General features: G+C 59.1%; 47 protein-coding genes, 1 tRNA gene and 3 pseudogenes. 21 read left to right on the top strand and 30 right to left on the bottom strand.

Annotated elements, in window-relative coordinates:
• The first annotated feature begins 174 nt into the window (after positions 1–174).
• The 5 genes from AAAB35_RS14910 to AAAB35_RS14890 all read left to right on the top strand — a co-directional run bounded on the left by AAAB35_RS14910 (position 175) and on the right by AAAB35_RS14890 (position 1,264).
• Entirely contained in the window at positions 175–339 is a 165-nt protein-coding gene (locus tag AAAB35_RS14910) for a hypothetical protein (RefSeq protein ID WP_340669067.1), read from the top strand.
• Positions 336–656 carry a hypothetical protein gene (locus AAAB35_RS14905; RefSeq protein WP_340669066.1) on the top strand — a complete coding sequence of 107 codons (321 nt, stop codon included), beginning with the start codon at positions 336–338 and terminating at the stop codon, positions 654–656. The genes AAAB35_RS14910 and AAAB35_RS14905 overlap by 4 nt, the downstream gene beginning before the upstream one ends.
• Positions 657–723: 67 nt before the next feature.
• A complete protein-coding gene (locus AAAB35_RS14900; RefSeq protein WP_340669065.1) occupies positions 724–915 on the top strand; it encodes a hypothetical protein in 192 nt (63 codons plus the stop codon).
• A complete protein-coding gene (locus tag AAAB35_RS14895; RefSeq protein WP_340669064.1) occupies positions 912–1,064 on the top strand; it encodes a hypothetical protein in 153 nt (50 codons plus the stop codon). Before AAAB35_RS14900 ends, AAAB35_RS14895 begins: the two co-directional genes overlap by 4 nt.
• The gene (locus tag AAAB35_RS14890) at positions 1,064–1,264 is read left to right on the top strand and encodes a helix-turn-helix domain-containing protein (RefSeq protein WP_340669063.1); all 201 of its coding nucleotides are present in this window, start codon (positions 1,064–1,066) and stop codon (positions 1,262–1,264) included. Before AAAB35_RS14895 ends, AAAB35_RS14890 begins: the two co-directional genes overlap by 1 nt.
• A 350-nt stretch (positions 1,265–1,614) precedes the next feature.
• Here AAAB35_RS14890 and AAAB35_RS14885 read toward each other — a convergent pair.
• The 5 genes from AAAB35_RS14885 to AAAB35_RS14865 all read right to left on the bottom strand — a co-directional run bounded on the left by AAAB35_RS14885 (position 1,615) and on the right by AAAB35_RS14865 (position 4,635).
• Positions 1,615–1,691, bottom strand: a tRNA-Arg gene (locus tag AAAB35_RS14885).
• Between the two features lie 215 nt (positions 1,692–1,906).
• On the bottom strand, positions 1,907–2,860 hold the full coding sequence (locus AAAB35_RS14880) for an acetyl-CoA carboxylase carboxyltransferase subunit alpha (protein ID WP_340669062.1): 954 nt from the start codon (positions 2,858–2,860) through the stop codon (positions 1,907–1,909).
• A gap of 133 nt (positions 2,861–2,993) precedes the next feature.
• A complete protein-coding gene (locus AAAB35_RS14875; RefSeq protein ID WP_340669060.1) occupies positions 2,994–3,506 on the bottom strand; it encodes a hypothetical protein in 513 nt (170 codons plus the stop codon).
• Between the two features lie 36 nt (positions 3,507–3,542).
• Complete coding sequence (gene xerD, locus AAAB35_RS14870; protein ID WP_340669059.1) at positions 3,543–4,469, bottom strand: site-specific tyrosine recombinase XerD; 927 nt, start codon at positions 4,467–4,469, stop codon at positions 3,543–3,545.
• Between the two features lie 4 nt (positions 4,470–4,473).
• A complete protein-coding gene (locus AAAB35_RS14865; RefSeq protein ID WP_340669058.1) occupies positions 4,474–4,635 on the bottom strand; it encodes a histidine kinase in 162 nt (53 codons plus the stop codon).
• A gap of 135 nt (positions 4,636–4,770) precedes the next feature.
• Here AAAB35_RS14865 and AAAB35_RS14860 point away from each other — a divergent pair, with 135 nt between their 5' ends.
• Genes AAAB35_RS14860 through AAAB35_RS14850 form a run of 3 tightly spaced genes read left to right on the top strand, consistent with a single transcriptional unit; the run spans position 4,771 to position 7,804 of the window.
• Positions 4,771–5,391, top strand: a complete 621-nt coding sequence (locus tag AAAB35_RS14860; RefSeq protein WP_340669069.1) for a shikimate kinase — start codon at positions 4,771–4,773, stop codon at positions 5,389–5,391.
• Positions 5,388–6,518: a 3-dehydroquinate synthase gene (gene aroB / locus AAAB35_RS14855; RefSeq protein ID WP_340669057.1), complete on the top strand. Its 1,131-nt coding sequence runs from the start codon at positions 5,388–5,390 to the stop codon at positions 6,516–6,518. Before AAAB35_RS14860 ends, aroB begins: the two co-directional genes overlap by 4 nt.
• Positions 6,515–7,804, top strand: a complete 1,290-nt coding sequence (locus tag AAAB35_RS14850; RefSeq protein ID WP_340669056.1) for an HlyC/CorC family transporter — start codon at positions 6,515–6,517, stop codon at positions 7,802–7,804. The genes aroB and AAAB35_RS14850 overlap by 4 nt, the downstream gene beginning before the upstream one ends.
• Here AAAB35_RS14850 and AAAB35_RS14845 read toward each other — a convergent pair.
• Positions 7,801–8,100 (bottom strand): BolA family protein, encoded by a 300-nt coding sequence (locus AAAB35_RS14845; RefSeq protein WP_340669055.1) that lies wholly within the window; start codon positions 8,098–8,100, stop codon positions 7,801–7,803. The two genes, AAAB35_RS14850 and AAAB35_RS14845, sit on opposite strands and share 4 nt — an antisense overlap.
• A gap of 125 nt (positions 8,101–8,225) precedes the next feature.
• Here AAAB35_RS14845 and AAAB35_RS14840 point away from each other — a divergent pair, with 125 nt between their 5' ends.
• From AAAB35_RS14840 to AAAB35_RS14825, 4 genes are all read left to right on the top strand, one after another.
• Positions 8,226–8,873, top strand: a complete 648-nt coding sequence (locus AAAB35_RS14840; RefSeq protein ID WP_027231323.1) for a J domain-containing protein — start codon at positions 8,226–8,228, stop codon at positions 8,871–8,873.
• A gap of 93 nt (positions 8,874–8,966) precedes the next feature.
• Positions 8,967–9,953, top strand: coding sequence for a cobaltochelatase subunit CobS (cobS, locus tag AAAB35_RS14835; protein WP_340669054.1), 987 nt, complete (start codon positions 8,967–8,969; stop codon positions 9,951–9,953).
• Positions 9,954–9,966: 13 nt separating this feature from the next.
• Positions 9,967–11,856 (top strand): cobaltochelatase subunit CobT, encoded by a 1,890-nt coding sequence (cobT, locus tag AAAB35_RS14830; protein ID WP_340669053.1) that lies wholly within the window; start codon positions 9,967–9,969, stop codon positions 11,854–11,856.
• A gap of 1 nt (position 11,857) precedes the next feature.
• On the top strand, positions 11,858–12,868 hold the full coding sequence (locus AAAB35_RS14825; RefSeq protein WP_340669052.1) for an esterase-like activity of phytase family protein: 1,011 nt from the start codon (positions 11,858–11,860) through the stop codon (positions 12,866–12,868).
• Here the strand turns inward: AAAB35_RS14825 and AAAB35_RS14820 are convergent.
• Together AAAB35_RS14820 and rpmB are read right to left on the bottom strand one after the other, a co-directional pair.
• The gene (locus tag AAAB35_RS14820) at positions 12,841–13,491 is read right to left on the bottom strand and encodes a queuosine precursor transporter (RefSeq protein ID WP_340669050.1); all 651 of its coding nucleotides are present in this window, start codon (positions 13,489–13,491) and stop codon (positions 12,841–12,843) included. The genes AAAB35_RS14825 and AAAB35_RS14820 overlap by 28 nt on opposite strands.
• A gap of 99 nt (positions 13,492–13,590) precedes the next feature.
• Positions 13,591–13,890, bottom strand: a pseudogene (gene rpmB / locus AAAB35_RS14815) (50S ribosomal protein L28).
• A gap of 280 nt (positions 13,891–14,170) precedes the next feature.
• Between rpmB and AAAB35_RS14810 the strand changes: the two are divergent.
• Entirely contained in the window at positions 14,171–14,980 is an 810-nt protein-coding gene (locus AAAB35_RS14810) for a DUF3108 domain-containing protein (RefSeq protein WP_340669049.1), read from the top strand.
• Between the two features lie 37 nt (positions 14,981–15,017).
• Complete coding sequence (locus AAAB35_RS14805) at positions 15,018–15,884, top strand: EamA family transporter (protein ID WP_340669048.1); 867 nt, start codon at positions 15,018–15,020, stop codon at positions 15,882–15,884.
• 4 nt (positions 15,885–15,888) lie between these two features.
• On the opposite strand, the pseudogene AAAB35_RS14800 reads toward AAAB35_RS14805, so the two are convergent.
• Together AAAB35_RS14800 and gloB are read right to left on the bottom strand one after the other, a co-directional pair.
• A pseudogene (locus AAAB35_RS14800) lies at positions 15,889–16,315 on the bottom strand (cupin domain-containing protein).
• Positions 16,316–16,320: 5 nt separating this feature from the next.
• Positions 16,321–17,091, bottom strand: coding sequence for a hydroxyacylglutathione hydrolase (gene gloB / locus AAAB35_RS14795; RefSeq protein ID WP_340669047.1), 771 nt, complete (start codon positions 17,089–17,091; stop codon positions 16,321–16,323).
• Positions 17,092–17,216: 125 nt separating this feature from the next.
• On the opposite strand from gloB, the gene AAAB35_RS14790 reads away from it, so the two are divergent.
• Positions 17,217–17,981, top strand: coding sequence for a class I SAM-dependent methyltransferase (locus AAAB35_RS14790; RefSeq protein WP_340669046.1), 765 nt, complete (start codon positions 17,217–17,219; stop codon positions 17,979–17,981).
• Here AAAB35_RS14790 and metW read toward each other — a convergent pair.
• Complete coding sequence (gene metW, locus AAAB35_RS14785; RefSeq protein WP_340669045.1) at positions 17,971–18,585, bottom strand: methionine biosynthesis protein MetW; 615 nt, start codon at positions 18,583–18,585, stop codon at positions 17,971–17,973. The two genes, AAAB35_RS14790 and metW, sit on opposite strands and share 11 nt — an antisense overlap.
• The gene (locus AAAB35_RS14780; RefSeq protein WP_340669044.1) at positions 18,582–19,769 is read right to left on the bottom strand and encodes a homoserine O-acetyltransferase; all 1,188 of its coding nucleotides are present in this window, start codon (positions 19,767–19,769) and stop codon (positions 18,582–18,584) included. The genes metW and AAAB35_RS14780 overlap by 4 nt, the downstream gene beginning before the upstream one ends.
• 393 nt (positions 19,770–20,162) lie before the next feature.
• On the opposite strand from AAAB35_RS14780, the gene hisC reads away from it, so the two are divergent.
• Positions 20,163–21,269, top strand: coding sequence for a histidinol-phosphate transaminase (gene hisC / locus AAAB35_RS14775; RefSeq protein WP_340669068.1), 1,107 nt, complete (start codon positions 20,163–20,165; stop codon positions 21,267–21,269).
• A 3-nt stretch (positions 21,270–21,272) separates the two neighbouring features.
• Positions 21,273–22,205 carry a prephenate/arogenate dehydrogenase family protein gene (locus tag AAAB35_RS14770; RefSeq protein WP_340669042.1) on the top strand — a complete coding sequence of 311 codons (933 nt, stop codon included), beginning with the start codon at positions 21,273–21,275 and terminating at the stop codon, positions 22,203–22,205.
• A 6-nt stretch (positions 22,206–22,211) separates the two neighbouring features.
• Here AAAB35_RS14770 and AAAB35_RS14765 read toward each other — a convergent pair whose 3' ends face one another.
• The gene (locus AAAB35_RS14765) at positions 22,212–23,249 is read right to left on the bottom strand and encodes a DUF2125 domain-containing protein (RefSeq protein WP_340669041.1); all 1,038 of its coding nucleotides are present in this window, start codon (positions 23,247–23,249) and stop codon (positions 22,212–22,214) included.
• Positions 23,250–23,290: 41 nt separating this feature from the next.
• On the opposite strand from AAAB35_RS14765, the gene AAAB35_RS14760 reads away from it, so the two are divergent.
• On the top strand, positions 23,291–23,815 hold the full coding sequence (locus AAAB35_RS14760; RefSeq protein WP_340669040.1) for a gamma-glutamylcyclotransferase: 525 nt from the start codon (positions 23,291–23,293) through the stop codon (positions 23,813–23,815).
• Between the two features lie 75 nt (positions 23,816–23,890).
• On the opposite strand, the gene AAAB35_RS14755 is transcribed toward AAAB35_RS14760, so the two are convergent.
• The 4 genes from AAAB35_RS14755 to ftsE all read right to left on the bottom strand — a co-directional run bounded on the left by AAAB35_RS14755 (position 23,891) and on the right by ftsE (position 27,220).
• The gene (locus AAAB35_RS14755; RefSeq protein ID WP_340669039.1) at positions 23,891–24,676 is read right to left on the bottom strand and encodes a 1-acyl-sn-glycerol-3-phosphate acyltransferase; all 786 of its coding nucleotides are present in this window, start codon (positions 24,674–24,676) and stop codon (positions 23,891–23,893) included.
• An 84-nt stretch (positions 24,677–24,760) separates the two neighbouring features.
• A complete protein-coding gene (locus tag AAAB35_RS14750) occupies positions 24,761–25,462 on the bottom strand; it encodes a YdcF family protein (RefSeq protein ID WP_340669038.1) in 702 nt (233 codons plus the stop codon).
• A gap of 119 nt (positions 25,463–25,581) precedes the next feature.
• Positions 25,582–26,568 carry an ABC transporter permease gene (locus tag AAAB35_RS14745; protein WP_340669037.1) on the bottom strand — a complete coding sequence of 329 codons (987 nt, stop codon included), beginning with the start codon at positions 26,566–26,568 and terminating at the stop codon, positions 25,582–25,584.
• Positions 26,561–27,220, bottom strand: coding sequence for a cell division ATP-binding protein FtsE (ftsE, locus tag AAAB35_RS14740; RefSeq protein WP_224495469.1), 660 nt, complete (start codon positions 27,218–27,220; stop codon positions 26,561–26,563). The genes AAAB35_RS14745 and ftsE overlap by 8 nt, the downstream gene beginning before the upstream one ends.
• A 169-nt stretch (positions 27,221–27,389) precedes the next feature.
• On the opposite strand from ftsE, the gene AAAB35_RS14735 reads away from it, so the two are divergent.
• Positions 27,390–27,692, top strand: a complete 303-nt coding sequence (locus tag AAAB35_RS14735) for a hypothetical protein (protein WP_340669036.1) — start codon at positions 27,390–27,392, stop codon at positions 27,690–27,692.
• A gap of 83 nt (positions 27,693–27,775) precedes the next feature.
• Entirely contained in the window at positions 27,776–28,312 is a 537-nt protein-coding gene (hpt, locus tag AAAB35_RS14730; protein ID WP_340669035.1) for a hypoxanthine phosphoribosyltransferase, read from the top strand.
• Between the two features lie 3 nt (positions 28,313–28,315).
• On the opposite strand, the gene AAAB35_RS14725 is transcribed toward hpt, so the two are convergent.
• The 4 genes from AAAB35_RS14725 to argH all read right to left on the bottom strand — a co-directional run bounded on the left by AAAB35_RS14725 (position 28,316) and on the right by argH (position 33,994).
• Entirely contained in the window at positions 28,316–30,880 is a 2,565-nt protein-coding gene (locus tag AAAB35_RS14725; RefSeq protein WP_340669034.1) for a TIGR02302 family protein, read from the bottom strand.
• Between the two features lie 162 nt (positions 30,881–31,042).
• Positions 31,043–32,308, bottom strand: a complete 1,266-nt coding sequence (lysA, locus tag AAAB35_RS14720; RefSeq protein ID WP_340669033.1) for a diaminopimelate decarboxylase — start codon at positions 32,306–32,308, stop codon at positions 31,043–31,045.
• Between the two features lie 9 nt (positions 32,309–32,317).
• Positions 32,318–32,503, bottom strand: a complete 186-nt coding sequence (locus AAAB35_RS14715) for a lipoprotein (protein ID WP_340669032.1) — start codon at positions 32,501–32,503, stop codon at positions 32,318–32,320.
• A gap of 90 nt (positions 32,504–32,593) precedes the next feature.
• Entirely contained in the window at positions 32,594–33,994 is a 1,401-nt protein-coding gene (gene argH / locus AAAB35_RS14710; protein ID WP_340669031.1) for an argininosuccinate lyase, read from the bottom strand.
• Positions 33,995–34,027: 33 nt separating this feature from the next.
• On the opposite strand from argH, the gene AAAB35_RS14705 reads away from it, so the two are divergent.
• The gene (locus AAAB35_RS14705) at positions 34,028–34,705 is read left to right on the top strand and encodes a TlpA disulfide reductase family protein (RefSeq protein WP_340669030.1); all 678 of its coding nucleotides are present in this window, start codon (positions 34,028–34,030) and stop codon (positions 34,703–34,705) included.
• A 200-nt stretch (positions 34,706–34,905) separates the two neighbouring features.
• Here AAAB35_RS14705 and AAAB35_RS14700 read toward each other — a convergent pair whose 3' ends face one another.
• The 9 genes and pseudogenes from AAAB35_RS14700 to AAAB35_RS14660 all read right to left on the bottom strand — a co-directional run.
• Positions 34,906–36,840 carry a DEAD/DEAH box helicase gene (locus AAAB35_RS14700; RefSeq protein WP_340669029.1) on the bottom strand — a complete coding sequence of 645 codons (1,935 nt, stop codon included), beginning with the start codon at positions 36,838–36,840 and terminating at the stop codon, positions 34,906–34,908.
• A 186-nt stretch (positions 36,841–37,026) separates the two neighbouring features.
• Complete coding sequence (locus AAAB35_RS14695; protein WP_340669028.1) at positions 37,027–37,503, bottom strand: YaiI/YqxD family protein; 477 nt, start codon at positions 37,501–37,503, stop codon at positions 37,027–37,029.
• Between the two features lie 3 nt (positions 37,504–37,506).
• The gene (locus tag AAAB35_RS14690) at positions 37,507–38,145 is read right to left on the bottom strand and encodes an exopolysaccharide biosynthesis protein (protein WP_340669027.1); all 639 of its coding nucleotides are present in this window, start codon (positions 38,143–38,145) and stop codon (positions 37,507–37,509) included.
• Positions 38,146–38,166: 21 nt separating this feature from the next.
• A complete protein-coding gene (locus AAAB35_RS14685) occupies positions 38,167–39,204 on the bottom strand; it encodes a TerC family protein (protein WP_340669026.1) in 1,038 nt (345 codons plus the stop codon).
• 174 nt (positions 39,205–39,378) lie between these two features.
• Positions 39,379–40,260 (bottom strand): 3-hydroxybutyryl-CoA dehydrogenase, encoded by an 882-nt coding sequence (locus tag AAAB35_RS14680; RefSeq protein ID WP_340669025.1) that lies wholly within the window; start codon positions 40,258–40,260, stop codon positions 39,379–39,381.
• A 98-nt stretch (positions 40,261–40,358) separates the two neighbouring features.
• Complete coding sequence (locus tag AAAB35_RS14675; RefSeq protein WP_340669024.1) at positions 40,359–41,288, bottom strand: electron transfer flavoprotein subunit alpha/FixB family protein; 930 nt, start codon at positions 41,286–41,288, stop codon at positions 40,359–40,361.
• A gap of 20 nt (positions 41,289–41,308) precedes the next feature.
• Positions 41,309–42,058, bottom strand: coding sequence for an electron transfer flavoprotein subunit beta/FixA family protein (locus AAAB35_RS14670; protein WP_340669022.1), 750 nt, complete (start codon positions 42,056–42,058; stop codon positions 41,309–41,311).
• A gap of 203 nt (positions 42,059–42,261) precedes the next feature.
• Entirely contained in the window at positions 42,262–43,023 is a 762-nt protein-coding gene (locus AAAB35_RS14665) for a rhomboid family intramembrane serine protease (RefSeq protein ID WP_340669021.1), read from the bottom strand.
• Between the two features lie 24 nt (positions 43,024–43,047).
• A pseudogene (locus tag AAAB35_RS14660) lies at positions 43,048–43,291 on the bottom strand (ATP:cob(I)alamin adenosyltransferase); the annotation flags it as partial.

Here is a 43,291-nt window from a genome sequence, read left to right as displayed (position 1 = left end):
GAGGAGGGGGGTGGGGGTGGCGTTGGCCAGTTGTACCCCCGGTGGCCCTCATGCCAGCCTCTGATATTATCCTATGTTACCCTATATTACCCTTGACAACATGACATTACCCCATTAGCTAATGAGGTGAGGCGAGCAATGGTGCTCTGCCCAACCATCGTTGGAGGATGGCAAATGACAATCACTCACTATGAAATCGTCGATCGGCAAACCAAGCACGTCGTCGGCACAGCCAAGACACTAGCAAGCGCTACACGTTCAGTCGATCGCCGCGACAATGCATACGGCGCATATCGCTATTTCGCCCGTCCAGTTCGCACAGAGGGAGAAGCGAAATGATCGAATTCATTCGCAATATGTTCCGTGTCGCCATGAACGGCGAAGGTCGCATTAAGTTCGCAAGCAAGCTTTCCGCACACGGTCGCGTTGAGCTTCGCAAAGGTATTGAACACAATGCCGACGGGAGCGATTCCTATTACATCGAAGTCATAGACAGCCAGCTCGAAACGGTCGCGTCGGAGTACTTCGACAATGAGCATATTTGGGAAGTCGCTTACTACCACGCCTGCAACACCATCAGCGATATGGACTTCGTGTTGAAGCTGCTGCGCGCTGCCAATCGCAGGTTGGAGGGCATCCAAAATGCAAGCCATTGAAACCAAGTTCTTTGGACCCACAAACGCGAGAGGCGCACGAATCCGCGTGCGCTGTCAGGCACGGACAATGTTCGTGTCATGGGACTATGCCAAGGGTTCGGAAGGCAATCACGATGCTGCCGCAGAGGCACTGGCGAAACGTCTGGATTGGCGAGGCAGATGGTATGGCGGAGGCAATGCCGACGGCTCCGGCAACGTCTATGTCTGTGCCGGAAATGTTAACGATCCGGCGTTTATCATCGGGGGTGTCGAGGGATGAAACCGATCGAATACGAGTTCACGAAACAGGACGGATCGACCGTCTATGAGATCGTTTACGATCAGTCTGATATCTGGGCATTCAAGCGCATGCACAACGCTAAGGCGTGCAAGCCAGTGCGGCAGAGCGACGAGAACGAGGTAACGTAATGCCAGACGAACTGCCGGAGAAGCTGCTGCTCACCCCCAAGGATGTGGCGCACATGCTGAGCTTGTCGGAGAAGACGCTCGAGGCATGGCGCGCTAAGGGCATGGGACCGCCGTTCGTCAAGCTCGGCAGTGGTGGCAAGACGAGTGCGATACGTTACCCGGTCGACAAGCTAAAAGCCTGGTTGGCAGAGCAATCCTGAAATTGGCCTCGGGGTATCTGATACCCCGAGCTTTTGGTCGAAAGGGAGTGCGGGTCGACAACCGACCCACACTCCTTTTTTATTCCCGGAATAAGGCGTTACCTACTACACTCGAGGTCAAGGAATCCCCCTCCCGAACGATCGGCGTGATTCGCGACCCATGGTCAGCGAAAGGCGGAAGACCTATCAACAATCATGAGCTACAGGCAGGCGCCGGCAAATCGCAGAATCAATATCTGGGGAGCGAATTTTCGCGTCTGTGTGTCCGTAATGTGTCCTGGCCGATTTGTGTCCGGACACAACGGTGGTTTTTCAATGTTTCAACATATTGATTTTGCTTGAGAAAGTAGTGGCGCGCCCGAAAGGATTCGAACCTCTGACCCCCAGATTCGTAGTCTGGTGCTCTATCCAGCTGAGCTACGGGCGCGTACCACTTATGCGCGTTCGTCTGCGCAGCGCGGTTCGTAATGGGTTGAGAACCGAATTGCAAGCTGCTTCGTGAAAAAACCGAAACTATTTTCCGCAGTGCGATTGCGGGGCAGGTTTGTTCGGCGACTTAACGAAATTCGGCGATCAGGCGCGAAAAGACCCGGTCGTGACCGGGCTTTCGCTTGAAGTCCTGATGGTCAATACGGACAGCAACTAGAGATTGCGGCCGATCGAAAGATACTTTTCGCGGCGATCCTGGCGCAGTGCGTCGCCGTCCATATTGCCCATGGATTTGAGCGCGACATTGATGATGTTGCCTGTCGCCTCGATGGCGGCATCCTTGCCGCGATGGGCCCCGCCAACGGGCTCCGGTATGATGCCGTCGATGATCTTCAGTTCGTAAAGGTCCTGTGCCGTAATACGCATCGACGTTGCCGCATCCTTGGCCCGCGTCGAATCGTGCCAGAGGATTGAGGCAGCGCCTTCGGGTGAAATCACCGAATAGATCGAATGCTCGAGCATGTAGACGCGGTTGGCCGTCGCAATCGCAATGGCTCCGCCCGAACCACCTTCACCGATGATGACCGAAACGATGGGCACTTTGAGGTTGAGGCAGGCAGCTGTCGAGCGGGCGATGGCTTCGGCCTGGCCTCGCTCCTCGGCAGCTATCCCGGGAAACGCGCCAGCAGTGTCGACGAGCGTCAGGACCGGCAGGTCGAAACGATCGGCAAGTTCCATGACGCGCACGGCCTTGCGATAACCTTCGGGCATGGCCATGCCGAAATTGTGCTTCAGGCGCGACTTGGTATCGTTGCCCTTTTCTTGTCCGATTACAGCAACAGCCTGACCGTTGAAACGCGCGAGGCCAGCCTGGACCGCATCGTCATCGGCGAAGTTGCGGTCGCCGGCAAGCGGGGTGAAGTCGGTGAAGAGCTTGGAAATATAGTCCACGCAATGCGGGCGGTCGGGATGGCGCGCGATCTGCGCCTTCTGCCAAGGCGTCAGCTTGCGATAAAGGTCGCGCAGGGCTTCGGCTGACCTTTTTTCCAGCCGTGCGATCTCGTCATTGGTATCGAGTGCGTCGCCTTCTTCTGCGAGCTTCTTGAGCTCGAGGATCTTGCCATCGAGATCGGCGACCGGTTTCTCAAAATCAAGGTAGTTGTACATGGACGAGATGTCTGCCTGCAAACGGTGAATTTTGTTCTAACTGGCTGTTGCCGAGGCGCATGTCAAGAAACATGGCCCAAAGGCTGCCTGGCGGCGCAACTTATTGCGGGGAAATGCCGCGAAGGTGTGGTGGCTATCTGGCGGCAGGTTTGCGTCTGGCGAGCTTTGGTGGCTTGGGCGGCGCTGCCGTCTTGCGCTGCGCACGCTTCGGTTCGGCACGCTGCCAGCCGACCCAGCGGCCCTCGCCGTCGAAATTCCGGGGGCCCTGGGCCGCGGTTCGCAAACCACTCCTCAACACCTCCATGTCTAGCCCCGGCATCCGGTCGACAAGACCGCGGGGCAAATTGTCAAGGTCAAGCCAGGCAACGTCGAAATGGATATGTTCCGTACGATCGCCATTGTTGACCGTAAGGAACCACTGGCTTTCCATGTAATCGCCGAACCACGGATCGGGAAACATGGCGGGTGTGAAGGTGAAGCCGAAAGCGGTGACTTCATTCCACCCCCAGCTCTGCCGCCAGCCCATGGAGCGGGTCAGATGGCTGGTGCGGGTGAAGCCCCGATCGTCGAAATGAATCACTTCGCCGTCGGTTTCGGCGGGCGGAGGCTCGGGTCGGGTGATCATCCTCTTCAACAAGTGCCACATGGACAGACCTCTGGTTGAATGCTTTCGACCTTATGCCTAGTCTGCCAGAGGGTGGTGCTCCGTGACAAGCCTGTGCAGGCATTCTTCCATCACATGTGTGTAGATCTGGGTCGTCGCAATGTCGGAATGGCCGAGCAATTGCTGAACCGCGCGCAGATCCGCGCCATTCTGCAACAGGTGGCTGGCGAAAGCGTGACGCAGGACGTGCGGGGAGATGGCCGAGGCCTTGAGCCCGGCACGCGCCGCCAATCCCTTCAACTCGCGGGCGAATACTTGCCTTGCCAGAAAGCCGCTTTCGGACAGCGCCGGGAAGAGCCAGGGATTGTCGGCAAGATTGGGCTGCAGGTCGCGGGCGGCGAGGTACCGGTGCATGGCATTGCGCGCCTTTGCGGAGAGCGGCACCATCCGGTCCTTCGAACCCTTGCCTCGTACCATCAGAAACCGGCTGTCCTGCCGGGCGACTGCCACCGGGAGCCCGACGAGCTCGGAGACGCGCAGGCCCGTCGCATAGAGGATTTCAAGGAGGGCATGGAGGCGCAAGGACTGTGTGAGAGATGCACCGGATGCCTGCGGATCGTTCGTCTCGAGTTCGGCGCGCGCCAGGAGTTTCTCGACATCGGCTTCGCTCATGATCTTCGGCAGGGAGCGGTCCTTCTTGGGCGCATCGAGCGTGCTTGTCGGATCATCGCCGCGGATATTCTCCGTATAGAGGAAACGAAAGAACTGGCGCAGGGCAGAAAGACGCCGGGCTTGCGAGGTCGCAGCAAAACCACGCGCCGAAATATCGTCGAGATAGGCGCGGATAGTCGAGCTCGTGGCAACTGTCAGTTGCTCGCCCGTTGCCGAACTGAAGGCCGCTGCATCTTCGAGGTCGCGGCGATAGGATTCGAGCGTGTTTTGGGCGGCGCCGCGTTCGGCGCTCATCATTTCAAGAAATGTTTCGATAGCGGCGGCAGCGCGCATGGCGTCACTTCTTCTGGTCGGGCTTCGGGTTGAGTTTCTCGCTTGGAATACGAATTGTCATTTCAGTCTGCCTCGGGTGCACGAATGTCACCAGCGCGACCATTCCGGCATAGACGAGCCCGGCGAGGATCGCGAGGACAAGGATCAGTCGTGTCAGGGTCGGCATTTTCGCTTCGTAGGATCGGATTCGAGGTTCCATAATACTGCAGCGGAAACCTTATGATTTCGTGAAACTAGCAAGAAGGGCAGGACCGCTATAGTTTGCTTGACGAAAACAGAGTTTTCCTATCGATACGCAATGATGAACACCACTGAAGACCAATTAGAACAAACCGACGTATCTGAGATCGCAAGGTCGATTCGCGAGCGCCTTGGCCACAGATCCATCGTGCTCATTGGGCTGATGGGTGCCGGGAAGTCCACGGTCGGCAAGAAGCTCGCAACGATGGTCGACCTGCCATTCTTTGACGCGGACCATGAGATCGAGAAGGTCTCGACCATGACGATTCCAGAGCTCTTTGAAGCCTATGGCGAGGCCGAGTTTCGCGACCTGGAGCGCCGGGTCATCGCGCGCATGCTGGAGGATGGTCCGATCGTACTCGCAACGGGCGGCGGCGCCTACATGAACGATCAGACGCGCCGGGCCATCGCCGCCGAAGGTGTTTCCCTCTGGCTGAAGGCCGAGCTCGAAGTGCTCATGCAGCGCGTGGCACGCAAACAGAACCGGCCTCTTTTGAAGAACGACAATCCGCGCGGCGTCATGGAGCGCCTGATGACCGAGCGCTATCCGGTCTACGCGCTGGCGGATCTTACGATCAATTCTCGTGAAGAAAAGAAAGAGATCATCGCGCTTGAGGCGATGCAGGCAATCGCCGGTCATCTGGGCGGTGCAGTGATGACCAGTGAGGATACGAATAGATGACGGATATCTCCGCGGGTGAAACAATAATCGTCCCTGTCAAACTCGGGGATCGTTCCTATGACATTCTGATCGGCGCGGGCCTCATCGAGAGAGCGGGCCGGGAAATCGCCGATCGGACGGATGCCATGCGGGTCGCCATCGTCAGCGACGAGACGGTGGCAGGTCTGCACCTTGAGCGCCTGACCCATAGCCTCAACGCCGCAGGTGTGCATGCGACGCCGATCCTCGTGACGCCCGGCGAGAAATCCAAGGGTTTTGCGACCCTGGAGACCGTTACGAACGCAATCCTGTCGGCACGGCTCGAGCGCGGCGATATCGTCATTGCCTTTGGCGGCGGTGTCATTGGCGACCTTGCCGGCTTCGCCGCAGGCATCGCCCGCCGAGGCATGGGTTTCGTGCAGATACCGACCTCGCTTTTGGCGCAGGTTGATTCTTCCGTGGGTGGCAAGACCGGCATCAACACGGCGCATGGCAAGAATCTCGTTGGATTGTTCTACCAGCCGCAACTCGTCCTCGCCGATACCGCTATTCTCGATACGCTGTCGCCAAGGGAATTTCGTGCCGGCTATGCCGAGGTTGCCAAATATGGCCTGATCGATAGGCCGGATTTCTTCGCATGGCTCGAGAAAAACTGGCGTGGCATCTTCGCCGGCGGTCCGGAACGCACCGAGGCAATCGCCGTGTCTTGCCGGTCCAAGGCAGACGTCGTGGCGCGGGACGAACTGGAGATCGGCGACAGGGCCCTGCTCAATCTCGGTCACACATTTGGTCATGCGCTCGAAACGGCGACAAACTACGATTCGCATCGGCTCGTGCACGGCGAGGCAGTGGCGATCGGCATGGTTCTCGCGCATCAGTTTTCTTCCAAAATGAACCTGGCAAGCCCCGACGATGCCGCGCGCGTCGAAACGCACCTGCGCACTGTCGGTCTCCCCACATCGATCGACGACGTACCTGGTGATATGCCACCCGCCGAAAAGCTGATGGACTACATCGCGCAGGATAAAAAAGTGGCGCGCGGAGCGCTGACCTTCATTCTCACGCGCGGTATTGGGCAGTCGTTCATCGCCAAGGATGTGCCGGCATCTGCCGTATTGAGCTTTTTGCAGGAGAAGCAGCAAAAATGACCCTGGAAATCTGGATCTTTTGCGGAGTGATACTCGGTCTGATCCTGATGTCTGCCCTGTTCTCCGGGTCTGAAACCGCCATGACTGCCGCGTCGCGCGCCCGCATGCACCGCCTTTCGAAGCGCGGCGACGCAAGGGCGCAAGTGGTGGAGGCCTTGATCGAAAAGCGTGACCGGCTGATCGGCGTCATGTTGATCGGCAACAACCTCATCAACATTTTGGCCTCGTCGCTGACGACAAGCATGCTGCTCACGATTTTCGGACAGGCCGGGGTTGCTTACGCCACCGCGATCATGACGGTCCTGCTCGTCATTTTCGCAGAAGTTCTACCCAAATCCTGGGCGATCTCCAGCCCCGACCGCAATTCGCTCGCGCTTGTCCGCTTCGCCCAGATCGCAGTGTTTCTGTTTGGACCGCTCTCTGATCTCGTCAACTGGATTGTTCGCAAGATACTAGGCGCTTTCGGTATCAATCTTGCTGCAGGAACGTCGATGCTGTCGGCGCAGGAAGAACTGCGCGGCGCCGTCGAACTGCTGCACAAGGAAGGTTCGGTCGTGAAAGGCGACCGCGATCAAATCGGCGGCCTGCTCGATCTGCGCGAACTCGAAGTCTATGACGTGATGATTCATCGGACCGACATGGATTCGGTTAACGCCGACGATCCAATTGAGAAGGTGATCGGCGAGATACTGGCGAGCCATCATACGCGCATCCCCGTGTGGAAGGGCGCGAGTGACAATATTGTCGGTGTGGCCCATGCGAAGGACCTCGTACGGGCGATTCGGGACGCGGATCGGGATTTCTCCAAGATCAACATCATGAAGGTCGCCACCAAGCCATGGTTCGTGCCCGACACGACGACATTGCAGGACCAACTCAACGCGTTTTTACGGCGCAAGGCGCATATCGCCATTGTTGTCGATGAGTATGGTGACGTTCAGGGATTGATTACGCTCGAGGACATTCTCGAAGAGATTGTCGGCGACATCGCCGACGAGCACGATATCGACGTTCAGGGCTGCAGGCCACAGCCCGATGGTTCAGTACTCGTCGACGGTTCCGTGCCAATTCGGGATCTCAACCGCGCGCTTGATTGGAACCTGCCCGACGCCGAGGCAACCACAATCGCAGGGCTGGTCATCCACGAGACACAGAGCATCCCGAAGGAAAAGCAGGCGTTCACCTTCCACGGCAAGCGCTTCACTATCCTGCGGCGGGAAAAAAATCGGATTACACGGCTCCGCATCAGGCCATTGGAGGACGGCGAAAAGGCTGAAACCCGCTAGCGTGTTGCCTCGCCCGGCGCTGCAGGCTCAAGCGCCAGTGCATGGACGCCGCCATTCAGTTCATCCTTGAGGACATCGTTGATGGCCCGGTGGCGCGCAACGCGCGACATGCCGGCGAAAGCCGCCGCGACAATACGCACGCGAAAATGCGTTTCGCCCGAACCGTCAAATGTGCCATGATGCTCGCTGTCTGAATGATGGTGACCGGCGTGGAGGTGGCTTTCATTGATGACTGCCAAAGAAACGGGATGAAACGCCTCGTTAAGTTTGTTTTCGATTGCGGACTGAGTGGACATTTCGTTCTCCTGCGCCCATATGGTAGTTTCACTTGGCAAATCCGTACATGATCACAAATTTACCGCCATTTCAGGCGTTAGGTCGATCCATGGGCAAATGTCAATTCATGCTTAGCAAAAGATAGATGACCTCGAATTCGAAATATTTTGACAGCATCCGCATCCGCCCGAAAAAGGCGGAAGAGGAAAAATCGCGCACTCCCGTGTGCCAGTGGGACGGTTGTGAAAAGCCGGGCCCGCATCGCGCCCCCGTGGGCCGCATGAAGGAGGGAGAGTTCTTCCACTTCTGTATCGATCATGTGCGCGAGTACAATAAGGGCTACAATTATTTCTCGGGTCTCTCCGACGCCGAAGTCGCGCGCTATCAGAAGGAAGCCTTGACCGGCGACCGTCCGACCTGGACGATTGCAGGACTTCCAGGAACCGGTGCCGGTGCGAGCGCCCAGGCTGCGAGCGCAGGCGGTGCGCGGACATCGCCGGATTTCTCCAAGCTCCGCTCCGGCCGTGCGGCCTATCTCAATCGATTCCGTGATCCGAACAGCGTATTCAACGAGGCGCGAGTTCATGTCCGCAAGCCCAAGCCGCTTGAAGCGAAAGCGCTGGATACGCTGGGACTTGGCGCAAAAGCCAGTAGCGAAGACATCAAGTCGCGCTATAAAGAACTGGTGAAGCGCCATCACCCCGACGCAAACGGCGGCGACCGGGCTTCCGAGGATCGTTTCCGTGACGTAATCCAGGCCTATCAATTGCTTAAGCAGGCCGGTTTCTGCTAGGACCGCTGTCGGCTGAATTTTCGAGACCTCGCCGGAGGTTTCAGGTTGTGACTATCGTTTTGCGTCTGCGCGTGCAGTCGCGCTGGAGGCATGATGAACAAGGTTGATCGCGATATTGCGAATTTGCCGGATACGACAGTTTCGGTTGCAAAGCTCTTCGGGTTTGATTCGGACATGATGGTCCCTGCCTATAAGGCGGGTGATGCCTATGTGCCGGAGATCGACAACGACTATCTGTTCGACAAGCAGACCACCCTCGCGATCCTTGCCGGCTTTGCCTATAACCGCCGCGTCATGGTTTCCGGTTACCACGGGACCGGCAAATCCACCCACATCGAGCAGGTTGCAGCCCGTCTGAACTGGCCTTGCGTTCGCGTCAATCTCGACAGCCACGTCAGCCGTATCGATCTGGTCGGCAAGGATGCGATCGTCGTAAAAGAAGGTATGCAGATCACGGAGTTTCGCGATGGCATCCTGCCATGGGCCTATCAGCACAATGTCGCCCTTGTCTTTGACGAATACGATGCCGGCCGTCCCGATGTGATGTTCGTGATCCAGCGCGTACTCGAATCGTCCGGTCGCCTGACGCTCCTCGACCAGAGCCGTGTCATCCGCCCGCACCCCGCTTTCCGCCTGTTCGCGACGGCAAACACCGTTGGCCTCGGCGATACGACGGGCCTCTATCATGGAACGCAGCAGATCAACCAGGCGCAGATGGACCGCTGGTCCATCGTGACGACTCTCAACTATCTGCCGCATGACAACGAGGCGGCCATTGTTGCGGCCAAGGCGAAGCACTACCAGAACAAGGAGGGCAAAGAGATCATCTCCAAGATGGTCCGCGTCGCCGATATGACCCGTTCCGCCTTCATCAACGGCGATCTGTCGACCGTCATGAGCCCGCGTACGGTCATTACCTGGGCTGAAAACGCCGATATCTTCAAGGATGTCGGTTTCGCATTCCGGCTCACGTTCCTGAACAAATGCGATGAATTGGAACGGCCGATTGTCGCCGAGTTCTATCAGCGTGCCTTTGGCAAGGAACTGCCTGAATCAACGGCAAATGTCGTCATAAGCTGAGCGGCTGTTGGAAATGGCAGGTCCGGGAGATAACTTACGTACAAATCCGAAAGGCCCGGTCGATTCCGAGCCTTTCAAGCGTGCCGTTACCGCCTGCATGCGTGCCATCGCCGGTGATCATGAGCTCGAGGTCGGCTTCGGCAACGACAAGCCGGCACTCACGGGCCATCGGGCCCGCCTTCCTGACCTTCCCAAGCGCCCATCGGCAAACGACATTGCCGTAACCCGTGGCCTCGGCGATTCGATGGCGCTGCGCAAGGCGTGCCATAATGACCGCGTTCATGCGACGCTCGCGCCCGAAGGCAAGCAGGCGAGGGCGATCTTCGATGCGGTCGAACAGGCGCGTGTCGAGGCGATCGGCGCATTGCGCATGGATGGCGTCGCCGAGAATCTGACTTCAATGCTGTCGGATAAATATGCGCGGGCCAATTTTCCTGCGATCACCGACAAGGCCGAGGCGCCGCTGGAAGAAGCGGTTGCTCTCCTCGTGCGGGAGAAACTGACTGGACGCAAGGCGCCCGAATCGGCAGGCAACGTGCTCAATCTCTGGCGCGACTGGATCGAAGAGAAGGCATCCGCCGACATCGATCACCTAGCCGCCAAGATCAATGATCAGAACGCCTTTGCCCGTGTCGTGCGCGAAATGCTTGCGTCCATGGAAATGGCCGAGGAACTCGCGCAGGACAGTCAGCAGGACGAAGACCAGGACAATAGCGAAGACTCGCCCGAGCCCGAAGAGAACGAAGAAGGCGGTTCGGAGCAGGATGAAGGCAGCGATTCATCAGAGAGCGATGATTCCGATACGTCGAGCGATGATAGCCAGGCGGGGGAAACGGAAGCTACCGATGCCTCTTCGGACGACATGGAAGAGGATACCGACGCGGACGCCGAAATTCCGGGTGAGGCGCGCCGACCCAACCCGCCATTCGCCAATCTCGGCAGTGAGAGCGGCTATAAGATCTTCACCCAGGAGTTCGACGAGACGACCGATGCGGAAGAGCTCTGCGACGAAGCGGAACTCGACCGGCTCAGGGCCTATCTCGATAAGCAACTTGCCAATCTCTCCGGCGTCGTCGGACGGCTGGCGAACCGGCTGCAGCGCCGTTTGATGGCGCAACAGAACCGCTCCTGGGATTTCGATCTCGAGGAAGGCTACCTCGACTCCGCCCGCCTCGTGCGCATCGTCATCGACCCGACGCAGCCGCTTTCCTACAAGCAGGAGCGCGATACGGATTTTCGCGACACGGTTGTCACCCTCCTTATCGACAATTCCGGATCGATGCGAGGCCGGCCGATTACGGTTGCGGCGACTTGCGCCGACATCCTGGCGCGCACGCTCGAACGCTGCGGCGTCAAGGTCGAGATTCTCGGCTTCACCACCAAGGCATGGAAGGGCGGCCAGGCACGCGAGGCTTGGCTCGAGCGCGGCAAACCTGCCAACCCCGGACGGCTCAACGACCTTCGCCACATCGTCTACAAGCGGGCTGATGCGCCGTGGCGCCGCTCCAGGCGTAATCTTGGCCTGATGATGCGCGAAGGGCTCCTGAAAGAGAACATCGACGGCGAGGCACTGATTTGGGCGCACCAGCGCCTGCTCGGGCGCCCGGAACAGCGCCGCATCCTGATGATGATTTCGGATGGTGCGCCGGTCGACGACTCGACGCTTTCCGTCAATCCCGGCAACTATCTCGAGCGGCACCTGCGCGCCGTCATTGAGGAGATTGAAACACGCTCACCCATTGAATTGATCGCTATCGGCATTGGTCACGACGTTACGCGCTACTATCGCCGTGCTGTCACCATCGTCGATGCCGAAGAACTCGCCGGCGCAATGACCGAGCAACTTGCCTCGCTGTTCGAGGAACAGGAACGGGCTGCCCCTAAATCCGCGCGGATGCGCTAGTATGAGGCCAATCGCGCTGGCTTTTTGGCGCGCCTTGCTTCTATCGGCCGTTCTTATCCCTCTGCCCGCCCGGACACAGGACGAGGGCGTGTCGCCGGCGCCCGTCCGTGCGAACACCATTACCAATTTCCGCATTGGTTCGTCGGAAACCCGTTTTGGCGAACTCGAGTTCGTTGGCGGTCTGGAATTTTCCTCGACCAATCGCGACTTTGGCGGCTTTTCCGCGTTCCGCTATCTAGACAATGGCGCAAACTTTATCGGAGTTACCGACACAGGCTTCTGGTATGCAGGAGCAATCGAACGCGACGCCGAGGGAAGGCCAGCAGTCATCGGCACGTTTCGCCTCGCGCCAATACAGAGCGAAGATGGCGTACCTGTCGAGGGCAAGTGGAACTCGGATGCGGAAGGCATGAGCGTTTCCGGCAAGACGGTCACCGTATCGTTCGAGCGCGTACACCGGATCGCCGAGTTCGACCTCGATCTTGAAAACTTCGCTTCCAAGCCAAAATACTTGCCGCTGCCGATGCCGGGGAACGAACTGCGCAATAATTGCGGCATTGAAACAATTGCCTATGCGCCGGAGTTAGGGCCGCTCAAGGGCGCGCGGGTCGCGGTGACCGAAAAGAGCATCAATAAGGCCGGCGACGTGTTTGCTGCAGTGCTTGAAGGACCGCGCAAGGGCGTCTTCTACGTCAAGCGCAACGATGGCTTCGATATCAGCGACGGGGATTTCCTGCCGAATGGCGACCTGTTGTTGCTGGAACGCAGGTTCAGCATCGCAAGCGGCGTCGCTCTTCGCATTCGCCGTATCGCCGCGGAATCGATCGAGCCGGGCGCCACAGTCGACGGTCGGGTGATCCTCGACGCAGACATGCGCTATCAGATCGACAATATGGAAGCCCTTGATGTCTGGGAGGCCAAGGATGGCTCGACGCGGGTGTCACTCGTCTCCGACGACAACCATTCGATCGTGCAGCGCAATCTCTATCTGGAATTTCGGCTGGCCGAATAAATCGCCGGTGCAAAGACGGCAAGTATGGCGCCATAGGGAACGAGCATCACAACGGCCATGACAATCTTGACTATCAGGTCGCCGAAGCCCAGCGACATCCACAGCGGGATTTCGTTTCCAAAGAACGGGACCGGCATGGCGAGGGATGAGTCGGCCTGACCTGTCATCGCATCGATCCAGGCAAACCGCGCCGCAAAGGCAATCGAAAAGAACAGCAGCGTATCAAGGAATGAGCCAAAGATCGCCGAGGCGAAAGGTGCCTTCCACCAGGTCAACTGCCGGAGCTTGTTGAAGACAGTGATGTCGAGCAATTGCGCCGTCAGGAATGCGGTACCGGAGGCAATGGCGATGCGCGGCGTCGCCAGCCAAATCGACAGGATCACCGCAATCGTGAAGCCGACATAGACGACCTTGCGCGCAAACGCCGGACCATAGCTGCGGTTGGCGAGGTCATTGACCAGGAATGCAATCGGATAGGTAAAGGCGCCGTAGGTCAGTATTTCGCCGAGGCCAAAATGGTCGAACGGATACTGGACCAGAATATTGGACGCAGCGACGACCGCGCACATGGCGAGAACGGGAAGAATGAAATCTGATGGGGAATAGGCGCTTTTGAGCGGCATTTTTTTATCCTGGGTAATGGAACCAGCCAAGCTGACGATAACAAGAATAAGGCCAGCCGGAGCTGGCCTTATTCTACAAAAATGAAAGCAGTTGCGCGATCAGGCAGCAACGGGTGCTTCAAGAAGCTTCTTGGCGATCTGGCGCTTCAGAAGGCGAGCGCGCTGTGACAATTCCTTCTCGTCAGCCTTCACCAGAAATGCGTCCAGGCCACCGCGATGCTAGACGCTGCGCAGGGCATGAGCCGAAACGCGCAGACGGAAGCTCTGACCGAGAGCTTCGGAGATCAGCGTAACGTGGCAGAGATTGGGCAAAAAGCGGCGGCGCGTCCTGTTGTTCGCGTGGCTCACATTGTTACCGTACTGTACCGATTTAGCGGTCAATTCACATGTGCGGGACATTGGGTCTCACCTTCAAATTTCAATACCTATAGCCCGAATGTTTCTTGTTACCATCGCACGTCGCCGTGCAGCGGCGCGCTTATCGGACAGGCGGCCTATTGGGAAGTCGCGTTTCTATAGTGATATGAGCCGCGCGCGTCAAGTCCACTTCTGCGGTCCTTCTACGAAGTTTGGCACGGCTCTTGCGTGGTGCGGGCCTAGTTCACATCTTTATCACAACTTTGCCTGCTTTCTAGGCTCGAACCGGGAACAGGGACGCGCACCGACGGGAATACCAGAAATGACGGCCACCCGGCACTTTGTTATTCGAAGATTTGCATTCGTTTCCCTCGCGGCGGCCGGGTTGATGGGAGCTGTCCCGGCGCAGGGCGCACAATTCTTCAAGACTGATTATCGCGTTTCGGTCTATGGGCTGTCGATCGCCAAGGCGAGTTTCTCGACCAGCGTCGAAGACGATGGGGCTTATAAGGTCACTGGAAAGCTTTCCAGCTCGGGTCTCGCAAGCCTCTTCGACGATACGAACGGGAAGCTCGACGTTTCGGGTCATCTTGCCAAGAACGGCCCGGTACCGAATTCCTACGAGGTGAAGTATCGGCACGGCAATCGCGACAAGCTGACTTCAATCGCTTTCACCAACGGCAATGTGACCAATACCACCAACGTTCCGCCGATAAACAGCAAGAAGAAGAACTGGGTGGAACTGACGCCAGCCGATCTCCAATCCGTCGCGGACCCTATTTCCGGGGTGATGGTTGCGGCGAACCGCCCGGACGAGGTGTGCGCCCAGACCCTGCACCTCTACGACGGGCAAACCCGTGTCGATCTCAAGCTTTCGCCGTCGGGCGGGGTGCAGCCATTCGCCACCAAGGGTTTCAAGGGTGACGCGATCACATGTTCGGCGAAGTTCGTACCGATCGCCGGCTATCAGGCTGGACGCAAGGCGATCGAATATCTGAAAAACTCGAGCAAGATCAGTCTCACCTTTGCTTCACTCGGCAAGTCCGCTATCTATTCGCCCGTGCAGGCGAAGATCGGCACGCAGATCGGTACGGTTACCGTTTACGCGACCCGCTTCGAAAAGACAAAATAGCGCCGCCGGCGGCGGCTTTCGAAGTTGGGGGCGCCGCGTGGCTACGTTCGTCGGGTTTCTTGCGATCATCATGTGGGCAATGCTTGCCCTCTTCACCGATGTTTCAGGCAAGGTCCCGCCATTCCAGTTGACAGCCATGACATTTGCCATTGGCGCCAGCCTCGGATTGATTTCCTGGCTTTGGCGCCCGGGCGCGTCGAGGAACCTGCGCCAGCCCGCAAAAGTCTGGCTGCTCGGTGTCGCTGGTCTCTTCGGCTACCATTTCCTCTACTTCACGGCGCTTCGGAATGCGCCGGCCGTTGATGCCAGCCTAATTGCCTATCTCTGGCCACTGTTCATCGTCGTCGGCTCGGCTCTGATGCCGGGCGAGAAACTGCGCTGGTTCCACATCGTCGGTACGCTGCTCGGGCTCTCCGGGACAGTGTTGATCATCACCAAGGGCGGGGGGCTCGGTTTCGATTCGCAGTATAGTTTCGGCTATGCCATGGCCGGCCTTTGTGCACTCACATGGGCCGCCTATTCGCTGCTATCACGGCGTTTCGCCCATGTGCCGACCGATGCCGTTACCGGCTTTTGCGCGGCAACGTCGGTGCTTTCGCTCGCCTCTCACCTCATGCTGGAACGGACGATCTGGCCGGAGGGCATGGTTCAGTGGCTGGCCGTGCTTGGCCTTGGCCTGTTCCCGGTCGGCGCTGCCTTCTACGTCTGGGACTACGGGGTCAAGCATGGCAACATCCAGGTGCTCGGTGCTGCGAGCTATGCCGCCCCGCTGCTTTCCACGCTCGTCCTCATCATGGCCGGGGTCACTGAACCGACTGGGCGGATATTGCTTGCCTGCCTGCTCATCTCGCTGGGCGCAACGCTGGCGGCGAAGGAGATGCTGTTCAAGCGGCGCCAAGCGTGATTGGTCAAGGTTCCCAGCCGGGTTCAGCTAGCTCAAACTGGGCAAAATCGAAGCCGGGAGCGACGGTGCAGCCGACCAGTGTCCAGTCACCGGTTGTTTTGGCGGTTTGCCATTGCCCAGCCTTAACGACGGCCTGCGGTCGTTTCTCCCTTGGCAAGGTCGAGACCGAGGCGATGTGTCTCGTGTGCCTCGCCCTCGGCGGCGACCGTCAGAAGCAAAGGCGCGCCGCCATACCAGTGCCAGACTTCGGCAGCGTCCTTGACCCGGTGCCAGGCCGATACTTCGCCCTTTTCCAGAAGGAAATAGATTGCAGTCGAATGGCCGCGGCCCCCGACTGGCCAGTCCTTGTTGTCGCGGAACGTCTGCACGTAGGAGCCGCCCTCTGGATGCGGAGCAAGCCCGAGCTGACGACGGATGGCATCAGGCGTCAGCGTCATCAGAAATTGTCCTTGCGCTTGCGGATTTCGGCGAATACCGCCTCGTCGCTGGCGCTATCCATGTTAAGGTTTCTGCGGATCGACGGATCATGTGCGCGCAGGAACGGATTGGTCGCCATCTCGCGCAGGATCGTTGTCGGCAAGGTTGGCAAGCCCGCTTCGCGTAGGGCCATTATCTCTTTCGCCCGCTCCTTGAGTGCAGAATTGTCGGGATCGACTGTCAGTGCGAATCGTGCATTGCTTTCGCTATACTCGTGTCCGCAATAGATTTCCGTATCACCGGGTAGCGCCATGAGGCGCTGCAATGATTTGAGCATCATCGCCGGGGTTCCCTCGAAGAGGCGGCCGCACCCGAGCGAGAAAAGCGTGTCTCCGGTGAATGCGACCTTGGCGGCAGGTATGTGGTACGAAATCTCGCCTGCCGTGTGGCCGGGCGTGGATATGACTTCGACTTCGAAATTGCCAAAAGCAAAACGCTCGCCGTGCCGGACGGCACGATCGATGCCGGGTATCTTCGACCGTTCGTCACTTGGCCCTATAATTTCGGTGCCGAAGCGTTTCTTGAGAGCCAGATTGGCCTCGACGTGATCGCCATGATGATGCGTGGTGAAGATGTGTGTGAGCTTCCAGCCGCGCCGCTTCAGGGCTTCGAGGATCGCGGCTTCCTCGGGCGCATCGATGGAGGCCGTCAGGCCCGTTTCAGGATCATGGATGAGCACGCAAAAATTATCGCTGTGCGCGGTGAATTGTTCGATTTGCAGATTGGACATTATTGTTCTCTTCCATAGGGGGAGTTCGGGCAGGATAGTCCTGCTGCGCCGTGGCGCAACCCGTGTTCCTCAAAGTTTACCGTTCACGTTTGCCATCTCCGATGAAGATGCTCTAGGTTGCCGACATGCATCTCGACATCATTGATCTTCGCGCTTTCTACGCTTCGACGCTCGGCCATCTGACCGAGCGTTCGATTACGATGGCCCTCGCTTCGATTTGGCCAAAACTGCCAGGAGAGCGGTTAGTGGGGCTGGGCTATGCCGTTCCCTATCTCGACCGGTTTCGCGGCGATACGGAACGAACCTTCGCCTTCATGCCGGCGGGGCAGGGCGCTGCGAGCTGGCCGCCCGCGGAGCCTTCCGCCACCGCGCTGATCTTTGAGGAGGAATTGCCGCTGCCGGATTCCGCCGTCGACAGGATCTTGATGGTCCATGCGCTGGAGCATGCGGAAGACCCGCGCGAAACCCTCAAGGAAATGTGGCGCGTGTTAGCGCCGAATGGCCGGCTGGTGATCGTGGTGCCCAACCGGCGCGGACTATGGGCGCGCTTCGAGCATACGCCCTTCGGAAGCGGACGGCCCTATAGTGGCGGGCAGCTCACCCGACTCCTGCGCGAGGCGAATTTCACGCCGGGACCCTGGGCGGAGGCGCTGTTCTTTCCGCCGTCATCGCGGCGCTGGATCATGCGACCCTCCGCAATTTTCGAGCGGCTAGGGCGACGGTTCTGGCCAATGTTCTCGGGTGTACACATCGTCGAAGCGCAAAAACGCATCTATCAGGGCCTGCCCGTCGCACAGCGTTCATCGCGGCGCGTCTTCGTGCCAGTATTGTCACCCACGGGCACCGCCAGCGCGCGCCGCATCAAGGCATTGTTGAGGATTAGCGCTTGAGGAGGAACACTGCCTGCTGGCCGAAGAGGTTCCAGAAGCCCCAGGGCATGTTGAAGCCCAGTCGCTGCCCGAACGCATTGAGCGCCACGGCCGATTCCACCTGCGCACCCACTTCCTTGGTCATGTCGACAAAATCACTGATCGTGCAGAAATGGATGTTGGGTGTGTCGTACCAGCTATAGGGAAGATCCTTCGTGACCGGCATGCGGCCATTCAGTGCAAGCGATGCCCGCACGCGCCAGTGGCCGAAATTGGGAAACGAGACGATTGCGCGTTCGCCGATGCGCAGAAGCTCGGTGAGGACATTCTTCGGGTTCCGGGTCGCCTGCAGCGTCTGCGACAGGATCACATAGTCGAAGCCGGAATCCGGATAATATTTGAGGTCGCTGTCGGCATCGCCCTGGATAACCGAAAGCCCGCGCGCAACGGATTCGTTGACCCCTTTCTGCGATAGCTCGACACCCCGCCCATCGACGTTCTTGGCACTCTGAAGCAGTTCGAGTAGCTCGCCATCGCCGCAACCGACATCGAGGACACGGGAGCCGGGCTTTACCAGCGACGCGATCACATCGAAATCGACTCGGGAGTTGGTATTGATGCTCATGGGGCAAGAAGCCCCTTGGCCCGCGCCGCCGAGCGGATGAACCCGTTGATGGCTGAAAACATCTCCGGCTCATCGAGCAGAAACGCATCATGTCCGCGATCCGATTCGATCTCGACGAAGGAAACCGAGGCACCTGCGGCGTTCAAAGCATGGGCGACCGTGCGGCTCTCACTTGTCGGGAACAACCAGTCGCTTGTGAAGGAAACAATGCAGAAGCGCGTCTTCGAGCCGGCGAAAGCATCGGCGAGCCGGCCTTCATGCTCGGCTGCAAGATCGAAATAGTCCATAGCGCGGGTCATGTAGAGGTAGGAGTTCGGATCGAAGCGGTCGACGAATGTCATGCCCTGGTAGCGCAGATAGCTTTCGATCTGGAAATCCGCGTCGAAGCCGAAGGTCACGTTCTGGCGATCCTGCAGATTGCGGCCGAACTTTCGATGCAGGGCAGCTTCCGAGAGATAGGTGATGTGCGCGGCCATACGGGCAACAGAAAGACCTTTGCGTGGCACAGTGCCGGCCTCGAGATAGCGGCCTTCCTTCCACTCCGGATCGGCCATGACGGCCTGTCGGCCGACTTCGTGGAAGGCGATATTCTGCGATGAATGGCGCGCGCCGGTCGCGATTGCCACAGCGGCAAAGACCCTGTCCGAATGGCTGGATGCCCATTCGAGCACCTGCATGCCACCCATCGAGCCGCCGATGACGGTAAACAGTTGCTTGATGCCGAAATGGTCGATCAGCATGGCCTGCGCGCGCACCATGTCGGCAATAGTGATAACCGGTAGATCGAGGGCGTAGGCCTTGCCGGTATCCGGGTTGATTGACGCCGGGCCCGTCGAACCGAGGCAACCGCCAAGGACATTGGAGCAGAGAACGAAATAGCGGTCGGTATCGACCGGTTTGCCGGGCCCAACGAGCGTCTCCCACCAGCCGGGTTTTCCCGTTACCGGATGAACATTGGCGACGTGCTGATCGCCGGTCAGCGCATGACAGATCAGGATGGCGTTGGATTTGTCGGCATTGAGTTCGCCATAGGACTGGTAGGCGATGCGAAACGGCGAAAGCGAAACACCGCTGTCGAGATGCAAAGGCTTGTCTGCCCCAAAATCCACTACCGGACTATGGGGATTTGTGGCTTCCTGAACCTTCTGATCGGTCGTTGCGGATGCTTGGCTGGCTTTGGTCATCTTTGTGCGGGATTTAAGCAAGATGCCGGTAGGTATGGTTGCGGCTACGGCAAAGTCAATGGTTACTTTGTGGCTGGGTGTTTGGCCGGCTACACAAGAGCCGTTCACCACCTCTGCTTCACCCTGTACATCCCTCCGCCGTCCTCGGACCTGACCCAAGGATCCACAATCACATTCGGCACTTCGCCGCTGACGCTTCTGGGTCCTCGGGTCAGGTCCGAGGATGGCGGAAGGGTGGCGGGCGGATGGCTGGAGGGCTGAGCCGGACTGAAACTGCCGCAATTTACGCCATTTTTCTCGACATTGGGGCCTTTGGCAGCTATGTCCGCACGGTTGCTTTTCAGCGAGACGGGTATTGCCCTCAAAACGAACGATGCCACGGGTTTAAAGATCATGACGACGACGCTCAAAGACATGCGCCCAACCCCCAAAGCCGGTGTTCTCGACATCGAAGCCTATGTGCCCGGCAAGGAACATGCGCCGGGTGTCGCCAAGGTCCACAAGCTGTCATCCAACGAAACGCCGCTCGGAGCGAGCCGGCATGCGACGGAGGCCTATCGCGCGGCAGCGGAGCGGCTCGAGATATATCCGGATGGCCAGGCAACGGCGCTCAAGAAGGCCATTGCCGATGTGCACGGCCTGAATGCCGACAATATCCTTTGCGGCAATGGCTCGGACGAACTCTTGGGGCTGCTCTGCCAGACCTATCTCTCGCCCGGCGACGAAGCGGTTTATACCGAGCACGGTTTCATGGTGTACAAGATCTACATCATGGCGGCTGGCGCGACGCCGGTTGTCGCACACGAAGAGAGCGAGCAGGCCCACGTCGATTCCATCCTTGCCGCAGTGACGCCGCGCACCAGGATCGTGTTTCTTGCCAATCCGAACAACCCGACCGGCACCTATCTGCCATTTGAGGAAGTGCGGCGCCTGCATGCCGGGTTGCCGAAGAACGTTCTTCTGGTGCTTGATGCCGCCTATGCCGAGTATGTCCGCCGCAACGATTACGAGGCAGGAGTTGAACTCGTCTCATCCTTCGAGAACGTCGTGATGACCCGCACTTTCTCGAAGATTCACGGCCTTGCAGCACTGCGCATCGGCTGGATGTTCGCTCCGGGGCATGTCATCGATGCGGTCAATCGCATCCGCGGACCGTTCAATCTCAATTCGGCGGCAATCGTCGCGGGAGCCGCGGCGATACGTGACCGCACCCATGTGGCAGAGGCCGTCGCCTTCAACGAAAAATGGCTACCGTGGCTGTCGGAACAGTTGACGGCGCTCGGCCTCAGGGTCACGCCATCCGTTGGCAATTTCCTGCTCGTGCATTTCCCGGACGATGCGGCAAAGTCGGCCGAGAAGGCTGACGTGTATCTGACCAGCAAGGGCTATATTTTGCGCCGCGTTGGTGGATACGGATTCCCCAATGCGTTGCGCCTCACCATCGGATCCGAGGAAGCCAATCGCGGCGTAGTCGCTGCACTGTCCGAATTTCTGAAGTAGAACATGTCCAAAATCCACTTTGATACAATCGCACTGATCGGCATAGGCCTTATCGGTTCGTCACTTGCGCGGGTCATCAAGCGCGAGCGCCTCGCAGACCACGTCGTCATTTCCACGCGCAGCGCAGACACCCTTGCTCGCGCAAAAGAACTCGGTCTCGGCGACAGTTACACACTGGATAGCGCCGAGGCGGTGAAAGACGCTGACCTCGTGATCATTTCGGTGCCTGTGGGTTCGTCCGGCGAAGTGGCACGCCAGATTGCGGGATCTCTCAAGCCGGGTGCCATCGTCACCGACGTGGGTTCGACAAAGGGCTCGGTCATTGCACAGATGCAACCCGAGCTTCCGTCGAGCGTGCACTTTATTCCCGGCCATCCGCTGGCGGGCACGGAATATTCCGGTCCCGACGCCGGTTTTGCCCAGCTCTTCAACAATCGCTGGTGCATCCTCACGCCGCTAGAGGGTACGGATCGCGGTGCGCTCGACAGGCTGACGAAGTTCTGGGAGGCATGCGGTTCGCGCCTCGACACGATGGATCCGGTGCACCATGACAGGGTCCTCGCCATCGTTTCGCATCTGCCACATATCATCGCCTACAATATCGTTGGCACGGCCAGCGATCTTGAGGAGGTGACGAATTCCGAAGTGATCAAATATTCGGCCTCAGGCTTTCGCGACTTTACGCGCCTTGCAGCCTCCGATCCGACCATGTGGCGTGACGTATGCCTGCACAACAAGGAAGCGATCCTCGAAATGCTGGCGCGGTTCTCCGAAGATTTGTCCTCGCTGCAAAGATCGATCCGCTGGGGCGACGGCGATGCTCTCTTCAGCCTGTTTACCCGCACTCGTGCGGTGCGCCGCGGCATCATCGATGCCGGTCAGGAAATCGACGCTCCCGATTTCGGACGCCAAAAGGCGGGCCAGCCGGCGAAATAAAGCGCTTCAGAGCGCCGGCAGGCGCCCAATGCTGATGAAGCCCACGGACATTTTTCCGTTCTTCACCGTGATGGGTAGAGTCGGGGCGCCGGTGGCGTCGCGGGGAGCAAAGGCAAGAGCCTGAAGCACGGTGGATATCGTATTGCCGGCCTCGGGGACGATCCCCTGGATGGCTTTGGCGAAGCCTTCGGGATCGCGCATCGTCACCTGGAATTCTCCGCTGATGCGACCGTCGTCCGCGACCGAGAAAGGTCCTGTAATCCCGACGCCGCTGCCATCGTTGAAGGATAGGTCAACCTTGCGCAAGGTGCCCGACTGGCCGTGCAGCACCGTGAGATCGCGTTCCGCCTTGCCGAGAAGCGCAAAGCCGTTGGCGAGCTGGATATCGGCCGCGCCGGTAAGCTCGGGGAGCGAACGGTTCTGGATAACGTTGTCGGCAAGCTTGAGCTTGTTGAAGGTCAGCGCGACATCCATCTGCGGCTCGTTGGCGCGGAAGTTGAGTTGCCCGTCTGCGATGACCGCGATCTGCGTGGCACTGGCATCGCGTCCGTTGACGGCCACGTTCCTGCCTTCGATCGTAATCTCTCTGGGAAGCGGCCTGTCGAGGCGAATGCTCGAGGTCAGCTCCTCCCATTTGGCGTCGAGTGGCATGATGCCAGGCAGATCGATGGCTGCCGGACCCTCGATTGTGCTGTTGATGCGCAATGGGTCGTACAGCTGCGCCGCCGAGCGGAAGCTGCCCGCCGTGACCGAAAGGTTCTTTGCCTTATCAGCCCAGCCGACTTTGGTACAATCGAGGCCGACGCGCATCGGGAAGCCGCTGGCCCTGGCGTTCTCGCAGGTCGCGTCAATGCCGCGTTCCTTGAAGGCGGCAATGTTGGTTGTGACCCGCGCCTCGAGTTCGCGGGCAAGATAGTACCAGCCAGCGGTATAGATTACGCCGAGCACGACCAACCCGCCGACCAGATATTTTGCGAGTCTACGTGGTTTCTTGCTGATTTGTGGGGTGCTTGACGGCATGGTCCGGCTCTCGCTATCGATCATGGGGAAGCTCCGCTAGGTGGAGTAAAGCTATCAGGACGGATATGGGCGATTTTTGGGTCTTTGGCTATGGGTCTTTAATGTGGAAACCCGGCTTCGCTCATGTCGAAACCACCCATGCGCGGCTACACGGCTACCGGCGCGCCCTCTGCGTGCGATCCTACGTGCATCGCGGCACGCCGGACCGCCCGGGGCTGGTGCTCGGTCTCGATCGTGGAGGGTCATGCCTCGGCATGGCATTTCGCGTACCCACACAACTCGAGGATGAGGTTGTCGCGTACTTGCGCGAGCGGGAACTCGTCACCCATGTTTATCTGGAACGCCGCCTCAGCGTTCGGCTTGCCGATGGCCGCAAGGTCGCGGCGCTCACCTACATTGTCGACCGCAGCCACGTGCAGTATGCGGGCACGCTCTCCATAGAAGACGCGGCTCTGGCGGTACGCGGCTCTGTGGGAAAATCCGGCCGCAACGAGGACTACGTTCACAGTACGCTCGAACACATGCGCAAGATGAATATTCGCGACCACTGGATGGAGGCCGTCGCCACCGCTGTCGATGCAGTTGGCTAGGCGTGAGCTTCCATAGGGCGGGGAGTGGCCCACGGGGCCTCGGGTCAAGCCCGAGGATGACGGCGGAGGGGTGAGTCAGATGTCGACGCCCAGTTCCTTCAGCCGCTGAACGGCCGACGGCGGCATGGGTGGCGGATTGTCGGACTTTGCGGTGGCAATCAACAAATCATCGCACGCGGCTTCAGTCACCTCTTCCAGCTTTTTCAGGAAGGCATCGTTGTCGAGCCCCGGCTGTATCGGCGGCAGGACGCGGCAGCGGATAACACCCGGGTAGCGCATGAATTTGCGGCGTGGCCAGAAAAGCCCGGCATTGTGGGCGATCGGCACCACGGGAACACCAAGCTCGCCGTAGATATGGGCAACGCCATATTTGTAGTGTGGTGGAGCACCAGGCGCCGTGCGCGTACCCTCGGGATAGATCATCAACTGCCGGTCATCCGCGATCGCTTCGCGAGCGCCGCGGACAGCGGCTTTCATTGCGGCGGAACGCTTGCCGCGGTCGATCGGCACCATCTTCATCTTGGCGATGTACCAGCCGAAAAGCGGAATCCACGTCAATTCGCGCTTGAGGATATAGACCGGGTCGGCGATATGCGGCAGGAAGGCATAGGTATCCCAGAACGACTGATGCTTCGGCGCGCAAATGTAGGGGCCGTCCGGAATGTTCTCCAAACCCTCGATATGTGGCTCGGCGCCCGCGATGACTTTCTGCAGCCAAAGATTCGATTTCGCCCAGTTCTTCGGGATGACCCATGCCTGTTTGCGTGGGCTAAGGAAATAAAAGGGCGTGAAGATGATCATCTGGATGATCAGGTTAAGATAGAAGGCGGTGTTGAAGAGAAGTGACCGGATGATCGTCATAAGGGTCTCTGGTGCTATCGGACTGCAGCCTTCGTTATACCAATTAAGGTTGGCCGGGAACCGGCGAAACCTTTCTTGCCGAAATTACCCCTTGATACGATGCAGGAGGGACGCGGTGGCATCCGAAAGATTGTCGGGAAGCGCCGCGCGAATGACGGCGCCGAGATATTTGACGTATTCGACGAATAGCACCCGCACAACGAGGCCGCGTGTGATCCAGTCGCCATCCCTCAGATTGCTGTTGATGATGGGATAGGGGATGAACTCGATGTCCTGCGAGGCATGGGTGAGTTCGACCATCGTGCGGGGAATGTGGTAGTTGTTGGTGACGACAATCACACGCTTGTAGTTGTTGGCATTGGCCCATTTGACGCTCTCGGCGGCATTGCCGATCGTGTCGAGGGCCGAGCGGTCGATATCGACACAGCATTCAAAGAGCGCGGCATCGCCGCCGGTCACCCGCTGCAATTCGCTGCGGTTTGCCGAAGCATGAACTCCGCTGATGAAAAGTCGCCTGCCTCGCTTGTTCTTGAGTAGGTCCAGCGCTCCTTCGATGCGCGAATAGCCGCCTGTTAGAACGACAATTCCGTCGGCTGGCTGAGTGAGGTCGGGCGTTTCCATCATCGTCACCCGGTCGCTGAAAATGATGAAGCCGCCGATGAACAGCCCGAGGGCGAGGATTGCAAGCACGAAGAGAGGCAGGACAATGCGGTTACGGATGAACGTCACTACTCGCCCATCACCCTTCATGTCGCCGGCGTCCTGATTGCCGTTGCTGTCGTTCACGCCGTCCATCTTGCGCCGCAAATTGCCTTGTCCGAGATATGTTCTTCAAGATAGAGCTCAACAGCAGCCGTGCCGAAGCCCTTCGTCAAATCCACGCTACTAGAACTAAATTAACAAACCTAAGTTTCGTCACGTCGGTCCACCTGTCTCAAATGTGCAATGACCGTTACTCGTGTCGTGATCATAGTGAGGACGCTGACCGCCAAAATAATGAGAACGACGCCCGTATAGCCGCTTGAACCGATCGAAAAATTGCCGAAAAGCGCGGTCGCCTGGTCCGCTTCAGGTGTCGCGAGATTGCGTGACGACCACCATGCGATCATCAGAAATATTGCGATGGCCAGCGCGCCGCCGCAGAGGGCTCCCCTGAGAGCAGTCCAGAAGAAATGCCGTTCGAACTGGCGTGCCACGAATGTTTGCTCGGCGCCAATAAAATGCAGCACCTCGATGATATGACCGTTGCCGGCCATGGCCCCGCGTGTCGCGAAGATTACCGTCAGCACCGTCGCTGCGATAACGAGGGCGAGGACCGCCGTCCCGATGAGCACGGTCGAGCGCGCCATCGAAACTAGCCGGTCCACCCAGTTGCGATGGTCGTCGAAACTTGCGCCCGGAACATCTTTGACGAGCGCGGCACGTATGGCGGCGAAATCGGGAAGGGCGGCCTCATCGAGCGTGACGACCACCAATCGCGGCACCGGCAGTTCATCGATGTCGAGCCCGCTGCCCAGCCAGGGTTCGAGCAGCCGCGCGGTAGCGGCCCGATCGATGATCCGGGTAGCTTTCACGCCGGCAAATCCTTGGGCGATGCTGCTTGCCTTTGCCAGAAGCGCTTCCATGTCCTCACCTTCGACCGGCCGTATCTGGATGGTCGCTTCGGTCGATATCTGGCTTTGCCAGGTCGCCGCCGTAGATTGAACAAGGCTGACAGCACCTATGGTCAGGCAGGCAAGGAACGTCATGATGGCGATGACGATCATCAAAGCGTGGCCGACGACGTTGCCGGCGGGCACGATCGGCGCCTGGCCGCTCTTGCCATGCACGCGTTCAACAAGGCCAGCAACAACTGCTGTGGCCTGCTCCTTCAGGCGGTCGGCATCAATCATATATGTCGAGCCTCCCCTGATCGAGGATCATGCGCCGCGCATTGATTTGGTCCATCAAGGTCAGATCGTGGGTGGCAATAACCACGGCGGTGCCAGAGCGGTTCAACTCGCCGAACAGTCGCAGCAGCCGCCGCGCCAGAGGCGGGTCAACATTGCCCGTCGGCTCGTCGGCAAGAAGGATCTCGGGTTGGTCGATCAATGCTCGGGCAATCGCGGCGCGCTGCTTTTCGCCGCCTGATAGGACCGGAGGCAACACGTGCATGCGCTCGCCAAGGCCGACCCAATGCAACAGTTCCTCGACCTCGGCACGATAGGTTGCCTCCTCCTTGCCGCGCACTCGCAGTGGCAGCGCCACATTCTGATATGTGGTCATGTGGTCGAGCAGTCGAAAATCCTGGAACACGACGCCGATACGGCGGCGCAATAAGGGCATTTCCCTTGATGAAATAGTGGCAATGTCCTTCCCGAAAACCGTGATGAGGCCGCGCGTCGGCTTCAACGTCATGAAGAGGAGACGCAACAGCGACGTCTTACCGGCGCCAGACGGACCGGTCAGAAACTGGAACGATCGGGGCGAGATATGGAGGCTGACATCACGCAACACCTCCGGACCCATCCCGTATCGCAGTCCGACATTCTCAAAGCGAATCAAGCGTAGTTTTCCAATCTCAAATCCATGCCCGTTTTATTTGGCGCGGATAGATTTGACCACCCACCAACATGCTCGAACGACGGCCAAAACGTTAATTTTTGCACGCTAGGCTCCTGCGCATGATTCGGAGAAACATGACTGCAACATGGCAGGGTGACCGGAAAACCGCATGATCGCACAATCTGCAGCGTCGCTTTCACCAGATGCGATGAATTTTGCGTCCGCGCCGGCATTCAGCTTGCCGGAGATCGAAGATGCATCGTTCGAGACCATCATCCCGGGCGCGGAAGTGTTGATTGCCGCAGGAACTGAGCAGGCTGCAGCGCCAGAAAACCAGGGCTTTGCAATTTTCAGCACTGCGATCTCGGCCCGGCGGGCGTTGCCCGGTTTCGGCTACTGGCTGTTCGTCGCTTTGGCTGCGCTTTCAGCGTTCTGGATCGCAGGCGGCCACGTGCTTTTCGTGGGGCCCTAGCCGTCCGCGAGTTCGACTTTGCTTTTTGGTTAACGATCAGGTTATAGAGCGCATCTGCCTCCATAAGAACCGGAAAAACACGCATGCCAAACGTCAGCGGAAGAAATATCGACGTTCTTTTCAGCGCGGAAACGATCGCGCAAAGGAATCTCGAGCTTGCCGAGGCCATTGTCGGGCGCAAATTCCAGAACCTCCTCGTCATTTCGATTCTGAAGGGTTCTTTTATCTTCGCGGCCGACCTAATCCGCGCCATGCATGATGCCGGAGCGGAACCCGACGTGGAGTTCATCACCGTGTCGAGCTACGGCAAGGGAACGGAAAGCGGCGAAGTTCACTTGCTGCGCGATATCGATAGTGATGTGCATGGACGTGATGTCGTCCTGATCGACGATATTCTGGAATCCGGCAAAACGCTCAAGTTTACGCGCGAACTGATGCTGACGCGGGGTGCGCGCAGCGTTTCCATCGCTGTGCTTCTTGATAAGAGCGTAAAGCGCAAGACCGACATCGAGGCCGACTTCAAGGGGTTCGAGTGCCCTGACTATTTCGTTGTGGGCTACGGCATGGATGTCGGCCACTCGTTCCGGCAATTGCCCTATGTCGGCGTGGTAACAGACTGAGTATCAATCGAATTTGAGCAGGCGTTCGAGATAGTCCTTTTCCATCTGCGGGCTAAGCGCATTGCCGAGGCGGCGCCGGATGGCATCGAGGATCTCCCGCGCCCGCTGGATATCGATCTCACCCGGAACCTTGGTGCTGGTGCCGTCGTCGATGCCGCTGGTGCGACGCTCGCGGCCCAGCGGATCAAGCCGGCCATTCTGCTGCCGTCCGTCCGGTCCGGTCTGGCCTTCTTGGCCCATCGCCTGCTGCATCTGCTTCATCATGTCCTGCCCGCCCCGGCGCAAGGCGTCGAGCGCATTGCTCTGTTGGTCGAGCGCCTGCCCGCCATCAGCCTCGCCTAGAGACTTGCCTGCCTCACCCATCGATTTGCCAGCGTCGCCGAAGTCCTTGCCAGGGTTGATACCGAGACCTTTCAGGTCTTCCATCATCTGGTCGAGATCGGATCTCAGCTTGTTCTGCCCTTCCTGCAGGCCGCGCAAAGCGTTTTCGATCTCCTGATCGGACATCTGGCCCTGATTGCCCTGCTGGCCGTCTTGCCCTTGCTGACCATTCTGGCCGTAGTTCTGCTGCATGCCGTTCTGCCGCTGCTGCTCGAGCCGATGGGTCTGGTTCATCATGTCCTGCTGACGCCGCATCAACTCGCCAAGCTTGTCCATCTGCTGACGCATCTGACCCTGCTGCCCGTTCTGCCCGCGCTGGTTCTGCCCCATCTGCAGGTTGTTGAGCATGTTCTCGAGTTCGGAGAGCAGTTGCTGCGCCTGATCGCGTGAGCCCTGCTTGGCAAGGTCCTCGATCTGGTCGAGCATGCGGTCGAGGTCCTCCTGCCGCAGTTCCTGCATGTTGGGGTTGGGCGCCTGCGCCATGTTGGGGTTCTTCTGGGCTTTCTCGGCGAATTCGCGCAGATACTGGTTCATGGCCTGGCGCAATTCGGCCATGCGGCGTTCGATTTCCTCTTGGCTCGCGCCACGTTCCAGCGCTTGCTTGAGGGCTTCCTGTGCTTCGCGCAGCCGCCGTTCAGCCTCCGATAGCGCACCGTCCTCGATGCCGCGCGCAACCTGCCACATATAAGCAACCACATCGCGCAGTTGATCATCACTGCGCGCCATGTCGAGCCTTGTGTGAACGCTACGCAGGGCGAGATAGTGCGACGCGTTCTTGATCGTCTCCTCGGGCCACATGGTGATCGCGTCGAGTGTGTTGAGCACATCCTGCTTGGCATTGGCATTGAGCGCCAGGATACGGCGCTGCTCGACCACCGCCCGGGCAAGCGGATTGGCGAAGGGCCGTTCCGGCATGACGAGGGTCTTGGTTTCGCTGCGCGCCTCCTGCTTGGCGTCGTCGGTGGCGACAAGGGTCATGCGGATTTCCGATCCCGCCCACGGATGTTCGGTCAGATCCTTGGCGGTCTTTGTCTCCTTGGCTTGCTCGCCGCGGCGAGGCAGCGCAAGCGGCAGGTCGGGCGCCTTATAGAGCGGACGCGCGTCCTTTTCGGGTGGCGTCGCCTGCTCCATCTTGGCAACCGCGCTCACGGCCCCGTAATCGTCCTTGAGTTCATAGGCAACTTCCATCGTGCCGTTCGCAGCGCTTGACGGTTCCTTGGTGAAGCGGATCGATGGCGGTTGGTCGGGGATGACCGAGAAGGCCCATTCGGAACTGCTTCGTCCATCGACAAAGAGCGCGGCCGTACTGGTTGTGCCGAGGGACATTTCAAAGTTGCGCGGCCTGTCCTTGATCTCTGCCCCTTCCTGCTGCGTGCCTTCCTGCTTGGCAGCGACATCCGCAACCATTCCATCCTGCGGGCGCAGCGTTACCTTTTCGGTTCCATTGCCGCCGATGACCCGAATCGTGAGAATACTGTTCTCGGGAACGGTAAACTGCCTCTCGGCGGCATTGGCCGCGGAGGTCAGGAATTGCGGCGCGCGCCCGGTATAGCGGGGAGGCGTCACCCACGCGTCGATGCGGGGCGGCGCCACACTGCTGCCGCCATGGCTGCGGAACGCATCGCTGATATGGCCGCCCAAGGGGCCGCCCGAGAAGGCAAATGCAACAACCAGCAGGAGGCCGACGATGGCACGCAGGCCCCACGGGTCAATTTCCGGGACACGCGTCTGCGGCAGGTCGCTCTTCAAATTACGGATGCGTTCGGCCATCCGCCTGCGATGCTCGTCCCAAAGTGCCCGCGCGAACGGGTCAGAGGTGCTCGTCGCCAACTCTTCCGATTGCACGGTGATCGGCTGATGGTCGAGCGCGTTGACCTTTTCAAGCCGCTGGTCGATCTCGTCCTGGTCGGGCAGGCGGAACTTCAGAACAAAGTAGACACAAGGGGCAAGCGCGATGATGAAAAGTCCAAGTGTGCCAAGGCGCAGCAGGTCCGGCATCAGCCGGAAAATGCCGAACCAGGCAAGGCAGAGAAAAACTCCGGCAAGCAGCACGAATGGCAGCACCAACGGCCACAAGCGCTCGAAACTAATTGCGATCCACGTGGACAAACGGAGGCGATCGATACTTCTGAAAATATCGAACTTGACCCCTTCAGCGTCCCGTTGGTCGGGGTGTTGATCGGTCATACGCACTCCATCTCGGCAACATCGACGATGATGGCCTTAAGAAACAATAACATTCATCATGGCAAAGGCGAGGCCTTGGCCTAAAAAACCGATCATAGTTTTGTGTTCTGACCTTCCTCAGGTCAAGCCCGGGGATGACGGCGAAATCAGAGGGGTGAAGATTCACAACCACTCGGGAATGGAGTCTAGGCCGATTAGTTCATCATAGCTCGTCCGCCGCCGGACAACGTGGAACTGATCGCCGCTGACCAAAACTTCCGGCACGAGCAGGCGCGTATTGTAGGTGCCGGCCTGAACGGCACCATAGGCGCCGGCCGTTCCAACGGCGATGAGATCGCCCGGCGACTGGCGCGGCAGGTCGCGGTCAAGGCCGAGAAAATCGCCGGTCTCGCAAACGGGCCCGACGATATCGGCGCGAATGCGCGGCTGCGATGCGGAGGCTTCTTTGACAGGCCGGATAGTATGAAAGGCGTCGTAAAGGGTCGGACGGATGAGATCGTTCATCGCCGCATCGACGATGACGAAGTTGCGCGCGTCGCCTTCCTTGACGAAGATCACCTCGCTGACAAGGATACCGGCATTGCCGACGATGAGCCGGCCCGGCTCGAAGATCGTCTTCAACCCGAGTGGCTTGATGTGCTTGGCAACGATTTCGGCATAGGCGTCGGGCAAGGGCGGCGGATTGTTGTCGAAATGATAGGGAATGCCGAGGCCCCCGCCGAGATCGACATGCTTGATGTCGTGGCCATCGGCCTTGAGTTGGGCGACCAATTCGGCGAGGAGCCGGAATGCATTGTCGAAAGGTTCGAGGTCGGTGATCTGGCTGCCGATGTGCATGTCGACGCCAACAATTTTCACCCCCGGAAGCTTTGCGGCGCGCGCATAGACCGAACTTGCCTTTGCCAGCGGAATGCCGAACTTATTTTCGGATTTGCCGGTCGAAATCTTCTTGTGCGTCTTCGCATCGACGTCAGGGTTGATGCGCAATGAAACCGGCGCAAGCTTGCCTGCGGCAACTGCGCGGCTGGAAAGCAGCTCGAGTTCAGGCTCGGACTCGACATTGAAGCAATGGATGCCGGCAACCAATGCATAGTCCATTTCGCCGGACGTCTTGCCAACGCCGGAGAAGACGATCTTGTTCGCGGGTATGCCGGCTGCAAGCGCGCGGCGCAGTTCGCCTTCCGAAACGACATCGGCACCCGAGCCAAGATTTGCCAGGGTTTTGAGAACGGCCTGGTTCGAATTGGCCTTGAGAGCGTAGCAGACGAGCGCGTCCATCTCGGCAAAGGCGGCAGAAAATACCTTGAAGTGCCGCTCGATCGTTGCGGTCGAGTAGCAATAGAAGGGCGTGCCCACGACGCGTGCGATGTCGGGTATGCTAACTCCTTCAGCGTGGAGGACGCCGTCCTTGTATTCGAAATGGTTCACGGCAATGGCCTAGATCAATGGGTCGAGTATGAAACGCTTGTCCTGAACTGGTGGAGTTACAGTCTTCGGTTCGCCCGGCATCGAGGTGACCGAAGCCGGCGGCAGTTCGAGCGGACCTTTGCGGCCGCAAGCCGAAACAGCGCTCGCAATCGCAAGTGTGACCAGAATTGTCGTCAGAATGGAACGGCTTGCCATAGATCTTGATCCTGTCGTCCGGAAGGGCGTTTGTCCCTGTCTAGAGCATGATGCGGACTTAGGGAAGGTCCCCTTGTCCGCGTCTTGCGCCTAAAGCTTTGCAATCCGCTTTTGCCAGAACTTGATCTGCCTGCGAACCTGCTCGGGAGCTGTGCCGCCATAGGATTTCCGGCTGCGAACCGACTTGTCGACGGTGAGATAGCCGAACACCTTGTCGGTGATTCCGGGGTGAATTGCCTGAAGATCGGCGAGCGACAATTTGCCGAGTTCGGATTTTTTCTGCTCGGCAAGGGCGACCGCCCGCCCGGTTACGTGATGCGCCTCGCGGAACGGCAGGCCGAGCTCCCGCACCAGCCAGTCGGCGAGATCGGTCGCGGTGGAATAGCCGGAGCCCGCAGCCTTCTTCATCGCGGCGACATTGATCGTCATGTCGCCAACCATTCCCGTCATTGCAGCAAGGGCCAATTCGAGCGTTTCCGCCGCGTCGAATACAGCCTCCTTGTCCTCCTGCATGTCCTTCGAATAGGTGAGTGGCAATCCCTTCATCACGGTCAAGAGGCCGACCAAAGCGCCATTGATGCGGCCGGTCTTGGCACGCACCAGTTCTGCGGCATCCGGGTTTTTCTTCTGCGGCATGATCGACGAGCCGGTCGAAAACGAATCTGACAGGCGCACGAAACCGAATTGCGGTGTCGACCAGATGACGATTTCTTCAGCGAGCCGTGAGAGGTGCGTCGCCGTGATCGCGGCGACCGAAAGGAATTCTAGCGCATAGTCGCGGTCGGATACGCTGTCGAGCGAATTCCTGGTTGGTTCGCGGAAGCCGAGCGCCCGTGCCGTCACATGGCGATCGATCGGAAATCCGGTGCCGGCAAGCGCAGCGGCGCCAAGCGGCGATTCATCCATGCGCTCGATGGCATCCCGAACACGGCTGAGGTCGCGTCCGAACATTTCCACATAAGCCATGCAGTGATGGCCGAATGTGACCGGCTGCGCGGTCTGAAGATGGGTGAAGCCGGGCATCAGCGTTGCGGCATGCTCTTGCGCGCGCCGCAGGAAAGCTTCGATGAGCTTTTTCAGGGCAACCGCCGCCTTCTCGAACTCTGCCTTTACCCAGAGGCGAAAATCGACCGCCACCTGATCATTGCGCGAGCGGGCGGTGTGCAGGCGTCCGGCCGGGGCGCCGATGAGTTCCGCGAGCCGCGACTCGACGTTCATGTGAATATCTTCAAGTTTACGTGAAAACGCGAACTTTCCGCTCTCGATCTCTGACAATATCGTGTTCAGGCCGCCAGCGATCTTGTCGTGGTCCTCTGCCGCGATTATGCCGGTTTTCGCAAGCATGGCTGCATGGGCAAGCGAACCCTGAATGTCCTGGGCGTAGAGTTTCTGGTCAAACCCGATGGAAGCATTGATTTCTTCCATGATAGCGGCAGGACCCGAGGCGAAGCGGCCTCCCCACATTTCATTGCTGTTCTTCTTGTCGGACATGATGCGCCTTGGTGAGTAGCGAAAGAGTAGAAAATGGCAGGCAGCGACGAGACAGGCAAAACCCCACGCAACAGAAGCAGGAAGATCATTTCCCTTGCCGCGCTCGCAGGCATCTTTGCCGGTGCGGTTGGGGTATACGTGATGGAGCGGCCCTCTGGCAATATTGTCGCCACCACAAACCCCGATGATCAATGCACACTGAAAACCGCGAATGCAAAGGCCATCGACAAGGCCGCTACAGGGGCGGTGGCTGCCATGCGCGGCGCCGACTCACCGCAATCGATGGGCTCCCTGACGTTCACCGGTCCCGACGGCAAGCCCGTGCGGCTTGAAGATTTCAAGGGCAAGACGCTTCTCGTCAATCTATGGGCAACGTGGTGTCTTCCTTGCCGCGAGGAAATGCCGGCGCTCGATGCGCTTGAAACAAAGAAGGGCGGCGACGATTTCAAGGTCGTGACGATCAATATCGACACTGGCGACGAGGCCAAGCCAAAGGCCTTCTTAAGCGAGATCGGGGTCAAATCGCTTGAACTTTACCGCGATCCGTCGATGGGGGTGTTCAACGATTTGAAGCGCAAGAATCTTGCCTTCGGTCTGCCGGTAACGATGCTGGTTGACAAGGAGGGATGTCAGATCGCCGCCATGAACGGACCCGCCGAGTGGTCGGGAGAAGATGCCGCCCGCTTTATTGAAGCGGCGAAGGCGCTATAGCAGTCGTTGCGCCGCGAGCGGACATTCACCCTACTTCTCCGTCATCCTCGGGGTTGACCCGAGAATGCACAAAAAGCGATGCACGGCGTTGCGACCAGGTACCTCGGGTCAAGCCCGAGATATATTCCTGGAATAACACCGGGCATAAAAAAAGCTCCATCGTGAGATGGAGCCTTTTTGGATTATGTGAACGCGCTGAATTACTCAGTTCCGCCCGCAGCGGCTTTCTTGGCCTTCTTGGCTTTATATTTTTCGAAGCCGTGCAGTTCACCGGGTTTGCGTTCCTTGGGGGCCTTCTTCGGCTTTTCGGGCTTCTCCGTCGTCCAGCCTTCGGGCTTTGCCTTGGCCGGCTTGGCAGACCAATCAGATTTGGGCTTGTCGTCGCGGTAGCGCGGCTTGCTATCATCCGCATCGCGCTTCTCGCCGAAGCTCTTACTGCCCTTGTAATCGCCGGCATCGCGGCGCGGCCCGGATGAACCAGGTCCCTCGCTGCGGGTGATGTTCACGCCCTTTTCCCCGGTGCCGTATTGCTTGATCCGGGCCATGAACTCATTGGCCTTGCTTGCCGTGATTTCGAAGCGCGTCTCCGTCTCCAGGATCTTGATCGAGCCAACATCGGCTTTGGTGACATCACCGGCCTTGCAGATCAGTGGCAGCAGCCAACGCGGCTCGGCGCGCTGCTTGCGCCCAACGCTCACAGAAAACCAGGCGCCGCTCTCAAATTCAGCGTAACGCGCGGAGCGTGGTCCGCGATCACCGCGGTCGCCCCGTTCCGGACGCTCGTCAAACCGACCCTTGCGCATCGGTTCGAGCACATGCGACGGCGTTGATGAAAGCTCCTCGGGCGCAGGGCGGGCAGCCATTTGCTGGCGCAGGTAGGCGGCAGCGATCTGTTCGGCCGAATGCATGTTTAGGAGCTCGCGAACGAATTCCGCCTCGTCCTCACTAACGGTTTCAGTTAATGAGGGATCGTTGAGAATACGTTCGCGGTTGCGCTTGTTGATGGCCTCTGCGTCCGGGGGCGGGACCATCGACGTCGCGAGCTTGGCGCCCTGCAACAGGCGTTCCGCGGTGCGGCGGCGTGATGGCGGCACGATCAGCACGCAGACGCCCTTGCGCCCCGCGCGTCCGGTGCGACCGCTGCGGTGAAGCAGCGTTTCGGAATTGTTAGGAAGGTCCGCGTGGATGACGAGGTCGAGATTGGGCAGGTCGATGCCGCGGGCGGCGACGTCGGTCGCGACGCAAACCCGGGCACGGCCGTCGCGCATGGCCTGCAAGGCATTGGTGCGCTCGGCCTGGCTGAGTTCGCCCGAAAGCGAGACGACATTGAAGCCGCGATTGGAGAGGCGGCTCGTCAGGTGCTTCACCGCTTCGCGGGTCGAACCGAAAATGATCGTATTCTGCGCATCATAGTAGAGCAGCGCGTTGATGATGGCGTTTTCGCGCTCGCGCGGCGCCACCGGCATGATGTGATATTCGATATCGCTGTGCTGTTCCTTCTCGCTTGTCGCGGAAATGCGCAGCGCATTGTTCTGAAACTGCTTGGCCAATTGGGCGATGGGTTTTGGCACGGTCGCCGAGAACATCAATGTTCGCCGGTCCTCGGGCGCTTCGCCGAGGATGAATTCAAGGTCTTCACGAAAGCCAAGATCGAGCATTTCATCGGCTTCATCCAGAACAACGGCACGCAGGTCGGCCATGTCGAGGGAACCGCGGGTGATGTGATCGCGCAGGCGACCGGGCGTGCCGACGACGATGTGAGCGCCGCCCTGGAGCGCACGGCGTTCCTTGGTCATGTCCATGCCGCCCACGCAGGAAGCGATGCGTGCGCCGGTCTGCTCGTAAAGCCACTCAAGCTCGCGCCGCACCTGCAGGGCAAGCTCGCGCGTCGGTGCGATAACCAGCGCATAGGGAGCGCCGATCGAGTCGAACCGCTCCGCCCCTTCGAGCAGCGTTGGTGCGATGGCGATGCCGAAAGCGACGGTCTTGCCGGAACCGGTCTGGGCGGAAACGAGCAGATCGGCGCCTTCAGCCTCGGGGGCGAGCACAGCGGTCTGGACGGGCGTCAGGGTCTCATAGCCACGGGCAGCCAATGCACCGGACAACGCCGGAGCGACAGAATCGAATATGGTCATTCATGAACTTTCAAGTATGGGTTTGGGCTGGTGTCTGGGCTCGGCGTCAATGGGAGCACGAGCGGCACGCATATAGCTTTGTTGCGTCCTCGTAGAGCTTATCGCTCAATTCGTCAATGGTTGGCGCCTGCGGACTTGCGCAGGGGAGCCGTGCAAATTCACCGTGCTTGACCATGCCAAGTTGGCTTACGCGCTGAACCCCGCGCGTTTCAGACGAACGACAGCAAGATCGAGCGCGGAAAGAAAGGCCGAGCGATCCTTCGGCGAGAAGGGTCGCGGGCCGCCGGTGATCTGTCCTGCAGAGCGCAATTCTTCCATGAGGTTGCGCGTTGCTAGCGTGTTGCCGATCGAGGCCTCTGTGAAGGGTCGGCCTGTCGGGGAGATCACGTCGGCGCCGGCCTTCACGCAACGGCTCGCGAGCGGAATATCTGCCGTCACCACAACGTCGCCGCGCGAGACACGCGCCGCAATCCAGTCGTCGGCGGCGTCGAATCCATCGCTGACGATCACCCGCTCGATCCTCGGATCACGCGGGATTGCCATGAAAGAATTCGAAACTACATAGACTTTGACGCCGTGGCGTTCGGCGACGCGGTAAATTTCAGGTTTGACCGGACAGGCGTCGGCGTCGACATAGATGGTGATCGTCTTGGTCTCGTTCATGTCTCAGCCGAAAATGTGCAAAGCCGCAAGGCCGACCGATGCGCCAAGGCCAATGGCGATGCCCGCAGCGAGCGCTGCAACGAGCAGCCCCATCCCCAGCCATAGCCCATCCTGCTCGCCAAGTCCTATTGCGAGGAGAATAATACTGAGAGCAGGCATCTGGTTGATCAAGGGAAATGGCAGAATCACGATCATCGACATCAACAGTGCGACGATGCTGACAATACGTTCGACGATCATTTGCGGAACCAGCCAATAGCGGGGCCGGGCGAGTTTCTCGAACCGCAGCAGCATTGGCTCGATCCGTCCGATAAAGGCGCGGTAGGATTCGATGCGCATTGATTTGCGGCGAACAAAGGCGGGAAACCACGGGTTCTCGAACCCGATCAACATCTGGATCGATAGAAGAACCAGAGGAATGCCGAAAATCGTCGAGGTGCCAGGGGGCAGCGGCACGAGGTTAAGTGCCGAAAACAGGATCATCAAGGCGCCGAAGCTGCGCTCCGACAGGGCGGACAGGATATCATCGAGCGAAATCCTGTCCGCTGATCTTTCACCGAGATGGACAAGTACCCTGGACAGACGCCGTTCGTCGGCGGACCCGATCAGGTCCCAGTTGGACGGCGTTCCGTCAGCGTTCATCTTGTCCTCCCGTTGGCTGGATCAGATCTTCCCCGAAGTCTCGGCAACAGCGCCGGCCTGGGGTGGTCGTCCATCATGCGACAATTCGGGCTTCTGCTCATGCCGGGTACTCCAAAGCGAACTGAGGATACCGGCGAGCAGTATGCCAAGCGTGATCGACAGTGACCACATTGGCGGTATCTTTGCCAGTCCCAATGCGTCGGCGACGAAAATCTTTCCGCCGATGAATACGAGGACGAGCGAGAGGGCATATTTCAGGTAGACGAAGCGATGGATGAGGCTTGCCAACGCGAAATAGAGCGCCCGCAGGCCAAGGATCGCGAAAATGTTCGAAGTGAAGACCAGATAGGGGTCGGTGGTGATGGCGAAGATCGCGGGGATCGAGTCGACCGCGAAAATCACGTCGGCAAGCTCCACCATGACCAGCGCCAGAAGCAGCGGCGTGATCCAGGTCTGCCGTTTCATCGTCAGGGGGTCGGTGCGTCGGACGATAAATTTCTCACCATGGAGCTCCGGCGTGACGCGGAAGTGCTTGCTCATGAACTTGAAGACCGGGTTGGCCGCGACATCGTATTCTCCGTCACCGGCAACAAGCATTTTTATGCCGGTGAAGACCAGGAACGCGGCGAAGAGGTAGAGCACCCAGTGGTATTCCTGGACGATCGCGGCCCCGGCGGCGATCATGATGCCGCGCAGGATGACAACGCCGAGAATGCCGTAGACCAGCACGCGATGTTGAAACTGTTTTGGGATGGCGAAGTAGCCGAAGATCATCGCTATGACGAAAATATTGTCCATCGCGAGACTTTTCTCGACGACGAAGCCGGTGAGGTATTGCATCCCGGCGTCTGAGCCGAGTTCCCACCAGATGAACCCCCCGAAGGCGAGGCCGAGACTGATGTAAAAAGCCGAGAGCAGGAGGCTCTGGCGCATGCCTATGTCGTGATTTTTGCGGTTGAGAACGCCCAGATCGAGGACGAGAAGAACAATAACCAGAGTGAGAAAGCCAAGCCACATCCACAGGGGCTTGCCCATGGCATCAATAAATAGAAGCTCCATGTTGAAAAAGATCCGCCGGCATCGGTTCCAGATTACAGCTCCGACATCACGAGAGAGCCGGTCACTCCCGCCAGAGGGGCCCGGTGCTGCAATTCTGCCTCAGTTGGGAAGAGCCAGGGACCAATGCAAGGGTTTGATCGAAATATACTTTTTGAACGGGTCGAAGCTCACGACTCAGCGTGTCGGTACAGGGTGTTCGCCGCGATAATCATAGAAACCCCGTCCCGCCTTGCGTCCTAGCCAGCCGGCTTCGACATATTTGACGAGCAGCGGGCAGGGCCGGTACTTCGAATCCGCCAGACCGTCGTATAGCACCTGCATGATCGACAAGCAGGTGTCGAGACCGATGAAATCCGCTAGCTGCAGCGGGCCCATCGGATGGTTGGCGCCGAGTTTCATGGCCGTGTCGATGGCTTCCACCGAGCCGACACCTTCATAGAGCACGTAGATCGCCTCGTTGATCATCGGCAGCAGAATGCGGTTGACGATGAAGGCGGGGAAGTCTTCCGCAACCGTAATCGTCTTGTCGAGACTGGCGACAAATTCGCGCGCTGTCTCGAATGTCACGTTTTCTGTGGCTATGCCGCGGATAAGCTCAACCAGCTTCATCACCGGAACCGGGTTCATGAAGTGAATGCCGATGAAGCGTTCGGGCCGGTCGGTAGTGGCGGCAAGGCGCGTGATCGAGATGGACGACGTATTCGTGGCGAGGATAGCTTCCGGATTGAGATTGGGACAAAGCTGCGCAAAAATCTTGCGCTTGACGGTTTCGTCCTCGGTTGCGGCCTCGATGGCGAGGTCGACGCCGGCGAGATCCTCCATCCGCAATGCCGGACGGATATGCGACAGCGCCTTGACGCGGTCGGATTCCTCGAGCTTGCCATGCGAAACCGAGCGGGCCATGTTGCCGTTGACCGTGGCAATGCCCTTTTCGATCTGTTCGGCAGACTGGTCATGGATCAAAACATTGTAACCGGCGACGGCGCAAACATGGGCAATGCCCGAACCCATTTGCCCTGCGCCAATAATGCCTACGGTCTTGATCGTGCCAGCCATGTTTCCATCCGATTGTTATATGTACCATACAAACTAAATGGCCGGGGTAGCTTTCGTCTACCCCGGCCAGACAATTTCATTTCAAATTTTGAAGCGCCTCAAAGCGCCTTCTCGAGCTCCGGCAGGATGGTGAAGAGGTCGCCGACGAGGCCGTAATCTGCCACCTGGAAGATCGGGGCTTCTTCGTCCTTGTTGATGGCGACGATGACCTTCGAATCCTTCATGCCGGCAAGATGCTGGATCGCACCTGAAATGCCGACCGCGATATAGAGATCGGGGGCGACGACCTTACCGGTCTGACCCACCTGCCAGTCATTGGGCGCATAACCCGCATCGACGGCAGCGCGGGATGCGCCGACCGCCGCGCCGAGCTTGTCGGCAACCGGGAGGATCACTTCCTTGAACTTCTCGTTGGAGCCGAGCGCCCGGCCGCCCGAGATGATGATCTTCGCCGAGGTCAGTTCCGGACGGTCGCCGCCGGAAAGCTTGGCCTCGATGAACTTCGAAAGGCCCGGATCGGCAGCAGCCGAAACGCTCTCGACGGCAGCCGAACCACCGTCACCGGCGGCGGCAAAGGTCGCTGTGCGGACCGTGATGACCTTCTTGGCATCGGTCGCCTGCACGGTCTGGATGGCGTTGCCGGCATAGATCGGACGCTTGAACGTATCGGCGGAGACCACCTCGATGATGTCCGACACCTGCATGACATCAAGCAGCGCTGCGACGCGCGGCAGGATGTTCTTGCCGTTGGTGGTGGCGGCGGCAATGATCGTGTCATAGTTGCCGGCGAGCGAGACGATGAGGGCGGCACTGGCCTCGGCAAGGCGGTTGGCAAGATCGTCGCTGTCGGCGAGGAGAACCTTCTTGACACCCGCAAGCTTGGCAGCCTGCTCGGCGACGCCCTTGGCGCCCTTGCCGGCGACGAGCACATGCACGTCCGGCCCGATGGCGAGGGCCGCCGTCAGCGCCTTGGCGGTCTGGTCGGAAAGGGTCTCGTTATCGTGTTCGGCAAAAAGAAGAATAGCCATTTTAGTTCCTTTCCAAAATCTCAGAGAACGCCGGCTTCGTTCTTCAGCTTGCTGATGAGTTCGGCCACGTCCTTGACCTTGACGCCCGCCTTGCGCCCGCCCGGCTCTTCGGTCTTGATGACCTTGAGGCGCGGCTTGGTGTCGACGCCGTAGTCGGCGGCCGACTTCTCGTCGAGCGGCTTCTTCTTCGCCTTCATGATGTTCGGCAGCGACGCATAGCGCGGCTGGTTCAGGCGCAGGTCGGTGGTGACGATCGCCGGCAGTTTGATCTCGATGGTTTGCAGGCCGCCATCGACCTCGCGGGTGACCTTCGCCGTCTCGCCGCCGAGCTCGACCTTGGAGGCGAAGGTGCCCTGGCTCCAGCCGAGGAGGGCGGCAAGCATCTGGCCCGTCTGGTTGGCGTCGTCATCGATGGCCTGCTTGCCGAGGATGACGAGCTTGGGCTGTTCGGCATCGACGACGCCCTTCAGGATCTTGGCGACAGCCAGCGGTTCGACGATGTCATCGACCTTGACGAGGATGCCGCGATCGGCGCCCATGGCGAGCGCCGTGCGGATGGTCTCCTGCGACTGTGCCGGGCCGATCGACACGACAACCACTTCCTCGACCTTGCCGGCTTCCTTGAGACGCAGCGCTTCCTCGACGGCGATTTCGTCGAACGGGTTCATCGACATCTTGACGTTGGCAAGTTCAACGCCCGAGCCGTCGCCCTTCACCCTGATCTTCACGTTGTAATCGACAACCCGCTTTACCGGTACGAGGACTTTCATGGGGACTCCCTCTTCAAAAAAGAAAGCAGATTTAACTGCCTCAATATAGTACCCGCTTGCCGGATGCCGACATTGAGGTGAAAAAAACGACACATCAGGTGCCTGAATTGCGCCGGACCGTAATTATGAGGGGCGTAAAGGTCAATCGGTGTTGCGGGCGAATTTTAAGTTCAAACGATTGAATAAATCTCATGGGTCGGGCGCTAACGTCCCCACCGTATCGGTGGCAGATCTGAGCTTGCTTGCTCGGGCTCTTTCGCGGTTATGACAGCGCGCGGGGAGACGAGTGCGCGGTCGAAAAGTGGCACGCTGCGGCGCTTCATGAGGACGATGAGCAGCGCACCGGCGAGGATGCCGCCGACATGGGCAGGCCACGAGACCTGCTCTGCGCCGCCGAGCGCAAGCATGAGAAATTGCGTCGCAACCCAAAGTGCGAGCGGATAGATGGCGGGAATACGCAAGGGAATGCGGCCGAATGCCAGAACCCAGACGCGGACGCGCGGGTGCAGCAGCAGATAGGCGGCAACAATGCCGGCGATTGCACCCGACGCGCCAATGAGCGGCGCTTCCGAGGCGGGCAGGATGATGCCGTGAAGAAAGGCGCCGGCTGCGGCGCAGAGCAGGTAGAAGATCAGGAATTTGATGTGCCCAAGCGCATCCTCGACATTGTCGCCGAACACCCAGAGAAACAGCATGTTGCCGCCAAGGTGAAAGATATCGGCGTGCAGGAACGCGTAGGTAATATAGGTCGCATCCGGAGGAACGAAATCATAGTTCGCCGGAAGGTTCACAAGATGGTGGATGACGGCCGGGATATAGCCGAGGCCGACTGCGGCCGCCTGTGACGCATCGCCGGCAACGCTCATCAGCACAAATACCAGGATGTTGATGCCAATCAGGGTCAGCGTGACGTATTGGAGCTTGATATATTTAAGGCTGTTGGCGTCATGTAGTGGAATGAACATCGGCGCCTCTACCCCGGTTTGTGCTCAGCGATTATGCCCGGGGACCCATAACACGTCCTTCGCGCCATTGTCATTGACGACGCGGGCGGCGACGAAGAGGAAATCCGAAACACGGTTGATGTACTTGAGCGCGGCGGGCGTTACGACCTCGTCCGGCCTTTGGGAAAGTGCAACCATGTGCCGTTCGGCGCGCCGGGCGACTGTCCGTGCCAGGTGCAGGGCTGCCGACGCCGGCGAGCCTCCTGGAAGTACAAACGAGCGAAGCGGC

It is taken from the genome of Phyllobacterium sp. (assembly GCF_037994425.1).
Lineage (GTDB): Bacteria > Pseudomonadota > Alphaproteobacteria > Rhizobiales > Rhizobiaceae > Phyllobacterium.
This window is presented reverse-complemented; position numbering and strand designations above follow the sequence as displayed.

Bases quoted from the DNA above. Each gene is read 5' to 3' on its own strand.
- AAAB35_RS14690 (WP_340669027.1), bottom strand. From the start codon at position 38,145: ATGAACGCTGACGGAACGCCGTCCAACTGGGACCTGATCGGGTCCGCC.
- AAAB35_RS14900 (WP_340669065.1), top strand. From the start codon at position 724: ATGTTCGTGTCATGGGACTATGCCAAGGGTTCGGAAGGCAATCACGAT.
- AAAB35_RS14875 (WP_340669060.1), bottom strand. From the start codon at position 3,506: ATGTGGCACTTGTTGAAGAGGATGATCACCCGACCCGAGCCTCCGCCC.
- AAAB35_RS14705 (WP_340669030.1), top strand. From the start codon at position 34,028: ATGGCAGGCAGCGACGAGACAGGCAAAACCCCACGCAACAGAAGCAGG.
- argH (WP_340669031.1), bottom strand. From the start codon at position 33,994: ATGTCCGACAAGAAGAACAGCAATGAAATGTGGGGAGGCCGCTTCGCC.
- AAAB35_RS14820 (WP_340669050.1), bottom strand. From the start codon at position 13,491: ATGCCGCTCAAAAGCGCCTATTCCCCATCAGATTTCATTCTTCCCGTT.
- AAAB35_RS14685 (WP_340669026.1), bottom strand. From the start codon at position 39,204: ATGGAGCTTCTATTTATTGATGCCATGGGCAAGCCCCTGTGGATGTGG.
- AAAB35_RS14850 (WP_340669056.1), top strand. From the start codon at position 6,515: ATGACCCTGGAAATCTGGATCTTTTGCGGAGTGATACTCGGTCTGATC.
- AAAB35_RS14845 (WP_340669055.1), bottom strand. From the start codon at position 8,100: ATGTCCACTCAGTCCGCAATCGAAAACAAACTTAACGAGGCGTTTCAT.
- AAAB35_RS14865 (WP_340669058.1), bottom strand. From the start codon at position 4,635: ATGCCGACCCTGACACGACTGATCCTTGTCCTCGCGATCCTCGCCGGG.
- AAAB35_RS14755 (WP_340669039.1), bottom strand. From the start codon at position 24,676: ATGACGATCATCCGGTCACTTCTCTTCAACACCGCCTTCTATCTTAAC.
- AAAB35_RS14910 (WP_340669067.1), top strand. From the start codon at position 175: ATGACAATCACTCACTATGAAATCGTCGATCGGCAAACCAAGCACGTC.
- AAAB35_RS14880 (WP_340669062.1), bottom strand. From the start codon at position 2,860: ATGTACAACTACCTTGATTTTGAGAAACCGGTCGCCGATCTCGATGGC.
- AAAB35_RS14790 (WP_340669046.1), top strand. From the start codon at position 17,217: ATGCATCTCGACATCATTGATCTTCGCGCTTTCTACGCTTCGACGCTC.
- hpt (WP_340669035.1), top strand. From the start codon at position 27,776: ATGCCAAACGTCAGCGGAAGAAATATCGACGTTCTTTTCAGCGCGGAA.
- AAAB35_RS14810 (WP_340669049.1), top strand. From the start codon at position 14,171: ATGACGGCCACCCGGCACTTTGTTATTCGAAGATTTGCATTCGTTTCC.
- cobT (WP_340669053.1), top strand. From the start codon at position 9,967: ATGGCAGGTCCGGGAGATAACTTACGTACAAATCCGAAAGGCCCGGTC.
- AAAB35_RS14735 (WP_340669036.1), top strand. From the start codon at position 27,390: ATGATCGCACAATCTGCAGCGTCGCTTTCACCAGATGCGATGAATTTT.
- metW (WP_340669045.1), bottom strand. From the start codon at position 18,585: ATGAGCATCAATACCAACTCCCGAGTCGATTTCGATGTGATCGCGTCG.
- AAAB35_RS14765 (WP_340669041.1), bottom strand. From the start codon at position 23,249: ATGATCGATAGCGAGAGCCGGACCATGCCGTCAAGCACCCCACAAATC.
- AAAB35_RS14825 (WP_340669052.1), top strand. From the start codon at position 11,858: ATGAGGCCAATCGCGCTGGCTTTTTGGCGCGCCTTGCTTCTATCGGCC.
- AAAB35_RS14695 (WP_340669028.1), bottom strand. From the start codon at position 37,503: ATGAACGAGACCAAGACGATCACCATCTATGTCGACGCCGACGCCTGT.
- AAAB35_RS14680 (WP_340669025.1), bottom strand. From the start codon at position 40,260: ATGGCTGGCACGATCAAGACCGTAGGCATTATTGGCGCAGGGCAAATG.
- AAAB35_RS14860 (WP_340669069.1), top strand. From the start codon at position 4,771: ATGAACACCACTGAAGACCAATTAGAACAAACCGACGTATCTGAGATC.
- AAAB35_RS14665 (WP_340669021.1), bottom strand. From the start codon at position 43,023: ATGTTCATTCCACTACATGACGCCAACAGCCTTAAATATATCAAGCTC.
- AAAB35_RS14760 (WP_340669040.1), top strand. From the start codon at position 23,291: ATGGGCGATTTTTGGGTCTTTGGCTATGGGTCTTTAATGTGGAAACCC.
- aroB (WP_340669057.1), top strand. From the start codon at position 5,388: ATGACGGATATCTCCGCGGGTGAAACAATAATCGTCCCTGTCAAACTC.
- AAAB35_RS14895 (WP_340669064.1), top strand. From the start codon at position 912: ATGAAACCGATCGAATACGAGTTCACGAAACAGGACGGATCGACCGTC.
- AAAB35_RS14725 (WP_340669034.1), bottom strand. From the start codon at position 30,880: ATGACCGATCAACACCCCGACCAACGGGACGCTGAAGGGGTCAAGTTC.
- AAAB35_RS14890 (WP_340669063.1), top strand. From the start codon at position 1,064: ATGCCAGACGAACTGCCGGAGAAGCTGCTGCTCACCCCCAAGGATGTG.
- AAAB35_RS14905 (WP_340669066.1), top strand. From the start codon at position 336: ATGATCGAATTCATTCGCAATATGTTCCGTGTCGCCATGAACGGCGAA.
- AAAB35_RS14675 (WP_340669024.1), bottom strand. From the start codon at position 41,288: ATGGCTATTCTTCTTTTTGCCGAACACGATAACGAGACCCTTTCCGAC.
- AAAB35_RS14745 (WP_340669037.1), bottom strand. From the start codon at position 26,568: ATGATTGATGCCGACCGCCTGAAGGAGCAGGCCACAGCAGTTGTTGCT.
- xerD (WP_340669059.1), bottom strand. From the start codon at position 4,469: ATGCGCGCTGCCGCCGCTATCGAAACATTTCTTGAAATGATGAGCGCC.
- AAAB35_RS14770 (WP_340669042.1), top strand. From the start codon at position 21,273: ATGTCCAAAATCCACTTTGATACAATCGCACTGATCGGCATAGGCCTT.
- AAAB35_RS14840 (WP_027231323.1), top strand. From the start codon at position 8,226: ATGACCTCGAATTCGAAATATTTTGACAGCATCCGCATCCGCCCGAAA.
- AAAB35_RS14670 (WP_340669022.1), bottom strand. From the start codon at position 42,058: ATGAAAGTCCTCGTACCGGTAAAGCGGGTTGTCGATTACAACGTGAAG.
- hisC (WP_340669068.1), top strand. From the start codon at position 20,163: ATGACGACGACGCTCAAAGACATGCGCCCAACCCCCAAAGCCGGTGTT.
- AAAB35_RS14715 (WP_340669032.1), bottom strand. From the start codon at position 32,503: ATGGCAAGCCGTTCCATTCTGACGACAATTCTGGTCACACTTGCGATT.
- gloB (WP_340669047.1), bottom strand. From the start codon at position 17,091: ATGTCCAATCTGCAAATCGAACAATTCACCGCGCACAGCGATAATTTT.
- AAAB35_RS14700 (WP_340669029.1), bottom strand. From the start codon at position 36,840: ATGACCATATTCGATTCTGTCGCTCCGGCGTTGTCCGGTGCATTGGCT.
- AAAB35_RS14780 (WP_340669044.1), bottom strand. From the start codon at position 19,769: ATGACCAAAGCCAGCCAAGCATCCGCAACGACCGATCAGAAGGTTCAG.
- cobS (WP_340669054.1), top strand. From the start codon at position 8,967: ATGAACAAGGTTGATCGCGATATTGCGAATTTGCCGGATACGACAGTT.